This window comes from Dawidia soli, from assembly GCF_018598185.1.
GTDB classification, from domain to species: Bacteria; Bacteroidota; Bacteroidia; order Cytophagales; family Cyclobacteriaceae; genus Ohtaekwangia; species Ohtaekwangia soli.
Window position 1 is genome coordinate 1 of sequence record NZ_JAHESC010000047.1, and the last position, 57,671, is coordinate 57,671.

Annotated in this window: 32 protein-coding genes (1 of these 32 running past the window's edge); 12 read left to right on the forward strand and 20 right to left on the reverse strand. The window is 56.3% G+C overall.

From position 1 onward, the window contains the following. The first annotated feature begins 234 nt into the window (after positions 1 to 234). The 4 genes from rhaT to KK078_RS24550 all read left to right on the forward strand — a co-directional run bounded on the left by rhaT (position 235) and on the right by KK078_RS24550 (position 6,181). The gene (rhaT, locus tag KK078_RS24535; RefSeq protein WP_254092975.1) at positions 235 to 1,290 is read left to right on the forward strand and encodes an L-rhamnose/proton symporter RhaT; all 1,056 of its coding nucleotides are present in this window, start codon (positions 235 to 237) and stop codon (positions 1,288 to 1,290) included. Between the two features lie 72 nt (positions 1,291 to 1,362). Further along, positions 1,363 to 3,471 (forward strand): bifunctional aldolase/short-chain dehydrogenase, encoded by a 2,109-nt coding sequence (locus tag KK078_RS24540; RefSeq protein ID WP_254092976.1) that lies wholly within the window; start codon positions 1,363 to 1,365, stop codon positions 3,469 to 3,471. Between the two features lie 3 nt (positions 3,472 to 3,474). Next, positions 3,475 to 4,758, forward strand: a complete 1,284-nt coding sequence (locus KK078_RS24545) for a sugar isomerase (protein ID WP_254092977.1) — start codon at positions 3,475 to 3,477, stop codon at positions 4,756 to 4,758. A gap of 10 nt (positions 4,759 to 4,768) precedes the next feature. After that, the gene (locus KK078_RS24550; protein ID WP_254092978.1) at positions 4,769 to 6,181 is read left to right on the forward strand and encodes an FGGY-family carbohydrate kinase; all 1,413 of its coding nucleotides are present in this window, start codon (positions 4,769 to 4,771) and stop codon (positions 6,179 to 6,181) included. Here the strand turns inward: KK078_RS24550 and KK078_RS24555 are convergent. Further along, positions 6,120 to 10,145 (reverse strand): hybrid sensor histidine kinase/response regulator, encoded by a 4,026-nt coding sequence (locus tag KK078_RS24555; RefSeq protein WP_254092979.1) that lies wholly within the window; start codon positions 10,143 to 10,145, stop codon positions 6,120 to 6,122. The two genes, KK078_RS24550 and KK078_RS24555, sit on opposite strands and share 62 nt — an antisense overlap. A 510-nt stretch (positions 10,146 to 10,655) precedes the next feature. Then, entirely contained in the window at positions 10,656 to 12,773 is a 2,118-nt protein-coding gene (locus KK078_RS24560; protein WP_254092980.1) for a hypothetical protein, read from the reverse strand. Positions 12,774 to 12,918: 145 nt separating this feature from the next. Between KK078_RS24560 and KK078_RS24565 the strand changes: the two genes are divergently transcribed. The 3 genes from KK078_RS24565 to KK078_RS24575 all read left to right on the forward strand — a co-directional run bounded on the left by KK078_RS24565 (position 12,919) and on the right by KK078_RS24575 (position 19,500). Next, complete coding sequence (locus KK078_RS24565) at positions 12,919 to 14,058, forward strand: glycoside hydrolase family 88/105 protein (protein ID WP_254092981.1); 1,140 nt, start codon at positions 12,919 to 12,921, stop codon at positions 14,056 to 14,058. 317 nt (positions 14,059 to 14,375) lie between these two features. Then, entirely contained in the window at positions 14,376 to 17,603 is a 3,228-nt protein-coding gene (locus KK078_RS24570; protein ID WP_254092982.1) for a SusC/RagA family TonB-linked outer membrane protein, read from the forward strand. Between the two features lie 22 nt (positions 17,604 to 17,625). Further along, positions 17,626 to 19,500: a RagB/SusD family nutrient uptake outer membrane protein gene (locus KK078_RS24575; RefSeq protein ID WP_254092983.1), complete on the forward strand. Its 1,875-nt coding sequence runs from the start codon at positions 17,626 to 17,628 to the stop codon at positions 19,498 to 19,500. 54 nt (positions 19,501 to 19,554) lie between these two features. Here KK078_RS24575 and KK078_RS24580 read toward each other — a convergent pair whose 3' ends face one another. From KK078_RS24580 to KK078_RS24635, 12 genes are all read right to left on the reverse strand, one after another. Next, entirely contained in the window at positions 19,555 to 20,175 is a 621-nt protein-coding gene (locus KK078_RS24580) for a hypothetical protein (RefSeq protein ID WP_254092984.1), read from the reverse strand. A 5-nt stretch (positions 20,176 to 20,180) separates the two neighbouring features. Then, positions 20,181 to 20,654 (reverse strand): hypothetical protein, encoded by a 474-nt coding sequence (locus tag KK078_RS24585; RefSeq protein ID WP_254092985.1) that lies wholly within the window; start codon positions 20,652 to 20,654, stop codon positions 20,181 to 20,183. Between the two features lie 341 nt (positions 20,655 to 20,995). Next, the gene (locus tag KK078_RS24590; protein ID WP_254092986.1) at positions 20,996 to 21,910 is read right to left on the reverse strand and encodes a leucine-rich repeat domain-containing protein; all 915 of its coding nucleotides are present in this window, start codon (positions 21,908 to 21,910) and stop codon (positions 20,996 to 20,998) included. 67 nt (positions 21,911 to 21,977) lie between these two features. Then, positions 21,978 to 30,722, reverse strand: coding sequence for a LamG-like jellyroll fold domain-containing protein (locus KK078_RS24595; protein ID WP_254092987.1), 8,745 nt, complete (start codon positions 30,720 to 30,722; stop codon positions 21,978 to 21,980). A 353-nt stretch (positions 30,723 to 31,075) separates the two neighbouring features. Further along, positions 31,076 to 32,959, reverse strand: a complete 1,884-nt coding sequence (locus tag KK078_RS24600) for a cytochrome-c peroxidase (RefSeq protein ID WP_254092988.1) — start codon at positions 32,957 to 32,959, stop codon at positions 31,076 to 31,078. Continuing rightward, positions 32,946 to 34,790, reverse strand: coding sequence for a cytochrome-c peroxidase (locus KK078_RS30700; RefSeq protein ID WP_254092989.1), 1,845 nt, complete (start codon positions 34,788 to 34,790; stop codon positions 32,946 to 32,948). The genes KK078_RS24600 and KK078_RS30700 overlap by 14 nt, the downstream gene beginning before the upstream one ends. Positions 34,791 to 34,890: 100 nt before the next feature. Then, complete coding sequence (locus KK078_RS24610) at positions 34,891 to 35,289, reverse strand: response regulator (RefSeq protein WP_254092990.1); 399 nt, start codon at positions 35,287 to 35,289, stop codon at positions 34,891 to 34,893. A gap of 776 nt (positions 35,290 to 36,065) precedes the next feature. Next, a complete protein-coding gene (locus tag KK078_RS24615; protein ID WP_254092991.1) occupies positions 36,066 to 36,851 on the reverse strand; it encodes a queuosine precursor transporter in 786 nt (261 codons plus the stop codon). Positions 36,852 to 36,855: 4 nt separating this feature from the next. Beyond that, a complete protein-coding gene (locus KK078_RS24620) occupies positions 36,856 to 37,773 on the reverse strand; it encodes a ribonuclease Z (RefSeq protein ID WP_254092992.1) in 918 nt (305 codons plus the stop codon). 86 nt (positions 37,774 to 37,859) lie between these two features. Continuing rightward, complete coding sequence (locus tag KK078_RS24625) at positions 37,860 to 38,240, reverse strand: STAS domain-containing protein (protein ID WP_254092993.1); 381 nt, start codon at positions 38,238 to 38,240, stop codon at positions 37,860 to 37,862. 49 nt (positions 38,241 to 38,289) lie between these two features. Beyond that, positions 38,290 to 39,252 (reverse strand): phosphoribosylaminoimidazolesuccinocarboxamide synthase, encoded by a 963-nt coding sequence (locus KK078_RS24630; protein ID WP_254092994.1) that lies wholly within the window; start codon positions 39,250 to 39,252, stop codon positions 38,290 to 38,292. A gap of 67 nt (positions 39,253 to 39,319) precedes the next feature. Further along, positions 39,320 to 40,666: a toxin-antitoxin system YwqK family antitoxin gene (locus KK078_RS24635; RefSeq protein ID WP_254092995.1), complete on the reverse strand. Its 1,347-nt coding sequence runs from the start codon at positions 40,664 to 40,666 to the stop codon at positions 39,320 to 39,322. A 79-nt stretch (positions 40,667 to 40,745) separates the two neighbouring features. On the opposite strand from KK078_RS24635, the gene mtgA reads away from it, so the two are divergent. After that, the gene (mtgA, locus tag KK078_RS24640) at positions 40,746 to 41,471 is read left to right on the forward strand and encodes a monofunctional biosynthetic peptidoglycan transglycosylase (protein WP_254092996.1); all 726 of its coding nucleotides are present in this window, start codon (positions 40,746 to 40,748) and stop codon (positions 41,469 to 41,471) included. Positions 41,472 to 41,504: 33 nt separating this feature from the next. Here mtgA and KK078_RS24645 read toward each other — a convergent pair whose 3' ends face one another. From KK078_RS24645 to KK078_RS24660, 4 genes are all read right to left on the reverse strand, one after another. Continuing rightward, entirely contained in the window at positions 41,505 to 42,896 is a 1,392-nt protein-coding gene (locus tag KK078_RS24645; RefSeq protein WP_254092997.1) for a hypothetical protein, read from the reverse strand. Positions 42,897 to 43,048: 152 nt separating this feature from the next. Continuing rightward, on the reverse strand, positions 43,049 to 44,470 hold the full coding sequence (locus KK078_RS24650) for a T9SS type A sorting domain-containing protein (protein ID WP_254092998.1): 1,422 nt from the start codon (positions 44,468 to 44,470) through the stop codon (positions 43,049 to 43,051). Positions 44,471 to 44,622: 152 nt separating this feature from the next. Continuing rightward, positions 44,623 to 46,026, reverse strand: a complete 1,404-nt coding sequence (locus KK078_RS24655; protein WP_254092999.1) for a hypothetical protein — start codon at positions 46,024 to 46,026, stop codon at positions 44,623 to 44,625. A gap of 230 nt (positions 46,027 to 46,256) precedes the next feature. After that, entirely contained in the window at positions 46,257 to 47,636 is a 1,380-nt protein-coding gene (locus tag KK078_RS24660) for a hypothetical protein (protein ID WP_254093000.1), read from the reverse strand. Positions 47,637 to 48,604: 968 nt separating this feature from the next. Between KK078_RS24660 and KK078_RS24665 the strand changes: the two genes are divergently transcribed. Further along, complete coding sequence (locus KK078_RS24665) at positions 48,605 to 50,224, forward strand: ABC-F family ATP-binding cassette domain-containing protein (protein ID WP_254093001.1); 1,620 nt, start codon at positions 48,605 to 48,607, stop codon at positions 50,222 to 50,224. Positions 50,225 to 50,383: 159 nt separating this feature from the next. Here the strand turns inward: KK078_RS24665 and KK078_RS24670 are convergent, their stop codons facing one another. Next, complete coding sequence (locus tag KK078_RS24670) at positions 50,384 to 50,821, reverse strand: DoxX family protein (RefSeq protein ID WP_254093002.1); 438 nt, start codon at positions 50,819 to 50,821, stop codon at positions 50,384 to 50,386. A 163-nt stretch (positions 50,822 to 50,984) separates the two neighbouring features. Between KK078_RS24670 and mgrA the strand changes: the two genes are divergently transcribed. Both mgrA and KK078_RS24680 read left to right on the forward strand, forming a co-directional pair. Beyond that, positions 50,985 to 51,974 (forward strand): L-glyceraldehyde 3-phosphate reductase, encoded by a 990-nt coding sequence (gene mgrA / locus KK078_RS24675; RefSeq protein ID WP_254093003.1) that lies wholly within the window; start codon positions 50,985 to 50,987, stop codon positions 51,972 to 51,974. 529 nt (positions 51,975 to 52,503) lie between these two features. Next, positions 52,504 to 54,303 (forward strand): L,D-transpeptidase family protein, encoded by a 1,800-nt coding sequence (locus KK078_RS24680; RefSeq protein ID WP_254093004.1) that lies wholly within the window; start codon positions 52,504 to 52,506, stop codon positions 54,301 to 54,303. Here KK078_RS24680 and KK078_RS24685 read toward each other — a convergent pair. Continuing rightward, positions 54,215 to 55,108 carry a murein L,D-transpeptidase catalytic domain family protein gene (locus KK078_RS24685; protein ID WP_254093005.1) on the reverse strand — a complete coding sequence of 298 codons (894 nt, stop codon included), beginning with the start codon at positions 55,106 to 55,108 and terminating at the stop codon, positions 54,215 to 54,217. The genes KK078_RS24680 and KK078_RS24685 overlap by 89 nt on opposite strands. A gap of 310 nt (positions 55,109 to 55,418) precedes the next feature. Here KK078_RS24685 and KK078_RS24690 point away from each other — a divergent pair. Further along, positions 55,419 to 57,671, forward strand: part of the annotated coding region (locus tag KK078_RS24690; RefSeq protein WP_254093006.1) for an ABC transporter permease (this coding region is incomplete at its 3' end). 119 nt of the annotated region lie beyond the right edge of the window; 2,253 of its 2,372 annotated nt are in view.

Sequence of the window (57,671 nt, forward strand, 5' to 3'; positions counted from 1 at the left end):
CTTGTCTACCCCCGCCCGGACCTAACAACCCCGGGGGGGGGGGCCCCCCCCCCAACAGAGCCGCGGCGGCGGCCGCTCGTTTTGGGGTGCGCCGGGGCCTGCCCCATCCCCCCCCCGGGGGGGCGCCCCCCCCACCGCCTTTCGCACACACACTTACGCCACCATGATGGTACATGACGGTACATGACGGTTATGCCTCCCTTCAAACATACCTTCGTCGAATAACCTTACGTTATGCAAGCAGTACTCGGCATCATCTTTCACTTCATCGGCGGCTTTGCCTCCGGCAGTTTTTACATCCCCTATAAAAAAGTACAACGCTGGTCCTGGGAAAGTTACTGGATCGTCGGCGGGTTCTTTTCCTGGCTGATCATCCCGCCCATCGCCGCCTGGCTGACGTTGCCCGGCTTCGCGGAGATCATCGGCCACACCTCCGCCACTACGCTGCGCTATACCATACTGTTCGGCGTCCTTTGGGGCATCGGCGGCCTCACCTATGGGCTAGGCGTACGCTACCTCGGCATGTCCCTGGGCAACTCCGTCGTCCTGGGCTTCTGCTCGGCCTTCGGTGCCCTGCTGCCGTCCATATACTATACCTTCGTGCCCACCGCCGGCAAAACCAGCTTCACCGAGATGCTGACCACGCCGTGGGGCCGCGTCGTCCTGGCCGGCGTCGCCCTCTGCCTGCTGGGCATCTATCTCTGCGGACGCGCCGGCATGTTGAAAGAACGCGAGATGCCCGCCGAAGCCAAACAACAAAGCGTCTCCGAGTTCAACCTCACGCGCGGCCTGCTGGTCGCCATCACCTCGGGCATCCTCAGCTCCTGTTTCAACTTCGGCATCGAAGCCGGCAAGCCCATGGCCGAAGAGGCCGTCGCCCTCGGCTACAACCCGCTTTACCAGAACAACGTGACCTATGTCGTCCTGCTCTGGGGCGGCCTGGCCACGAACCTCTTCTGGTGTATGATCCTGAACTTCCGCAACCGCTCCTTCGGCGACTATACCGACGGCGACACCCCCCTGCTGCGCAACTACTTCTTTTCGGCGCTCGCCGGAACGACCTGGTTCCTCCAGTTCTTCTTTTACGGCATGGGCGAAAGCAAGCTGGGCAACGGCGCCAGCTCGTGGATCCTGCACATGGCGTTTATTATACTGATCGCCAACCTGTGGGGCATCTGGCTGCGCGAGTGGCACGGCGTCAGCAAACGCACGAAGACGACCATCGTCGCCGGCATACTCGCCATCGTCCTGTCGGTGGTGGTGGTAGGCTTGGGCAATGCTATAAAATAACCACCCGGGTAAGCACAGGATGCCGCCTGCTCCGGCGGTCGGTAGCTTTACCCTACAAAGACTTGATGTACTATGGAAATTCTTGAAAAACCATTTCAATACGTTACCTACTCCTGGAACAAGGAAAAGGCCGCCGCCTGGCAGGGCGACGAAGTAGCGCTATTGATATACCGCTCCAACCTGTTGGGCGCCGACCTGCGCATCACCAACTACGGCGGCGGTAACACCAGCTGCAAGACCCTCGAAAAAGATCCGCTCACGCGCCGCGAAACTCCCGTCATGTGGGTGAAAGGATCCGGCGGCGACATCGGCACGCTGACCAAAAGCGGTCTGGCCGCCCTGTACCTCGACCGGCTGCACGCCCTGAAAGATATATACCGCGGCATCCAGCACGAAGACGAGATGGTAGAGCTCTTCAACCACTGCATCTACGACCTCAACTCCAAAGCGCCGTCCATCGACACGCCGCTGCATGCCTTCCTGCCGTTCAACCACATCGATCACTTACACCCCGACGCCGCCTTCGCCATCGCCGCGTCGAAAGACGGTAAGGAAATAACGCGGGCCCTATTCGACGGACAGATCGCCTGGGTACCCTGGCAACGCCCCGGCTTCGACCTCGGCCTGCAGCTGGCAAAAGCCCTCGCGGAAAACCCCGGCATCCGCGGCATCATGCTCGGCGGCCACGGCCTCTTTACGTGGGGCGATACCTCGTATGCCTGCTACCGCAACAGCCTGGAAGTAATTGAAAAGGCCTCCGACTACCTGCACGATAACTATGGTAAGAAGCGCGCCATCTTCGGCGGCGCCAAACTTACGGCGTTACCCGCGGAACAACGCCGGCAGCAAGCCGCCACGCTGGCCCCGATCCTCCGCGGCCTCGCCTCCAGTCACGCCCGCATGGTCGGCCACTTTACCGACGACGACAAAGTCCTCGAGTTCATCAACAGCCATGACCTGGGCACGCTGGCCCCGCTGGGCACCAGCTGCCCCGACCATTTCCTGCGCACCAAGATCCGTCCCCTGGTACTCGACCTGCCCCCGCACGCCGACCTCACCGACACGCCCGCGCTGCGCGAGACACTCACCAAAGGCTTTGAAGAATACCGGCAGTACTATACGCAGTACTACGAAAAACACAAACACCCCAACAGCCCCGCTATGCGCGACCCCAACCCGGTCATCATCCTGTGGCCCGGCGTGGGCATGTTCTCGTTCTCCAAAGACAAACAGACGGCGCGCGTCGCCAGCGAGTTCTACATCAACGCCATCAACGTCATGAAAGGCGCCGAGGCGATCTCGGAATATGTATCCCTCCCGTTGCAAGAGGCCTTCGACATCGAGTACTGGCTGCTCGAAGAAGCCAAGCTGCAGCGCATGCCCAAGGAGAAACCGCTGTCGCGGAAGATCGCGCTGGTCACCGGCGGCGCCGGCGGTATCGGACTGGCCATCGCGCGCAAACTCGCCGCCGAAGGTGCCTGTGTATTCCTGACCGATATACACGAAGGCAACCTCGCCCGCGCCGTGAACGATTTCTCCAAAGACGTCGCCGCCGGCGCGACGGCCGACGTCACCCAGGCAGGTTCGATCGCCCGGGCCCTGCGCCAGGCATGCCTGGCCTTCGGAGGGATCGATATACTGGTGAACTGTGCCGGACTGGCCATCTCCAAACCGCTGGAGCAAACCACCGAAAAAGACTGGGACCTCCTGCAGGATGTCATCGTCAAAGGGCAGTTCACGGTATCACAGCAAGGCGTGGAAATTCTGCGCGCCCAGGCACTGGGTGGCGACATCGTCAACATCGCCAGCAAGAACGCCCTGGTGTCGGGCCCCAACAACGTAGGCTACGGCACGGCCAAAGCCGCCCAGGTACACATGAGCCGCCTGCTGGCCGCCGAGCTGGGCAAGGACAAGATCCGCGTCAACATCGTTAATCCCGATGCCGTGATCGAAGGCAGCAAGATCTGGGAAGGCGAATGGGCCGCGGGCCGCGCCAAAGCGTATGGCATTACCGTGGACGAGCTGCCCGCCTACTACGCCAAACGCACCATCCTCAACGAGATCATCACCGTCAACGACATCGCCAACGGCGTGTTTGTCCTCGTCGGCGGACACCTCGGCAAAAGCACCGGAAACATCATCAACGTAGACGGCGGCGTAGCCCCCGCCTTTGTACGATAGCCTATGAAACTGGACGCACAACACCTCCAAGCGCATAATCAGCAGGCCGCGGCCGACCACCGCGCCGCCTTCGACTATACCGCCGCCCGCCTCACGCGGCACGGCCACGACGTACCCCGGCTCCTCGACAAGATCGCCGCGTTGCAGATCGCCATCCCCTCGTGGGCGCTGGGCACCGGCGGCACACGCTTCGGCCGCTTCTCCGGCGGCGGCGAGCCGCGCACCCTCGAAGAGAAGATCGCCGACGTCGGCCTGCTCCACGCCATCAACCGCGGCAGCGGCGCCATCTCCCTGCACATCCCCTGGGATATCCCCCAGGATGCCGCCGCCATCCGCGCCCTCGCACAGTCGTACGACCTCGTGTTCGACGCCGTCAACTCCAATACCTTTCAGGACCAGCCCGACCAGGCGCTGTCCTATAAGTTCGGATCGCTCTCGCACAGCGACAAAGCCTATCGCCGGCTGGCCGTCCAGCACAACATCGACGTGATCCGCCACGGCGAAGGCCTCGGCTCCAGGGCCCTCACGGTATGGCTGTCCGACGGCTCGTGCTTTCCCGGCCAGCAGAACTTCCGCAAGGCCTTCCAGCGCACGCTGGAATCCTTACAGGAGATCTATACCGCCCTGCCCGCCGACTGGAAGGTGCTGATCGAATACAAACCCTACGAGCCCAACTTCTACTCCACGGTCATACAAGACTGGGGCACCTCGCACCTGCTGGCGGCCAAGCTGGGCAAGAAGGCGTATAGCCTCGTCGATCTGGGCCACCACCTGCCCAACACCAACATCGAGCAGATCGTCGCCACGCTCATGATGGAAGGCAAGCTCGGCGGCTTTCACTTCAACGACTCCAAGTACGGCGACGACGACCTGACGGTGGGCAGCATCCGTCCGTACCAGCTCTTCCTCATCTTCAACGAGCTGGTCTACGGCATGGAAGATCCCGCCACGATCAACCCCACGCCCGCGTGGATGATCGACGCCAGCCACAATGTCAAAGACCCGTTGGAAGACCTGCTCCAATCGGTAGAAGCCATCCGCATCGCGTATACCCAGGCCCTCCTGGTGAACCGCGAAGAGCTCGAAGCCGCGCGCGAGAACAACGACGCCGCCCGTGCCCAGGAAATACTCCAGGACGCCTTCCGCACCGACGTACGATCCCTGGTGGCCGAAGCCCGGCAACGCCAGGGCGGCGCGCTGAATCCCATCGGCCTCTTCCGCCACCTCAACGTCCGCCGCCAGCTGGTACAGGAACGCGGCCTCAAAACCATTTCCACCGGACTCTAACCGTACCGTTATGCCCACACCCGTTACCGCCATCTTCGACATCGGGAAGACCAACAAAAAGTTCTTCCTCTTCGACGATAGCCTGCGCCAGCAGCACCGCGAATACCACAAGCTGCCTGCCGTCACCGACGACGACGGCTTCCCTTGTGACGACCTGCCCGGCCTCACCCGCTGGATCCGCGACACCGTCGCCCGCACCCTGGCCGACGACCGCTATACGGTAAAATACCTGAACTTCTCCACCTACGGCGCCACCCTCGTGCACCTCGACGCCGACGGCCACCCCGTCACGCCGCTATATAATTACCTCAAGCCCATCCCCGACGACGTCGTCCGCGAATTCTTCCGCCGCTACCCCGAAGCCGACAACAACACCGAAACAGCATCGCCCGCGTTAGGCATGCTCAACGCCGGCCTGCAGCTCTACTGGCTCAAGACATGCAAGCCCGCCGTCTTCGCCCGCATCCGCCATACCTTGCACTTCCCGCAGTATTTGTCTTACCTCTTCACCGGCATGCTGGCCAGCGAGCCGACCTCCATCGGTTGCCATACACGCCTGTGGGACTACCACCACCGCCGCTACCACCGCTGGCTCTACGAAGAACAGCTCGACCACCTGTTCCCCGCCGTCGTCCCCACAACGCACACCTTCCCGGCAACCCTGCACGGCCACGCCGTCACGGTCGGCATCGGCATCCACGACAGCTCCTCTGCACTGGCCGCCTACATGCTGCGCACGCAAGACCCCTTTGCTCTGATCTCCACCGGCACCTGGAGCATCACCCTCAACCCCTTTACCCGCGAGCCCCTCACCGCCCATGAGCTCAGCCGCGACTGTCTCCACTACATGACCATCCACGGTGCCCCCGTCAAAGCCTCGCGCCTCTTCCTCGGCCACGAGCTCGACCACCAGCTCAAACGCCTGAATACCGTATTCGGCAAAGCGCCCCAGTACTACAAACAAATACCCTTTATCCCCGCGTTGATCAATCCCGACGCCCCCGACACCAACACCTTCTACCCCGAAACCCTCAACAACCCCGCGCTCGTCGGCGACGTCTTCAAACAAGACCAGTGGTCACCCGCGCGCTACAGCACCTTCGAGGAAGCCTACCACCAGGTCATCTGGGGCTTAGCCCGCCTCCAGGTCGCCTCGCTCCGCCTGGCCCTCGGCAACAGCCCCGTCCGTAAACTCTACCTCGACGGCGGCTTCGTCAGCAACACCGCTTTCCTGGACCTGCTACGATCACTCCTCCCGGAATACACCCTCGAAGTTTCCCAACGCCCCCTCGGCTCCGCCCAGGGCGCCGCCCTCATCGTCCGCAACCAGGACCACGCCCGCCTAACCGGTATGGCCGCTGCTACTTCCGACGCGTCTGCGCCCATCGCTCGAGAGTCCCTACAAGCTGATCCAGGTTTATAGGCTTGCTCACATAATCATCCATCCCCGCCTGCAAACACATTTCACGGTCACCCTGCATGGCATTGGCGGTCATAGCAATGATCAACGGTTGTATTCCCGAAAGTGCACGGATCCTTTGCGTCGCCTCCAGGCCGTCCATTTCCGGCATTTGGATATCCATGAAAATCAAATCGTACTCCGCTTTACCAAACGCCTCGATCACCTCTTTTCCGTTTGACACAACATCTGCCTGATAACCCAGTTTAGACAATACCCGCGTGGTAAGCTTCTGATTGATCGGATTATCGTCCGCGACAAGGATCTGCAACGGGTGTTGTCTGGCAAAATCGCCATCGAGCTTCTGGCTTGTCCTTTTGCCGGATATAGATGTATCGTATTTATGCAAACCGATAAGGATGCTCTTGGAAAGCACGCTCTGCTTCACAGGCTTACTTAATACAACAGAGAAAATGCCATGGTATTTTTCATTTCGCTCATCGCCCATGGAAGTCATCAGAATGACAGGGAGGTCGGGATATAGCGCGTGGATGGACCTGCCAAGCCCGAGACCATCCGTTTCATGCATCTGCATATCGGTCAGCACCAGGTCGAAACCCGGGCTTTGCGATAAGATCTCCAATGCATCCTTCGCAGAAGACGCTAACGTGGGTGTAAGCTTCCAGTGTTCCAGCTGGTTCTTCAGTATAAAACGATTGGTCCGATTGTCATCGACAACCAGGACTTTTTTCCCTTCGACACTTTCCATATCCAAGGGAACATGGGTTTGTGACGGCCGTCCACTGAGCTTTGTCGACAAGGTAAAAAAGAATGTAGTGCCTTGCCCCACCGTGCTTTCTATCCATATTTTGCCACCCATCAATTCGACGAGCTTCTCGGTAATGGCCAGTCCCAACCCGGTGCCGCCGTATTTACGGGTGGTGGAAGCGTCAACTTGCGAAAAGGCTTTAAACAGGCGGTTTAATTTATCCTCCGGTATTCCTATTCCGGTATCGCGTACTTCGAATCGCAGCGTTAGCAGCGCGTCCTCTCTTTTGTGCAGATGAACACCTAAAAAGATCTCCCCCTCGTGTGTAAATTTGATAGCATTGCCCACGAGGTTCAGCAGCACCTGGCGGAGCCGCAGGCTGTCGCCGATGATCTGGTCGGGCACATCGGTATCCATCTGGTAGATCAGATCTAATCCTATTGCAGACGCTTTTCCGGCGAACATATCCAGCACCTCTTCGATACACGTGTGCAGATCGAAATCCTTTTCTTCCAGCTCCATGTTGCCGGATTCTATCTTCGAAAAGTCGAGGATATCGTTGATCACGCCGAGCAGATTTTCACCCGAGCTTTGAATGATCGAAGTATATTCCCGTTGCTCGAGTGTAAGGGAGGTTTCTGCCATCAATGAAGCCATCCCGATGACACCGTTCATGGGGGTGCGGATCTCATGGCTCATGGTGGCAAGAAAGATACTTTTGGCATGATTGGCTTTTTCGGCTTCCTGGCGCGCGGCTTCTGCCTCCTCATGTTTATCGATGATCTCCTTCTTCTGCAGCTGAAGTACTTCATTCATGCTTTTAAGAGACTCCGTTTGCGCCTGAAGCTTGCTATTGAGCGTCTGCATATTCCGGGCTTGCTCCACCAGCGCCTCTTTTTGTTCCATGACCTCCGCCGTCCGTTGTTTTACCTGCGTGTCAAGCGCTGCCTTTTGCGTCGTGATCACCTTCAGCCGTATCCGGAAGAACAGGAGAACAGCGCCCGTGATCGCAAGCCCCACCAGCGTTCTAAACCACCATGTAAGCCAAAATGGCGGCGGAATAAGGATGCGGACCGAGGTACCCTGCTCATTCCAGAAGCCATCGTTGTTGGATGCCTTTACCTTGAATACATATTCGCCGGGATTGAGGTTGGTATAGGTGGCCGAATTTTGCGTGCCGGCATAGATCCACTCTTTATCAAAGCCTTCCATCTTATAGGCGTATTGATTCTTCTCCGGACTTATATAGCTCAGGGCCGCAAACTCAAAAGAAAACACCGAGTGTTCATACGAAAGCGTGATCTCCTTCACCACACAGATATGCTTTTTTAAAGGGGAATCCTCACCGATCTCTACCGGCTTATTGAATAGCTGAAACCCGGTAACATAGACCGGGGGAATGTCACGATTGTCTTTAACGCTATCCGGATGAAAAAAATTGAATCCATTGTTTCCGCCGAATATCATTTTACCGTCTCTGGTTTTAAGCGCTGCATTGGGAATGAACTCATTTCCTTGCAAGCCATCGTTGGCCTGGTAGTTCCTTACCTTATTCGATCTGTAATTGAATTTGAATATTCCTTCCAAGGTGCCTATCCAAAGGTTGGCATGGTCGTCTTCGATAATGGATTGGATGGCGTTGTTGGGAAATCCGTTCCGGGTAGTGAACACCCGGGCGGTAGCCGTTTTGGGGTCGAACAGGTTCAGACCGTTCAGCGTGCCGACCCAAAGGTTACCGGCGCGATCTTCAAAGATGGAGAGGATGTTGTTATTGCTCAGACTTCCCGGTTTATCCGTACTGTAAAACCGGGTAAAGCTATTGCTGGCGGGGTCATATAAATTCAGACCATTGTCCGTTCCGATCCATAGGTTTTTCTTTTTATCCTCGTAGATGGCGGTGACCACATTGCTGCTTAAGCTTTTGTCATTGCCTGCGTCAAATTTATATTGCGTAAACAGGCCGCTCGCTCTGTCCATCAGGTTAAGACCGCCAACATGGGTACCGATCCATAGATTCCCCTTACTATCTTCAAAAATATCCCAGGCGTTGTCATGACTCAAACTGCTGTTATCGTTGGGATTATGTTTATAGTGGGTGAATTTATTATTCTTCCTGTCATACCTACTGACGCCCTGGAGGTACGTGCTGATCCAGATATTTTCCTGACGATCTTCATACACGCAGATGATCACGTCGCTGCTGAGGGAATTCGGATCTTTCGGATCATGTCTCAGGTACGTAAATGTATTCTTTGCGGGGTCGAACAGGTTCAAGCCGCCACCGTCTGTGGCTATCCATATTTTCCCATCCTTGTCTTCACAAAAACCTTTAATGTTATTATGGCTCAGACCGGCAGCACAAGGTTCCTGCTGGTAGTGCTCGAATTTTTCCAACCGTGGATTACAATAATTGATCCCCCCCCGGTGCACGCCGAACCACAATGTGCCCGTACGGTCTTCGTAGATCGCCGAAACCGTATTGTTGCTGAGACTGTTCCTGTTTGCAACGTCGTGCGCATAGGTTACAAAAGTCCGCGTGCGCGGGTCAAAAAGATTCAGCCCCCTGTTTTCCGTTCCGATCCATATATGGCCTTTACGATCCCGGTACATGGAATATACCATATCGGCACTGATACTTTCCGGGCGACGAAAATCGTGTGTGTAGGCCGCGGTAAAAGCTTCCTTGTCCCGGTCAAACAGGAGCAGTCCATTACCCCACGTGGCGATCCACAAATTCCCGTAATGGTCTTCCACGATGGAAGAGATCCGGACTTGCTCGTAGTGCTTGGACTTCTTTTCCCGCCGGTCAAAACGATACAGACCCTGCGCGCGTGTTCCTATCCAGAGGTTACCCTGGGTGTCTTCGTACAGGCACGTCGTCGGAATGTCGGTGAGATGTTCGATCTTGCGCTCCTTGTTCAAAACGTAGAGCCCTTCTGCGGTACCGATCCAAAGGTCGTTATGGCTGTCTTCCAGAAAGGTATAGACCAGGCTTTCCGGGTGGTCGGGGTCCAGGCGAAACCTCGTGAAGGTGTCCATCTCCCGGTTATATAGATTAAGCCCCCCGCGCGTTCCGATCCACAGATTTTTATCTTTGTCTTCAAAGATCGCCGTGACCATGTTATGACTCAGGCTGCTGGAGTCCCCGGCGTCATTTTTATAAACGGTTATTTTTTCACCATCGTATTTATTGAGACCATTGTTCGTCCCAAACCACATAAACCCCTTGTGGTCCTGACCAATACATATACCGTGATTTTGTGATAGCCCCTGTTCGCTGGTAATGTGATGAAAAACCAGTCGCTGATTTTGTCCACAGACATCAAAAAAGAGAAATGCACTTAAGACTACAAGAAGGGTCTTTCTTTTCATCCAATACACCGTTAAAAAAATACGCTGTCTATAAAAGATAACCTAACGAAGCCAAAGTTGCGCGTCGATCTCCGTCGTGTGGATCCGTCTCGGTACAGTCGTTTAAACGCCTTGCCTCAACCAAAAAAGCGCTGCCCACCTCGTCTGTCGCTACATAAGAAAGATAAGACCTCCTGTTCAAAATAAGAATAGCCGACACCATTTTTTACGCTTAAAAAACGTCACTCCCGATGACAGCCATGCCGTTGAAACCGCATACGTCGTATCCAAGCACGATGATAACACGAGCATTTTAGAATAGTACATCCAACACTATTAAGGCAATCCGTCCACGGACTGTTTCGCACACACACTGTTTTATGGCATGCGTCGTAGCCCCTCCCACCGCACATTCCATTTCCCATCCTGGGGAAATCCCGGTGCGTCGCCTGGCTCCCCATCCCACCCGGCGGCCATCATCGCGACGGCAGCCAGCAAGCCACCGTTGCCGGGCAGGTACAGACGCAGGCGTTTGTCCTGGTAGTTGTGGCCGTTTGCCAGGTACGTATTCTTGGGTACATCCATGAGCAGTGCCCGAAGCGCATCGTCCGGGCGATGCAGGCGCGCGGCGGTCATCGCCATCATAGGGTAATCCCAGCCCCAGGTCGTGTCCCACTGCCACCGCCGGAGTATATTTTCAAACGTACGGCCCATCACCGCGGTATCCATGCGCGCGTTGCCGGGTAACATCCCGAATGCGCCCAGTACAGCCGGGTGATCGCGCCGGTATTGATCGTCGGTATACGCAGTCGGCGTCGTGGCGTTCGGCAGGTAGAGCCCATCGCGGATGGTCAGCGGCGCGAGGTCTTTCAACACGGCTGCCCACAACATATCGGGTGGCAGCCCAAGCCGTTCACGCCACGCCTGCGCTACTGTCAGGCCATAGTGCCAGTACTGCAGCTCATAAGCAGGATCGTCGGTCTCCGCTGCTGGAAAGATCTCCTGCGCGGGGATCAACGGGTGGCATAGATGATAGGCCCCGTCACGGCGCCGGGCAAACGACGCCATGAAATCGGCTGTCTGGAAAACGATGTCCCGGTACCGCAGCAGCGTAGTGTCATCCGGCCGCAGGCGATACGCCAGCTCCGCCAGGTAAAGGGGGTGCGGCTGTTGCCAGAGTATAAAGGCGCCCACGCCCGAGGGGCTTTCGCGGCCCGCGGGGTCGGTCATCTTTTGCCAGCGTGCGCCGCGGTATCCCTGCCAGCGGGCCGTGGTCTGTGCAGCGGGCATCGCGACATTATACCACGCCAGGCTCTTCTCCATCAACGCAGGCCGCCCCCACAGCGCAAAGTGCGTGGCGTGCCACCAATGCATCTCCAAATGGAACTTGCCATACCAGCTGTTCATGGTCAGCCCCGTCTCCTGCGGCGGCAGCGAGCCGGCGCATTGTATACGTGTGAGGTATTGCGAGAGCACCACGCGTCGTTCCAGTTCCCGGGCACGCGGATCGGTGCAGGCGGAAAAGTCTACTGCGGCGCCCTGTGTCCAAAAATCCCTCCAGCCTTGCACGCTGCGTTGCTGCGTGTCGGTAAACCGAAGGCCCCGTGTGGGTTTCTCCTTCGTAAAGGCTACGGCAAAGTCGAGCATCCGTCCCTGTGAAGGGATCAGTTCAACGTGATGCGGGGCGCCGGATGTTATTCGCGCGGGAGTCGTCCAGTCGACGCGCGTATAGTACACCGTGGTGTCGAGCGTGCGACGGATCAGCGCATGGCGGTCGCTGTGCTCCTGCAGGTCGGAACGGTGTTTGCCCGGTTCGTCCCAATTGTCGCCGGAGCAAACGTGGCATGTTTGCCCATACGGAAAGTCGAGCGTTACCCGGAGCCGCTGCTGTTCGACCAGGGACGACTCGATGCGCACCGCGATGCCGTCGGTCTCCGGGTCGCCGTAGAGCAACACCCGCACGGGAACATCGTCCAGGGTATAAATACTTTCAATCTCGCCGGTCCAGAGGTCCAGCTCCTGGTGAACGTCCTTCAGCGCCGTCAGCGGCGCGGGAGTACCGTCTGCCTGCAACAGCACCAGTCCGACGCGCCCCAGGTGCAGGCGGTGTGGATTTGCGCGCAGGGATTCCGTTGCTTCCCCGGCGCGCCCGTCCCGTTGTTGGACGGCATACGGTGCTTCCGTTCCATCGCACGATGAATAGACGCGCGCTACATCCTGCAAGCTATAGCGGCCGGAGCCGGGCATGCTGTGCCAGCCCCACTGCGCTTGCGTGCCCAGCGGAATTCCCAGCGCATATGCTTCCGGAAAGCTCTGCAGTCCGCTGACGTCGACGGTAAACGCAAACTCGCCGTTACCGACAGACAACGCGCCCAATGTATCAGGCGCTGTCAACACTACATTGTGTCGTGTAACGAGCGCGAACCGGTCGATGGCGGCAGGCGATTGAACAGAACAGGCCGTGCTCCACAAAAGCACCACAACAAAACAGGGCATACACCGCAAAAGGGATAACAGCATGGTAAAAAAGTATTAGTCTCTGAAAATCCGGAAAGGGGAATATAAAAATAAAATCGGTAAATAGTACCGAACAGGATACTACGTGAAAGTTGCCGCAGGTGCAACCGCTACTTTAAACGACATGAAACGTTTATATATCCTCTTGCTCGTGACCGGCCTGGGCTGGATCACCGCGTTGCCGGCACAGGCCCAACAAAAGCTTCCCGCACCGCAGAAGACGCTCGACGCGCTGCGCAGTACCAACCGTTACTTCATGGACAAGTGGCCCGACGTCGGACTGCGCATCGTGCACGAAAAGTCGCGCGCCAGCAACATCTGGACGCGCGGCGTATACTACGAAGGTCTCATGGCCCTGTACAAGATCGACCCGCAACCCGCATACCTCGACTATGCCACGCGCTGGGCCGACTTCCACCAATGGGACCTGCGCGACGGCGAGACCTATACCCGCAACGCCGACAATCAATGCGCCGGGCAGACCTACATCGATCTGTACCTGCTCGACCGGAAGCCCGCGCGCATCGAAAAGATCAAAGCGTCCATCGACAGCATGCTGCGCACGGACAAGATCGACGATTGGAATTGGATCGACGCCGTCCAGATGGCCATGCCCGTGTTCGCACAGCTCGGCGTGCTCTACCAGGATCCAGCCTACTGGGAACGCGCCCACACCATGTATATGTATACCCGCAACCGTCACGGCGATCACGGACTTTTCAATCCGCAGGACAACCTGTGGTGGCGCGACAAGGATTTCGACCCGCCCTACCAGGAACCAAACGGACAGGACTGTTATTGGGCGCGCGGCAACGGCTGGGTCGTGGCGGCACTGGTGCGCGTACTGAGCATACTACCGGCGGATGCACCGCATCGCGGGCAATATGAAGATGATCTCAGGGCGATGCTGGCAGCCCTGGTTCCGCTGCAACGCACGGACGGCTTCTGGAATGTGAGCTTGCACGATCCTGCGCACTTTGGCGGGAAGGAAACGACGGGCACGTCGCTGTTTGTCTACGGTATGGCGTGGGCGATGAATCATAAACTGGTGAATGAAAAGAAGTATCGGCCGGTGGTTACGCGTGCGTGGAATGCATTATTACAAGACGCCGTGAGACCCAACGGTTTTTTGGGATATGTGCAGGGAACGGGGAAGGAGCCAAAAGATAGTCAGCCGGTGACGCAGGACTCGGTACCGAATTTTGAGGACTTTGGATTGGGATGTTTTTTGCTGGCGGGGAGCGAGGTGTATAGCATGAAGTGATCGAACAGATCGTTGTATGTGCAAGACCCGAAACCGTTCGGGTCTTTTTTTATTCTCACCCGTCTGTGCACATACTGTGCAACATTCTGCGCAATTTCTGCGCAACAAGTTTACAGGATATACACATCGTATTTTTAAAAATCATCCGGATGTATCCGGTCTGTACGGGCACTGGTACCGACATGCGGCGCGGCTTCGCAAACGGTATGGTGCAGGACAGTTACTATTACTTGTACGAAGTACCTTTAATATACACGGATGCTTAACCCCGTTCGTGCGCAGGAACTTTATACCAACAGTAACCTAAACTTTGCCGTATGTATCAATCTTTTTACCCCAGGCGACAGCGGAACATCACGCCGCTGTTCGCGCTATTGACACTGTTTATTATAGCCATTCCCTATACCAATGCTGCTGCGCAACAACGCATTATTACCGGACGCGTTACCTCGCAGGATGACAACCAACCCTTTCCCGGCGCGAGTGTCGTCGTCAAAGGCACGACGCTCGGCACGGTGACCGACACCGACGGTAACTACTCTCTTGAAGTCCCGTCGGCAGAATCGGTACTCGTCGTCAGTGCCATCGGTTATGCCACACAGGAAGTGATCGCAGGCAAACATACCACGCTCGACATCGCGCTTGCCACAGACCTTACCTCTCTTTCGGAAGTGATCGTCGTGGGATATGGTACCGTCAGGAAGAGCGATATTACCGGGTCGCTGGCGCGCGTGACCTCCGACCAGGTCATGGCCATGCCGGTACAAAATACGTTGCAGGCGCTGCAAGGCCGCGCCGCGGGTATCGACGTGACGTCTGCCGGCCGGCCGGGTGAGTTCGGGGTGATCCGCATCCGTGGCAACCGCTCGCTGCTGGCGACCAACGCACCGCTCTACGTCGTAGACGGCATCCCGATCCAGAACGGCAACGATCCGATCAAGACGGGCGGCAGCATCGATATGATCAACCCCAACGACATCGAATCTGTCGAAGTATTGAAAGATGCTTCGGCGTCCGCCATCTATGGGTCGCGCGCCGCCAACGGCGTGGTGCTCATTACCACGAAGAAAGGCAAGCCTGGTAAAACACAGATCAGCTATGCGGGCTCGGTATATGTGGAAAAGATCGACAACCGGCAGGACATGTTCAGCGCATCGGAGTATGCCGACTACCGCCGCAACGCCTACCGCGCGGCGACCGGCGCCAATCATTATACCACCCCCTACCCTAATCCGAAAGATGATAAACGCATCCTGGGCCAGGACCCCTTCGCCTGGGGAACCATCGCCGCCGGCTATACATGGGAAGATAAAGATGCGCTCCTGCCCGTCATGCGGCCCGCGACCGCCGAAGAGCAGGCCCGGTGGGGCGTGGACGAAGTACCGGTATACGATCCCAACAAGGTAAAGACAACCCCCTGGACAGACTACGTCGAACAAACGGGTGTCACGCAAGACCACAACGTGAGCGTGAGCATGGCGACCGATAAGATCAGAACATACTTTTCGGCCGGACTGCTGGATCAAAAAGGCACGAATGTGGGCCAGGACTATAAACGGTATTCCGCACGCCTCAACCTTGAGCTGAATGCCACACCGTGGCTGACGCTGGGCGCCAACCTCGCGGCCACCTACGGTCTTCAGAACTACGGGGTGTCTACCGGCGGATCGCGCGGTGCCAAAACGATCTATGCCTCGGCGCAAGGCATGCTGCCGTTTGCCGTGCCGTATGACACGGCCGGAAACTATATCTTCAACCCCGGCGCCAACCCCAACATCGTCAATCCCATCCGCGACGGCGAGCTGGTCATCAACGAACGGACGAGCCTGCGTCTGCTGGGCAGCCTCTTTGCCGAAGCCAAGCTTCTGGAAGGGTTGCGCTTTCGTGTGAACTTCGGCCCGGAATTCCGCAACTACCGCAACGGCGAATTCCAGGACAAGCTTTCGTCCATCCGTGGCGGCGGCTCTTCCTCATCTTCGCACTATGCCCGCTACCAACAGGACCAACAGATCTCCTGGACGCTGGAGAACCTGCTCTATTACGACAAGACCGTGGGCGACCACCGCCTCGGCGTGACGCTGCTGCAAAGCTCGTCGCTGTGGCGCCAGGAAAATTCAGACGTGGCAGCCAACAACATTCCCTATGGCAGCCAGCTGTGGTATAATATCGGCTCGACGGTTACGGCCGCCCCCTCGGGCTTTGGCTCCGGCTTTATGAAACGCACCATGATGTCGTATATGGCGCGCGTCAACTATACCTTGAAAGACAAATACCTGCTGACGGCTTCCGGACGGTGGGACGGCGCGTCGGCGCTGATGAATGGCGCCAGCCAGTGGGACTTTTTCCCGTCCGTGGCGCTGGCCTGGAAAATGACGGAAGAGCCCTTTCTGCAAGGTGCCCCGTGGATCACCGAGCTAAAGCCCCGTATCGGCTACGGCGCCACCGGCACGGCGTCGGTCGAGCCCTATACCACGGCGGGCGCGCTCCTGCGGCTACCCTATGTGTTCGGCGCGACGCCGGTAAACGCGTATGTGCCTTCCAACCCCAAGGGTGCCGCGGATGAGCAAGGCGCCATGCCGCCCGAAGACCTCCAATGGGAACGATCCACCACGGTGAACGTCGCCATTGACTTCGGTCTCTTCAACGACCGCGTGACCGGTTCCGTCGATGCCTACGTCACCCGCACCACCGACATCCTTATGCCGCAGACGCTCAACGCCGTGTCAGGGTATAAAAGCATCACGACCAACGTCGGCGAGACCGAGAACCGCGGCATCGAGCTGCTGATCAATACCGTCAATATAGACCTGCCGGGCTTTAAGTGGATCACCAATCTCACCTTCGGCCGCAACCGCGGCAAGATCGTCGAGTCGTACAACGGCAGGAACGACGACATCTCCAAGCTGTGGTTTATCGGCAAGCCGCTCCAGGTGTTCTACGATTACAGGAAGATCGGCATCTGGCAGGAAGCCGACGCAGAAGAAATGGCGAAGTTCAACGAGAAGGGAGCCTCGTATAAAGCGGGCGACATCCGCGTGGAAGACGTGAACAACGACTATCGGATCGACCCGAACTACGATCGCCAGATCGTCGGTACGACCACGCCGTTGTGGACGGGGGGTATCACCAACACGTTCACCTACAAACAGTGGGAACTGTCGGCATTCCTCTACGCCCGCTGGGGCACGACGTTTGAAGGCGGCGCCGTAGACATGCAGGGGTTGTATGCTTCGCGCCGGGTGGACTACTGGCGCCCCGACAACCCCACCAACGCATACCCGCGTGCAGACTTCAGCAACGGCGGTCAACCCATTCACTACAGTGCGATGAACTACCAGGACGGCTCGTTTGTCAAGCTGCGGTATGTATCGCTGGCGTATGTCGTTCCGCCGGCGGCCCTGCAGCGGCTGCGCCTCAGCAACGTACGTTTCTATGCGCAGATGCTGAATCCGTACCTGTACGCGCGCACGTCGTTCTATGACCCGGACGTCAGCTCGTCCATCTCTTCCCGCAGCTATGTCCTGGGGGTTAATCTGTCACTGTAACACCTGTTTAACGAAGATTATCATGAAACCTATAATATTTTATACCACGCTGGCGATCGGATTGTTCCTGGCATCCTGTTCCAACTTCCTGGAGGAAGAAATGGTGGCCACAGTCACCCAACAGCGGTACGATACACCCGAGGGCATCGACGAGCTTGTCAACGGCGGCTACGAGGCCCTGCGCTACAACTTCAACGACGAATGGTCGTACGTGCTGACCAACTACGGCACCGACGAGTTCACACACGGCCTCTCCTATGCCAGCGGCGCGTTCACCACGCAGGCCTATAACACCTACATCGCCACGCTCGCCCCGGCAGAGGGCTATATCGGGTCGTTCTTCGACAACATGTATGCGCAGATCAACATCTGCAACATCGGCATCAAAAAGATCCCGCAGGTACTGCCCCCGGGCGACCTGCAAAACACCCGCCTCGGCGAAGTATACTTTCTGCGGGGCTTTGCGTATTATAAATTGGTGACACAGTTCGGCGGTGTGCCGCGCAAGCTCACGCCTTCTGAAAAGCTAACGCTGGAATATACCCGCGCCACCGACGAAGAGATCTTTGCCGTCGTGATCGGCGACCTGCGCAAAAGTGTCGAACTGCTGCCGGCCGCCGTCACTCAAAACGGCCGCATAGCCCGATATGCCGCGCAACACTTCCTGGCCAAAGCCTACCTGACGCGCGCCAGCGAGCTCTACGCCGGCTTCTCGAAAGAGTCCGACCTCGACAGCGCGATCTACTATGCCGAAGAAGTGATCAACAACTCGTCGCGCAAGCTGGCCGCGGACTACAACGACATTTTTAAGTACACGGCTGTCAACGGTCCGAACGAGTCCAATGCAGAGATCATCCTGGCGGCGCAATTTGAAAATACGCAGACGGTGCTGGGCCGCTTCGGCAACCGTACGCACATGTACTTCCTGTCCGACTACCGCACCTACCCGGGCATGACCCGCGACCTGGTCAACGGCCGCGAGTTCAACCGCTTGCGACCAACCGACTACACGCTCGACATCTTCGACCGCCGGAACGACTCGCGTTTCTACAAAAGCTTCAAGACCGCCTACCTGGCCGGCTACGAACCGACGCTCCCCAAATGGACGACCACCGACGCACCCGATCCGTCGCTTGTCGGCAAGCTGAAGTTCAACCTGGGCGATACGTCGATCATCTATATTGCCAACAAACCCGGCGACACACGTTTCACGCCCGAGTACAAGCTCCACTCCCCGGCCCGGCTGCTGGTACGCTATAACAGCGACGGCACGACCGACTTCGGCAACCAGGTATTCCTGGCCCTGTCCAAATACCTGGACCCGTTCCGCGTCAGCTTCGGCGACGACAAGGGCACCCGCGACGGGATTCTGGCGCGCCTCTCCGAAACATACCTCATCGCCGCCGAAGCCTACGGCCGCCAGGGCGACTATACCACGGCCCTGCGATACGTCAACGACCTGCGTACCCGCGCCGCCTACAAAGCCGGCGAAACGCGCAGCCGCATATACTACCTGGCAGAACAAGTGCCGGCAGACGAAACGACCGGCACCGCAGCCGACCTGCAGGTAACGGAAGCTTCGTTCACCCCCGGCACGCCCGAAGCCACACGGGAACTTTACCCCACCGGCGTAGCGTCGAAGGAAGTTATGTTCGTGCACTTTATCCTGAATGAACGCGCACGCGAGCTGCTGGGCGAATTCCATCGTTGGGTAGACCTGGCCCGCACGAACACACTCGTTCTCCGCGCACGGGCGTTTAATGCGGACGCGAAAGACAATATAAAAGATTACCACATCCGACGCCCCATACCACAGTCATACCTGGATACGAACCAGAAGGGTGGCCGCCCGCTGACAGCGGAGGAAAAGGCTTTGGAGCAGAATGAAGGATACTAGCGAGGCAAAGGAGGCGGGGATCGTTGAGTTTTGTGGATGTTACACTTGCGTTAGCTAAACGTTGGGCGAGAGACGTTTTTTGCCTTGGAAACCCAAACGTTTTATGCTGGTTCGGTTGGAAAGATCTTTCCTGGTCAGTTGCAGCCCCAGATGCCTTGCCATGTCCGTATAGGCTTGTCGTAACGCAACGGCTGTAAAGCGGTGTTTGAAGTAAAGCCGCTTCAGTGCTTCGTTTCGGTCTGTCAGCAGCTGGTTCAGGTCAAGTAGTGCAACAACATGCAATGTTCCAATGATAGTCGAATGCGGGAAGATGGGAGCGAGTGCCTTTCGAAAGGCCCGATCGTCGGAGAGAATATACCGGGCACCGATCCGATGCTGTTGTGCAACCGCCTCGGCCTCGCCGGCGTCGATGCCGGATATCGTTTGTAGAATGGTTAATACAATGGCATCGTATTGTGTACACAGTGAATAGAAACCGGATCCGGGCTGCAGGCGATCTAAGATCCACAACCGATCGGGTTCTACGATACTCATTTTTTCATACTCAAGTCGCACCTCCATGGGCACATAAATGCCGTGGAACAGGGCTTTAAGATGACGAAAAACCTGAAAGTCCTTCAGGTAGGTCAAGTTCACTAGCACCGTGTTGTCAATAACTGCGGTATATTTTGGCATACGCGCTATTTCCGGTTGCTGCGTTTCTTGACTACTTTGACAGCCCTGGATTTTTTGGACGATGTGGTTGATTGAGGAGTACTGCGCTTCTCTGGTCTTTTCACAACGTATTGGACGTACTGAGGGCTGTCTTCGTGCACCATGGACAGCTGCTCTTCGGCAAAGCCTGGATAGTATGACAGCCGGGCTAATTTAAAAAGCCCCAACCCCGCCAGCAAAATGCCACCCAACTCCGTAAAGAGGTTCTTGCCCTTTTTTTGTGCAGGCATTGTTAAACTACTGGCGATTTTTTCAATGATTACACGGGGATCTGCCGTAAGATCTATGTAAACCTCGGTGCATAAGGCCGGCGGCAAGCTATCTTTGCCGACCTTCCGGTCGTAAATGACAACCACCCTGGAAGGATCTTTAAATTTTTGGGAAGCAATGAGAATCTCCTGCCGAACTACCGGGCTTACCGCCGACGTAGCGAACAGCATAAAATAGTCTGACATCCGGATTCTATAGGCTGTCTCTTCTCCAACACCTTTACCGGAAGCGCCCCGATCGGGCAATTACATCGTAAAGCCACTTACACCTCCAATCGTAAAAAGCCGTACCGCGAGGGTTTGTTCTATTTCTGATTGAGGATTATACGAAAGAAAAACTGTAGGTAACGCCATTTCTGATTCTAATTTTACACAACTCCCAAAAGTAAACGTTATTTCACTCGTTATCAAGCCTCCTTCCTACCCCAATCAGAATGTTTTATTCCCCTGAATAGAATATTTTATATCCTTACCATATTGCCCGTACCCCCCTCGACCCTGCCCCATCTGGCTTAAAAATATACTTCGCAGCCCGGCAATGCCTTCCGGATGCGCTCCTGTTCGGAGGGTCCAAACCTGTTATTTACAGCGATCAATGTCTTAAGGCTCTTCAGCTTTCCAATTTCCTTTGGTAAATATTCCAGTTTATTATCCGACAATACCAGCAGCTCCAGCGAGGCCAGCCCCGTAATTTCATCCGGGAGGCGGGTGAGTTTGTTGTGCGTGATGATCAGGGTCCTGAGCCGTCGCAAGCCTTTCAGGTCAGGGGGCAGCCGTTGCAGGTAGTTGTACTCGAGGTTGAGATGCTCCAGGCTTTTGCAGCGAGCCCAGGCGGGGTCGAATTCATTCAGCTGGTTGTAGCCCAGGTGGAGCTGTTGCAGGTGCTTGAGGTCGCGAAGCGTAGCGGGTACATGGCTCAGCTGATTGTGGGCTAATTCCAATACTTCCAATTGCCGGCACGAACCGATCGAGGGGGGAATTGAGGTCAGCGCGTTTAACGACAGGTGCAGAAAACGCAGCGCCTGCAGGCGACCGATCTCGTCGGGCACAACGGCGATGCTGTTGGCGGAGGCGTCGAGGCGTACCAGGTGGGGCAACGAGGCGATGCCCACCGGGATGGCTTTGATCTTGTTGTTGCGGATGTTTAATACCTCCAGACGCGTGAGCGCGAGGATATCTTCGTCCCAGATCTCGAAGTGATTGCGCATGACGTTGAGGAAACGCAGGTTGGAAAGGCGTGTAATATCGGCCGGCACAGAGAAGAGCGACTGGTCGCGCAGGTTCAGCTGCGTGGCGGCAGGATCCTGCGTCAGGGCATCGTGTACAGCATAATATACCGGCGCTTCCAGCGGGTTGGCATGCTGCGCCTGCGCGGTATGGGTATAGGCCGCGACGATCAGGAGGACGAGGAACAAGGACGTTTTCATGATACTTCGTTACAACGCAAAAGCGCCCGGGGTCTCCCCCGGACGCTCTGCCATTGCGTTACACAAACTATTTTAACACTTGAATTTTATACTGGCCTTCGCCCTCGTCGATCTTTACTTTGAGGATCACCAGCTGGCTGGCGGGGACCCAGTCGTGCAGATCGTAGGTCAGCGTCTGCTCGCCACGCTTGCCCTTGCCGGTGCCCAGCGTGGCCAGCTTGCGGCCCATGAGGTCGAACAGCTCCAGCGCGAGGTCTTCGCCGCCGGCCAGGTTCAACCGCACCGTGATCAGGCCTGCCGATGGATTGGGATATACCGCCACGTGACTGTTACCCGGTCCCTCTGGCAAACCCGTTACAGGATCTTCTTTTTTCTCGACCACGATGTAGTCTACCTTTGTTACCGGTGCGCCAGCACCCAGGCCGTTGGTGGCCACGAGCGTGACATCATATACTCCCGGTGTTGCATAGGTCACCACCGGTGAGGCTTCGGCAGATGTGGCGGGTGTACCACCCTCGAAGGTCCAGGCCCATGCGTCAGCCCCGTGCGTGCTCAGATCGGTGAAGGTTACGCTTTCGCCCGTCTTGATCTTTACGCGATCGGCGATGAAGTCCGCAGCCGGCGCTTGCGGACCGAGATCCGCGTTCAACGCAAACACCACGGTGGCCGAGGCATCGAACTTCACGTCGCTGCCGGTGGCGTCGGGTTGTGCGGCGTTGTTGCCGTTGGGGTGTTGTACCGAGAAGAAGCCGTACTTGAAGTCGGGCGAGAAGGTCAGGCCGGTAGGTTCTGATCCGGCCGGCATCGACGCAAACAGCGCTACTTTCGGATCGGCTTGCGTGTGGTCGGGCCGTACTACCCAAATATAGTAGTTGTCGCCATCTTGTAACACCCACAGGTTGCCTTTGTCGTCGAAGGTCAGGTTGTCGTTGCCGCCACCCCATGCTTCGGTTACGACACCTTCCTGCGTGTTGATGCTATAGGACGTACCCCCGACAAACGTTTCGAACTCGGATACGTTCGCACCGTCACGGAAACGGTATACGCGGCCTTTGCCTTTGGAGGTAAAGTAGATCCTGCCGTCGATCGGGCTGATCTCCACATCCTCTACCCCATCGAAGTTCGTCCCTCCCAGCGATGCCGCCAGGCTGATGGTGTTATTGCGATCATCTTTGGTAGCGTTTGGCACTTTCACCCAGGTCGCCGTGCTTCCCGTCGGGTCGTTGTTCGACAATGGCTGGTCGAGCTTCAGCACATACAGCGTACCGGTGGTCAGGTTGCCGGCTACATCCGCTACGAACTTATATACGCAATGTGTACCTCCGTCTTCGCCGTAGTATACTGTTTTGCGGTCCGCGTGCACGACCACGTTCTCGTGATTCATGCGGCCCAGGGCCCACAGTTTGTCTTGCTTGCCGTCGCCGTCATAGTCTTTCACTTTCGAGGTGACCGGGTCGATCTCTACGGCCCAGCCCACATCCTGGTAGCCATCGCCGTTCACATCGCCGCCGTCGAGACTTTCCTCGCAGGTGATCACCGTGCCCCACGGCGTAATGCCGCCCGAGCAGTTGCGGGTCGTCGTGACCAGGGCGTTGTTATACAGGTCCACGGCTTGCGTCGTATCTACCACCCACAGGCTATTGACCGGGTCGAGGTGCAGGTCGAGGATCGACACACCACCGGGAGTATTCTCGTGGTTCACGGACAGATGCCCGCGTGACGAGCTCCCGTCGATCGGTATATAGGCTGTAAAGTCGTGATTACCGGGCACGCTGCCGTTGCCTTTCGTATACGCCTCACCTTGCTTGAAGATCACCTGGAAGCGGTGTTGCTCCGGAATGATCATCCTGGTCGTCTGCCCGGTCGGGTGGATCGACGTGAAGCAGGCGATGTGGTTGTCGGTGCATGGTACCGGCGGGTTCACCGACGGCGCGTCTTTGATGTACAGGTCGAAGCCCAGGTCGGAGCTGCTGCCATCGCGGTTGTGGATCTCCACCGCCAGCTGGTTGCGGCCGTTGCGGAAGACGGTCTTCGGCAAGCGAAAGGTATAGTACGTCAGCTCGGCGGCACCGTCCACGATCGTAGACGAAAACGTCTTATAATCGATGGCGCCGGCCGGCATGTTGTCGCGGATCACTTCCACACCGTTGATGTAGAGCAGCGCTCCGTCGTCGCGGCGCAGGCCGATCTCGATCTCGTCGGCGACGGCGGACGTGTCTACCAGGATATCGCGGCGGAAATACGTGGTGATATACTTGTTACCACCGTCAGGGCCATACGATACCGTCGTCTTCACGCCGTCGTTATAGCCCAGCGGTCCCTGGCCGATCGCCCAGGCACGATCTTCGGTATACGTCGTGTCCTTCCAGGCTACGGCGTCGAGGCTGGTACCCTTGTCAAGGTAACGCCACAGCGACTCTTTCACCAGCGGATAAGTTGCGGCAGGCAGCGGAGGCTCGGTAAAGCCTACGGCCAGGTCAAAGCTCAGGTCTGCACTGTTGGCCGACGCCTGGTGCAGCTCGACCGCGATCACGTTCCGGCCGTTGCGCAGCAGGTTTCTGGTCTTATAGCGGTGATACGCACGCTCGTCGGTATCGGCCACCTCCGTCGTGGCAAATGTGTTGTAGGCGATGGGACCTTCGGGCATGTTGGTGCGGAATGCCTCGGTGCCGTTTACGTATACGATCGCACCGTCGTCGCGCTGCACATCAAAGAGCAGGGAGTCGTATGCGGTGCGGTCCGTTACGTCGAAGATGTGGCGCAGGTAATAGGTCGTGCGTTTCTTGTCGGCGTCGCCGCCAAAGTTCAGCGTCGTGCTTTCATTGCCGTCGCCATAGCCAAGGATGGCGTTACCGTATTTCCACGCAGCGTCGTTATAGTCGGGTGATTTCCAGTCGGCGCTGGTCAGGTCCGCGCCGGTGTCGTCGTACTTCCACGAAGCGCTTTTGGCCACGGGAAAAGTACCGTTGTAATAGCGGTCGGGAATGATGTACGATACGATCAGGCGCGGCGCATTGACCGGGTTGTTCTCATACGCCTGCGCTACGCGCTTGTCGGTGTTGGCAGTATAGCCTGCGATGCCACGGGCAGCCGGGTCGATCAGCGTGAAGAGTACCGAGTTGCCTTCTTTCCAGTTCGGGCGGTTGACGATCTCGTGGAGAAGCTCCGCCAGGTCGGGAGTGCGTTGATCCGCTCCCGCATCACCCACCCTGGTAAACGGACCGGGTTGCCAGACGATGGTATCGCCCAGGTATTGAATGCGATGGTAGATGTCGAAGTCGAAGCTGCTCATCTCGTTCGGGCTGTCGGTGTCCTCGATGCCGATCAGGATGTTGGGCTGACCACTGGTATTCACCTCGTCCACCGCAAACTGCAGGTAGGCATGCTCGATCACAGACCCTTGCGGGATGTTGATCCGGTTGAAACGGATCCCGACGAGTTGGTCGCTGGTACCGTCTTTTGTGAGCTCGATGTCGCTGCTATCAAGGTACATTTTACCGGAAGCATTGTCTTGTTCGGCATCGTCCTTACCGGCATTCACCTGGTACTGCGCCGACACAGGGGCCGCCGTTCCTACTTTCCACGCGAGGTAATAGACATCTTCCTGCAAGGCAATCGAGGCGAACTCCACTTCTTTACCGTTGAAGGTACCTTCCGCTACGATCGTCGCGGTCGCGATGTCGCCTTGCAGAAGGAAAAACTTCGTGGCCCTGGCGGCGATCGTGTTGGGGTTGGCGACCAGTTTGCTGAGGTCGATCTTTACGGTAGCGCGGGTCAGGTTCAGCGGCTTCAGCTGCCAGCCGCCCTTCATGTAGACCGTGTCGGTCTTGCCGGGTATGGCAACGATCTGGTTGTTGGCTTCACGGCCGGCCACCAGGTTGCTATAATAATCGGTCACGCGGTCCTTCAGCAACAGGCCGTTCGTGCCGGCGTTCTTCAGGCTCCAGCTGGCAGACACTGCTTCGTTGTACGGCGCGGTGAACGTGGCGACCGGCGTGGTGGCAGGAACGATGGATGCTTGGGTATAGGGGATCGTGCCGCCCTGCGAACCGGTGTTGACAATGTTCTGGCCGGTTGCCTGGTCGAAGCTGAAGTGATACACCAGGTGCTGCACGTCTTTCGGTAAGGTCTGGTGCATTTGCTGCCGGATTTCTTCCTGTGTCTTCGCCTTATTCCAGATACGGAACTCGTCGATGGTCACCAGGCTCTCGTTGTTGTTGAACAGGTTCGTACCGAATGCCATGTTGTAGGCATTGGGTTGGAAAGTGCCGGTGGCGACGCTGTCGATCAGCTCGCCGTTGATATAGAAACGGAAGTACTTGTTCGGCGTTACCGTGACGGCGGCATGGTTCCACTCGCCGACGTTCCAGGGTGTGGTCGAGCTGATGGTATTCCAGCCGCCGCGCTGGCCTTTGCCGAGAATGGTCTGCAGTGTATTGTTGCCGCGGAACTCGAACTCAAAACCGGAGAAGAGCCCGTCGCGGCTGCTGCTGAAGCCGATGAGCTTGCCGTATTCGGCAGGATCGGCATTGAGCTTCGCCCATACCTCCATGGTAAACTCTCCCGAAAGGGCGTTGTTGACATCCGCATACGGAATCGTCACATTATGGCCGGCGGCCAGGTCGAGTGCACCGCCCTGCTTGCCGATGATGCCGTCGAGGTCGGTTTCATACCCCAGGTAATACACGCCGAAGTCCAGGGCCAGGTCGGTGAACTCGACGAGGTTGCCCGTACGTGTGCCGGCAGCGACGATCTCGTGCTTGCCTTCCGGATCGCCTTGCAACAGGTAGAACGACTTGGCAAACGCAGTGACCGAGTCCGGGCGGTTAAATACCGCGCCCAGGTCGACGATCGCCGTGGCGCGTTCCAGGTTCTGCGCATTGAGCAGCCAGCCGCCTTTTACATAGTAGTTGTTGGCGTCGCTGCCAACTGTGGCCAGGCCGTTGTTCCGGTGTCTGCCTACGATCAGGTTGTCAGCCGGGGCCTTGATGGCATCTTTCAGGTACAGACCGTTGGCGGTGGTGTTCTGACGGCTCCAGTTGCCGGTGACGTTTTTACTATACAGCGGCGCTATGTCGTTCACCACCGGGCTGGTGGCATCGACAATGCTGGCTTTGGTATAGGCTATGCTGTCTTTTTTTACACCGCTGTTGATCAGGTAGCCTTTGTCGGCCTGATCAAAGGTATAGTTATAGACCAGGGACGGGTCTTCATCGGTCACGCTTAGGTGCATCTGCGCGCGGATCTCGGCATCCGTCTTCACGCGGTTCCACACACGCACCTCGTCCATCATCGACACCGCTTCGCTCTTGTAGTTGACGCTGTGCGAAAGACCGAAGTTCCACTGGGTGTTGGTAGCGAAGGTGTTGAAGGCCTTCGTTCCCACCAGCGTGCCGTTGACGTACATCTTCGCGGTCTTGCCCGCCGGTGATACCGTTACGGCAATGTGGTTCCACTCGTCCAGGTTCAACGGGGTGCCGGTATCGATCTTGTTCCAGTCGGCCGTGTTGGTGCCGAAAGATGCCGTGATGATCTTGTTGCTGTTATACTCGATCACCATGCCGGAAGTGTTGTTGCTGATCCGCCCGTGATTCGATACCAGCGGTACATTACCACCCGCTGACGGTGCTTTTTGAACACGCGCCCACAGCTCGAGGGTAAATTCGCCGGCAAACACGGGGTTGATCTCCGCGAACGGGATCTGGGCCGAATGGCCGCCGGGGAACGACACGTTGCCGCCGCGGTCGAACAGCGCCGTGGTGTCTGCTTTCCAACCCAGGTAATACACGCCCCCTTCCAGCACGGTGTTACGGAAGGTAACGGTGCGGCCGTCGAAGCTGCCTTCGTTTACCACCGCGAACATACCGTCTTCATCCTGCTGCATCCAGAAGTATTCTCGGGCAATGCGGCGGATCGAGTCGGCCTGGGGCAGGCTCTCGTCGAGATCGATACTGAAATTGCCAAACGGATAGTTCTGCGGCTCGAGCTGCCAGCCTCCCGCCAGGTAATAGGTCTGGCTTTCCGGCGCGATCGGCAGCATGCCGGTGTTCTGTTGTTTCCCGACGACCAGGTTGCTGGTATACGCCGTGATCGGCTCGCTCAGGGTGAAACCAGCGTTTGGCTTCAGCGCACCTTTGCTCCAGTAGCCTGTAACAGACTGCACATAGGCCGGCGCCAGTTCGGCAACGGGCGACGTACCCGCCGTTAAACCGGAGCCTATCAGCGGCAGTGTATAGGCGATCTTCCCTTTGCTGGAGACCGTTGTGCCCGTAGCCTCCGAGAAGTCGTAGTAAATTTCAAGTCCATCTTCCTTTCCGCTCAGGGTGTGGAACATGTATTTCCGAATGCTGTCCTGCGGCAGGGCACGGCTCCAGATGCGGAACTCGTCCAGCTCGGACTGTGTGCCGCCGCCGGTATATGACGGGCTGTGGCCGATGCCCATACCCTTGGGGTTGGGAACGTAAGGCGACGTTACTTCACCAGCCTTCTCGCCGTTGATATAGTACGTCCATTTGCCGCCGGCGTATGACAGCGCAATGTGGTTCCACTCGCCAATGTTCCAGGCAGCGCCTTTGTCTTGCAAGCCGGTTTGCCAGCTGCCGGTGTTGTTACCCAGGGTGATGTTGAGCTTGTTCGAGCTGGGGTACTCAAAGCCGATGCCGGTCGTGTTGTTGTTCGACAGGCGGCCGTTGCTGGCGACGATCTTGGTGTTGTCGCCGGGGTCGGCGTTCAGCTTGCCCCAGAACTCCAGCGTGAAGTCGCCTTTCATGGCGACGCCGATCACCTCTTCGGGCAGTGTAGTGGTGGATGCACCGCCCAGCTTTAATACATTGCCGCGTGTGCTCACGAAGTCCGCCAGGTCTTTGATGGTGTTGTCGGCCACCAGTTTGCCGTACACGCTCACCTCGTCCAGCGAACCGGTAAAGTGACGGTTGCCGGCATCGTTGCCCAACATCCAGGCGTCCGCGGATGCCACCGAAGGATCTACGTTAGCCCATTGTTGCACGAGCTGACCGTTATAATAAAGCGACAACTGATGCCGTACGTTGTCGTATTGCCACAGCATATGTGCCCAGCGGTTGATCAGCAGCTTTTGTGTGCCCGTATATTGCTTCTTCGACACCAGGTCGGTATACTGTGGGTAGCCGTCTTTGTCAAAACCGAATGTGACGCCGGTGTTGCCGCCGGTCGAGATTACAGCGGAACCGTTCGCACCGAACTGCGTGGGGTCCACCCAATAGCCGATCGTAAAGGGACGATCGTGCAGGTCCAGCGCGTCGGTGTGCGTCAGCTGCACGGACGAGCCACTGCTGAATTGCAGGGCGCGGTTTGCCACACCGTTCTTGTCGACGCCGTACACCGTGCCGGTGCCCTGCACGTTGTGATCGTAGGCAGAGGAATCTTTCAGTGCGCCGGCAAAGCTCAGGAACAGCTTGCGGGTGTCGGCGTCCACGCTCTTCAACATGTCGGCGTGGATGATGCTGGTGAAATACGGCTGGCCTTGCGCATTGACGTATTCGATCTTCATACGGCGATCGTTCGCGACGCCGTATACGTTCACGCGCAGGTACGTTTGTTTTACGCCACGCAGGATGCGGTCGCTGGTGTAGTCGACTGTGTGCTGGCCGTTGCCGATGTCGGAGTTCAGGTTGCCCGAGATCATGTCGAACAGCGGGTATTTTACGTCGCCGTAGCGGCCGTAGAATTCCTGCTCGTGGATGTCGGCGCTAAAACACAATACGCCGTCGATGTTCTTCTCTTGTATATATGCGATGAGCTCGGTGGCCTGTTGGGTGATGGAAAAGTTACGTCCGCCCCAGTGCCTGGCGAACGACGGCGTGCCGTTGATCAGCACCTTAAAGGTGGCTTTCGAGTCCAGCAGCGCTTGCTTCAGCCACGCCAGCTGTTCAGGACCAAGATGCTGCTGCGTGCCGTCGCGGTAGCTGCGGTTGTCGAGCAGGAAGTACTCGACATCTTTATATACATACGACGAGAACAGCCCCTGCCCTTCTTTGGTGCGTCCATAATGCGGGTTGGGCCACCAGTCCATAAAGATCTCTTTCATCTCGCCCAGCGTCGGCAGGGTTTTGTTGAATTCGTTCGGGCCGGTGTCATGGTTGTCGGTAATGGCCAGCTGCGGCATGGAGCGCGTGAGTGAATCGTGAAACGATCGGTAGAATGCGTACCGGGCAAAGGCCATATCCTTGTTGGCCCAGTCGTCGACACCGTCGGGACATTGGCCCATGGCGTGTTGCAAGCCCAGCAGGTAGGTTGCGTCACCCGCCCAGATCATGAGGTCGCTGCCTTCGGCGGCCATGCGGTCGAACATCTTCGGGTCGCCGTTGACGTGTGTCTGCGCCTCGGGCCGGTCGATGCAACGGCGCAGGTCGTAGATACGACCACAGCCACCGGTGAGGAACTCGAAATCGGAGAGCTGCGCCGCAGTGTTGCGGATGACTGCGGTGCGACCCTGGGCACGCTGCCCGTTGCGCTTCAGCACCGCTGTATAGGTGGCGCCCTTCGCCAGGTCGGGATATACAAACGACCGCAGGTTATACCCCAGGCGGTCGTCACTGTTATATACTTTTCCCGCTAACGGGGCCCCCGGGGCCGTGCCGGTAACTTCCAGCGTGATCGCGTCGCCCGCGCCCGTGTTCGACTTGGTCACCACCCAAACCCGCACGGAGTCGTGGTAGACCGGACTGAACATCGGGCCGAAGACGATCGAGTCGCCTGGCAGCACCTGACCCATCGCCGCCATAGGGCTCATCCATGCAAACAGCAACAGGGTCCGGATCGTAATTCTTTTCATACTTGGGGAGATGTGAGATGTGCGTAATTTTGATGCGCAAAAATGAGATTCTCCGCGCGTCGCAGTATATAGATCGCATTAACATATTTTTAACTTTTACCCGCACGAGAGAAACAAAACTTCATGCTTTGTTCACGTATAGGGGCAACAGACGGGTATATTTACCGCAACCCTGTTTATTAACAGGAAACAAACGTTGAAACTCCTATATAGCCCCACGATACTTCAACGTTTGCAGTAGCAGTGAGTGGCAAAGATCGGATATAGACGGATTAGGGCAGGCGCACCAGGTAATATTATGAGTCTGTGACGGGCCGTATCGCTTTAGCCCCGCGACACGCTATAGCAACAAGCTATTGATCATGAAGACTCTCATCCGAAAGTGATTGCAGGAAAGCGATAATATCGTTGACCTCGCCACGCGATAAATTCAACTGCGTGGCGGGTAAAGTTTGGTGAGGCACTTCGTCGGCGAGGCCTGCTCCCTGGGCGCCACCCTGGTTATAGAACTCCAGTACTTCTTCGAGGGTTTGGTAGCCCCCGTGATGAAAGTACGGGGCCGTGAGGGCGGAATTTCGGACAGACACGGTTTTAAAGGAACGCTGATATATATCAGCGTCCTCGCTCATGACGCCATTGCCGGCGCGGCCCGGATCGCCATCGGGGATCTTCAGACGCGGCTTTTCGAACACGCCCAGCACTTCACTTTCGTTCTCGTGGTATAACGGAGGCACCAGCCCACCGAATGTAGGGGCAAAGTGACAGGTGCCGCAGGCCGCTTTGCCCATGAATAAATTAAAGCCCGCGCGCACCCGGCGTGGTAACGCTGTCGTCTCTCCGCGCACGAAGCGATCAAAGGGACTTTTGAAGGAACGCAGCGATGCGACATAGGATGCTAACGCGGCCGAGAATTGGTACCGCGTGATAGCGGCACCGGCGGCCCGGGGAAACGCTGCGCGAAAGGCGTCGCGGTATTCGGGAGTGGCCTGCAAGCGGGCAAGCATCTCGGGAAATGTGGTGTTGAATTCCAGGTGGTCTTCGATTACATGGGCGGCCTGATCTTCCAGGTCGAACGCACGCAGGTCGTAAAAAAAGCGATCGGAGAAAACGGCGTTGATCAGGGACGGTGCGTTGCGTCGTACGAGGCGACCTTCGGCGTTGGCATGCGAGCGTACCTGGCCGTCGGCAAACGCGCGCCGGGGTTGATGGCAGCTGCCACAGCTCATCGTGCCGTTGTTGCTCAGGCGCGGGTCATAGAATAATTTCCTGCCGAGCGCGCGCAGGGCTTCATGATCCTGTTCCGCTTTCAATAAGGTATAATAGTACGGGTTGAGAAAGTCGGCGGAAAAGATGTTGTCGCTATAAAAATTCCACGCGGGCACTTCTTTTGTCACTTCGGCGGATGTACGGGCACCGAGCTGACGGTGCAGCACCAGCAGCTTTTTATAGAGAGGGTTGACATAGTCGGTGAGGAACGTCAGGCGGTCGAAGGTGTCGAAGTTGTCGTGCGCATCGAGGTAGGCGGCAGCGCGGCCGAAGTGTTCGGCGATATCGGCGGCGTTGCCCGGTACACCGACGGCGTAATAGCGGGTCGCCTGCTGCAGCGTGCGACAGGTGACGGCCGCTTCGGGAAGCGCCTGCAACGAGCCCGGGGTATCAAAACCGGTAACCCCCAGGGCAAACATGCGGATCAGCTCCAGGCGCATCGCTTCAAATGCCTCGAAGCGCTGAATATACCGGCGCTTCTCAAATTGCAATAACAATATCTGATAGCGGGTCTTCAGCTCGCTGACCAGGTTGGCGATCTCCTCGCGGTGCTCTCCGGCATCGTTGGCGTATACTTGCTCGTCGAGCACCTGCAGGCCACGGGGCGCAACCACCGCGGGCAGGTCGCGGTGTGGATATGGATCGAGATGGTCCAACGGAGGACCGTTGATGTGCTCCTTGACGTAAGTGGGATGATAATATTCGAGGATGTACTCGATCGCCTTGTAGGCTTTTCGTGTAGCCGAGACTTGGGCCTGCAGCGAGGTCAACGTCCCCCTCCCCGCCCGGTACTCCTGCGCGGCCTGGTATAACCGCTGGATCCCGGTGTCGAGTTGTTTGACGCCGGCCTGTGCCTGTTTCAGCATGCGCTCTTCGGGTGTTTCGGGATGCAGGGAAAACCGCAGGGACAGGAACAGCATGGCCATGCCCACGGTGGCCAGGAGGACGACGCGGCGGTTATTGCGGATCATATCCTCCCGGGTCTGTGAGCGAATGAAGAAAAGCGATCAGCGCCGCTTTTTCGGATACGGACAAATGCAGCGAGTCCGCCGCCAGGGTTTGATTCTTTACTTCCAGGCCGTGCCCGGTGCCGCCGCCGTTGTTATAGAAGTCAATGACCTCTTCCAGGGTTTTATAGGCGCCGTTGTGAAAATACGGCGCGGTGAGGGCTACGTTGCGCACGGTGGTGGTCTTAAAGGATCTTTCGAAGATCCATGACGCTTCGCTGAACACCTGGTTGTCGAGACGGCCGTTGTCGGGATCGAGTGTCTTGCGGCGTGCGGCGGGGTCTTGCAGCACGCCCAGGATCTCGCTTTCGTTCTTGCGGTATTCAGGCGGCGATAATCCGGAGAACACGGGTGCAAAGTGACAGGTGCCGCAGTTGGCCTTACCCATGAACAGATTAAAGCCGCTGCGTATAGCGGTATCGGCAAGAGCCGCTTCGCCGCGCACGTAGCGATCGAACGGGCTGTTAAAGGATCGTAGCGATAAGACGTAAGACGACAGGGCTTTGGCAAACCGTTCGCGCGTTATGCCCGGAGAGGAGAACGTCTTTTGGAATTGAGCGCGATAAGCCTTGTCTTGTTCCAGTTTGCGCAGGATCTCTTCGTGAGCGGTGTTGAACTCGCGCGGATTGAAGATCACGTGCTCGGCTTGCTGCTCAAGGGTGAAGGCACGCAGGTCGTAAAAATAGCGGTCGGCATAGACGGCGTTGAGCAGCGTCGGGGCATTGCGTTGCACGGTCACGCCCTGGATATTGCTTTGCGCGCGCGGCCGGGCGTCGGCAAAGCCCTGGGCAGGATCGTGGCAGGAAGCGCAGCTCATCGTGCCGGTATGACTCAGGCGTACGTCGTAGAATAACGTCTGGCCCAGGGTACGCAAGGCGTCGCTGTCTTCGGCGCGTGTTAGCCCGGTATAGAAATAGGGATCCAGAAAATCGGCGGCGAAGAGGTCGGCGCTCATCGGATTCCAGGGCTGGGGGTATTGGCCGATGTACGCGGCCTGGGCAGCTTCCGGATAAAATAACTGCTGCAACCGCAGCGATTCTTTATAGAGCGGATTGATGTGATCTTTCAGGAACGTCAGGCGGTCGAAGTCCGCAAAAGCGACCGGTTGCCGGATGTAGTGAAGGGTCCGGGTGAAGGACTGTTGCAATATCGTGCCCGGCTCGCCCGGGAAGATCGCGGCGGCTATTTGTTGCAGGGACGCCAGGGATGCCGCGGCTTCGGGAAGGGCGTGTACAGAGCCCGGGGTGTCGAAGCCTGTTACGCCGAGGGTAAAGATGCGGACGAGCTGTAACCGTAGCGCCAGCGCGGCGTCTGCGGCCGTTACGGGCTGATCGCTGAAGCCCGCTACCAGGTTTTTATAGCGTGTATAGAAGCGCTGGGCGAGTGTGGTGATTTGGAGTGCCACTGCGCGGCCGTCCGACGTGTATGCCAGCTCGTCGAGGGTCTGCAGCCCTTCGGGGTTGCGTACTACCGGGCGGGTGTCGTAGCGCTCGAGGTGGAGCAACGGCGCGCCGTTGATGTATTCCTCGACGTATTCGGGATAATAGTAGGCTAAGAGGAACTCAACCTTTTTATATTGCCGGCGCGTGCGGGCTACGATTGCCCGGAGTGAATCGATCCCGACCTTGCCTGTTTGAAAGGCTTGTGCGGTTTGCTCTAATGCAGCTGCAGTCGTTTGCAGGGCCGCGATGTCTTTGCGTACGCCGGTGTCGATCGGGGCCGGGGTTTGTTTAAAGGCAAACAAGGTTACTGCTGCGATGGCGATCAGGAGTAGTATTTTATCGGCAGCGTTCACGGGCGCCAAAAGTAGGGCACCCGGGCGTGTGATCCTTTATTTGGAGATTAAGTTATTGTTACGTGTGCGATTTGCAACGGCGGCTGATCCTCATACAGTTTCAACTCCAGCGGGTGGAGTTCATGATCTCCAGGAGATCTTTTTCGTGAATGGGTTTTACGAGGTAATGCGTGATGCCGAGGCTACGGGCGCGTTCCACGTCTTTTTCATCGCGGGAGGAGCTTACGATGACGATCTTTACACGGTCTTTGTTAGGCATGCGGATGCGATGGAATGCTTCGATGAACTCGAAGCCGTCCATGACGGGCATGTTGAGATCGAGCAGGATTACATCGGGCAGGCTTTGGGTGCCGGAATAATAGTCGTTGATGAGCTTCAGGGCTTCGGCGCCATTCATGGCCACGTGAATGCCTTCGTTGAACCCGAGCTTTTCGAATAGCCGGCTGCTGAGAAAATTAAACACGTGGTCGTCGTCGACCAGCAATACATTTTTATTCATCGGCCTTCTCGTTTAGTATCATGCTTTTGAAAAAAAGGGAGCCGTCCCCACCTGTCGGGACGACTCCACTTACCGAACATCCCTCACCGTATCGTTGGAAGCATTACCATTGGAGAGCATGCGTATAAAACCATCCTGCACGGATCGTACTCCGGAAGGAAGGAGCCGTCCCCGTCGTTTCGGGAACGACTCCTATACCGAACACCGATTACCGTTCAGTTTATTCTTGTAGGCGCTGTGCTACAGCCTGCCGTTGTACGATTTACTTAATTACACACAATCGATTCATTATACCGACATCGTTGTTGTGTTTAGTGAATATACTATGCAACGCCGGATTTCGAAAAAGTTTACGATTTAATTTTTATCACATCACACCGTCGTCCCTGAGACCATTTCCCACAGACCATACGTAACAATACGTACGACAATTTTCAATCAATCATAAAAATATATACTTGTCCGGAATACATTATACATATCTTTCCCTCTCCCCACATCCTATGTATCGGACACAACGATACGCAACAACGTTATTTTGTTCAGCCTATTTTCCCGGGCCATATTCAAACAAAGCAGATTCAAATCCCCTCGAAGATCCCCCTGAACAAACCGGTGTTATTAAAACACTTGCCCTTGCACACGCCGCACGAACATTTTCCTGTTCCACGATGCGCCCCGTGTACGACAAACACTTTCATGCCCGTACATATACGTAGACAATGCCGCGCGACGGCACGGCAAAAAATAACCTGCTGCGAAAGATCCTGGTGTGATTAAAAGAACCCTTTGCTTTCGCCGGCGGCATTTTCAGACATGCGCGCTGCATGTTCTTTGCCCAGATAACGATCGATGAGGGTGTGACCAATATATATCAGTGGTGTGAGCAGCACGGCCACGCAGGCTTTATAGAGGTAGTTCGTGATGCCGATAGCCAGGATCTGTTTATTGGAAAATATGCCTGCAAAGGCGATGTATAACACCACGAAGCTATCCACGAACTGCGACACCAGGGTTGACCCGGTGGCCCGCAGCCATAACATGCGGCTGCCCGTTACCCGGCGCAAGCGTTGGAAGGCGAAGACGTCCACCAGCTGGCCCAGGATAAAGGCCACGAGAGAGGCAAAGATGATCCGCTGCCCCTGGCCGAAGATCTTACCGAACGCAAAGTCCATATTAAAAGCATTTCCCTGATCGTCTTTGCTGTTGGCATCCATCCACCAATCCGCCGGCGGCAAATGAATGGAGAGGAGCAGCATGACAAAGGCATAAGCGATGAGGATGGCCGTGAGGTAGCTGATGCGCTTTACACCGGGCTTGCCAAAGTACTCATTGATGAGGTCCGTTGTGATAAAGACGACGGGCCAGATCACTACCCCGGCCGTAAGGTTGAAATCCATGGTAAAGCCGAGGATGTTGAGGTGCGCAGGCTGCAGGCCGACGGTTGCCTCGGCGGAGAAGATCTTGACGCCGATCATTTCGGCCAGCAGGGCGTTGGTAATAACGATTCCCGCCAGGGTCATGAAGAGGCGATTATGTTTTTGTTCGACGGTAGGTTCCATGTGTTTATTCGGGAATAATAAATTCGACGCCTTCGAGTGCCAGGTGTGCTTCGGGAAAAATGCTGCGCGCTTCCTCCAGGATCGGCTCCAGCTCTTTGTACCGTGCGGAGAAGTGGCCCAACACAAGCTTGCCGGCGTGTGCCAGCCGGGCGATGGTGGCCGCCTGTGCGGCGGTGCTGTGCAGCGTCTCGCGCGCACGGGCTTCGTCGTCGAGGGTAAAGGTCGCTTCGTGGTAAAGTATATCGACGCCTTTCACCTGGTCGGCGATGCGCTCGACGTAGGCCGTGTCTGAACAGTAGGCATAGCTGCGCGAGCGCCGGGGCGGCAAGGTCAGGTCGGCATTGCGATAGAGGATCGCGCCGGCATCGTCTACGACGTCTTCGCCGCGTTTCAGACCGGCCAGCTGACGAATGAGCAACCCCTCGGGCAGACGCGTTTTGTCGACACGCCGCGGCTTGGGTTTCTCCTTGAACAAAAAGCCCGAGCTGCGGATCTTGTGTACGAGCGGGATCGTCTCTACCGTGACGGCGTCGTCTTCATAGATCACACCTTGCGCATCTTTCTCCAGGCGGTGGAATACGATCCGGAAGGATGGCGCCGAGCGCGAGTAGCGCAGCTGCGTGGTGATGATCTCGTCGAGGCCGCGGTGGCTATAGAGGTGCAGGTCGGCCGCGCGGCGTTGCAGGTGCATGGTAAAGATGAGGCCCATCAGGCCCAGGTAATGATCGCCGTGCAGGTGACTGATGAAGATATGGTTGATGCGGTGGTAGGACGCGCCGAAACGCATCAGCTGCATCTGGGCCGCTTCGCCACAGTCGACCAGGAAGAACCGGCTTTGGATCTCCACCAGCTGGGCACTGGGATGTCGTCCGTATACGGGCAGGGCACCGCTGGATCCAAGAATGGTGATTTTAAAGCTCATAGTGCCGCTGTGCGCCAACAGGTAAAATAAAAAGACCAAAACTCCGGAGAGCTTTGGTCAGTATATCGGGTGACCGGCATCCTCCGTTAGTGGGTGTCGCCGGCTTTGAGGTCTTTTTCGATCTCGTGCATATAGACCGTGTCGATGGCCTCCTCTACCGTGGGCAGAATGTTGAGGACGCTGTCCAGCTGGGAGATCTTGATGAGCTTCATCGAGTGGTCGGACAGGCTGGCCAGCACGAAGATGCCGCCATCCTCTTGAACAATGCGGTTTCCCACCAACAGGGCGCTGAGGCCGGAGGAGTCGGTATACTTTACATCGGAGAGGTCGAGGATGATGTTGCGCACGCCTTCGGCGTGTAGCGTGATCAACTCTGACTTCAGCCCCGGCGCCACGCTGCTGTCCAGCTTTTCTTCGTGCAGCTTGAGCATGCAGTACTTCTCCTGCTTATCGATCGTATATTTCATCGGTTCGTATTTACTAAATGGTCTCTCTCTTGTCGGACCGGTCTGCCGGTTAGTGTTTCTGACCTTCTAAGGTAACGGATTTTATTGAATTGAGAATGCTTTGCTCGATTCTTTCCAGCATCTGCGTATACTGCACGGGTGCGAGGGCTTCGCCGCGCACGACCTGGTACAACTCTTTGTAACGCGTTGAAATAGACTCGACGACGGCGTCTGTCATTTCAGGAACCTGCTGGCCGTCCTTGCCCTGGAAGCCGTTCTCGATCAGCCATTGCCGCACAAACTCTTTCGAGAGCTGCTTCTGCGGCTCACCGGACTGCTGGCGGGCGGCGTATCCCTCCTGATAAAAATACCGCGACGAATCGGGCGTGTGCACTTCGTCGATGAGGTAGATGGTGCCGTTGTGTTTACCAAACTCATATTTGGTGTCGACCAGGATCAAGCCGCGGTCGGCCGCCAGCGCGGTTCCTTTCTCGAACAACCGCAGGGTATAATTCTCCAGCACGGCGTAGTCTTCGGGACTTACAATGCCGCGGGCCAGGATCTCCTCGCGGGAAATATCTTCGTCATGGCCGACGGCGGCTTTGGTCGTGGGGGTGATGATGGGGTGCGGAAGTTTGTCGTTTTCGCGCAGACCTTCAGGCAGGGGCACGCCGCAAAGCATGCGTTTACCGGCGCGGTATTCGCGCCAGGCGTGGCCGGCCAGGTAGCCGCGTACCACCATTTCCACCGCAAACGGCTGGCAGCGGAAGCCCACGGTTACGTTGGGATCGGGCGTGGCAATGACCCAGTTCGGCACCAGGTGTTTGGTGGCCTCCAGGTTAAAGGCGGCGATCTGGTTCAGCACCCGGCCCTTATCGGGAATGGCGCGCGGCAAAATGACATCGAACGCCGAGATCCGGTCGGTGGCCACCATGGCCATATAGTCGCCGAAATAATAGACGTCGCGGACCTTGCCGCTGTAAAAACCGGTTTGGTTGGGGAATTTGAACTTGGTTTCGCTGATTGCCTGCATGAAAATGGTATTCCAGACGGCAAGTTAATGCATTGGCGAATGACTCTGAAATCCTTTTTTTGAACTTCTACGGCTTGGGGGCCGTCGGCGTGGCCACGACGGCGCCTGCTTTGTAGGTGGTCACGCGTGTCAGCTTGCCGTTTTCGTCGTACTCGCGCCACTCGCGGTTCTTTTTGTCGGCCACGTATTCGCCTTGCTCGCGCACTTTTCCGGAAGGATAATAGGCTGTGAACATGCCGTGGCGGCGGTTGGAGCGGTAATCACCCTGGGTGGCCAGGGTACCGGTCTCATAATACGTACGCACGGGGCCTGCCAGCAGATCGAACTTGAACGTTTCCTCCTGCTGCACCTTGCCCGACGGATAATATGTGTACCGCACGCCCATGCGTTTGCCGGCAACGTAGGTCTCTTTGACGTGAGGAATGCGGCCGCCGGGGTGGTAATACACCCACAGGCCGTGCGGCTTCTCATTCCGGAACCGTTTCTCGTTTTGCAGGGCGCCATGCTCGTCAAAGGTCTCCTGCGTCATGTCAATGCCGTTAACGGCCACCTGCTCTTTGACGTGCACGTTGCCGGATGGATAGTACTCCACGTTGTGGCCGGTCTTCTTGCCTTCCTTATAATTGAACCGATGCTGCACCGAGCCGTCTGGAAAATAGGCGGTGTTGGGGCCGTGCAATTTTCCGCTTACAAAACTGCCTTCCAACAGCAGGTGTCCGGCGCTGTCATAGCGTTTAAAGTCGCCGTTACGCGATCCTTCCTTCATGGTGGAGACCGTCTCCAACTGGCCGTTGGGATAGTAGTTTTTGAAGTAGCCCGTCAGGATGCCCTCTTTGTAGTTCGCTTCCGTCTCTACTTTGCCGTTTTCGAAGAATGTGCGCGTGATGCCGTTGGGCTTGCCGCGGTGATAGGCGATCTCTTTGCGCACGGATCCGCCCGGATAAAACTCTTTGACGAGTCCCTCGGGTTTGCCTTTAGCAAAGTATGTTTCGCTTTTTACGGCGCCGTTCTCATAATACAGCTGGATGCTGTCGGCCAGTTTATCGTTCTGGTAGTAGGCGCGTTGCACGGGTTTTCCGTCTTCATTGTAGACCACGACCGGGCCGTGGCGCAGGCCGTTGACAAACCCCAGCGTGCGTGCGGGCCGGCCGTTCGAATGGAACTCGCGAAACTCACCCGATTTCACGCCGTCATCGAAGTTGCCTTCCAGCATGACCTGGCCGTTTTCGTAGTACCGGCGGTACAGGCCTTCCATGCGGCTCTCGTCGCCGGGCGACACGGTGTACACTTCCTGGAGGTGTTTTTTGGCGGAGTCGTAGTACGTGCGCACTTCCCGTTGCCCCCAGGCTGTGCCGGGAAGTATGCCCATGAGTATTGCGGAGACCTGAAGCCAGTACCGGACCTGTTGTTTCATGCGGATCTGAAATACCCAAAGGTAACGAAGAACCGGTAATGGTTATTATGCTACTTTTGCTGCCTGAAAAAACCGAGCCATGAGTTTTACCGACACGGCAAAAACAGCCGGGAGCTGGCTGAAGAAGGTCGTTATTGTACTGTTTGTAGCCCAGCTATTCTATATTTTTATTCTCAAGTGGGTGGATCCCCCCATTACGGTCACGCAATTGATGAGCTGGGTTACCGGCTATGGCCTGAAACGCGACTATATATCCTTTCAGGAGATGGGTACGAACGCGCCGTTCGCGGTGCTCTGCTCGGAAGACCAGCTTTTTCCCGACCATAACGGCTTCGACATCAAAAGTATTCAGAAAGCCCTGGAGCACAATAGCAAGGCCAAGACCTTGCGCGGGGGGTCTACGCTCAGCCAGCAGGTGGCCAAGAATGTTTTTTTGTGGCAGGACCGCACCTGGGTCCGCAAGGGACTGGAGGCGTACTTCACGTTTATGATCGAGCACGTGTGGGGTAAGCAGCGCATTTTGGAAGTATATATGAACGTGGCGGAAATGGGGCGCGGCGTGTTCGGAATCCAAGCAGCGGCGCAATACTATTTCAAAAAGCCTGCGAAGAAGCTGCTGCCCATGGAAGCGGCGCGCATCGCGGCGAACCTGCCGAATCCGAAAAAGTATATGGTCAACCCCGCGTCCGCTCATATCAACCGGCGCGCGAACTGGATCTTGCAGCAGATGGCGAACCTGCGGAACGATGCAGATATACAGACGGTGCTAAGTCCGGAGAAGAAGAAGCAGAAGTACGATCAGTAAACTTCAGCTAAAACTGGCGCCGGCAAAGGGCGGTTAGTAGCGTATGAACCGTTGCTGCAGGACTAATACCCCGCCTTTCAACAAGCGTAAGATATAGGTACCGGCGGGAATGTTGTCCAGCGCGAGCGTTACTTCGTTTTTTGCCGTGGCGGATGTTACGGGCACCGTGCGGCGAGCACCGGTTGTGCTGACGACTTCGGCGGCGTCGAAGCGCAGGGGTTCCCGGTTGAACGAGATGTATAGCGTGCTGCCTTGCACGGGGTTGGGATGCACGATCATGCCCTGGCGCTCCGCGCCTTCTATGCCTACTACCCCACCCTCGGCTAAGATGATGGAAAATTCCTGACGGAAAGAGCCAGCGCTGTTCTTCGCTTCGATCGTAACGGTATAGGTACCGGCGGTCAACGTCTCGGCTATAATCAGCTGGTCGCCCGCTATCTTAAATTTCGCATTGTCAGTTATGCCCGCGGGCAGGCTGAACGTCGTGGGGCGCGCGCCGTTGCTGACGATGCGACCGACAGACGTGTTTACAATTGCCTTGCTCACATCCGGCATGGCGCTTAGTCGCAATACATTGGGGGCCGTGGCATTCATCGGTGTCTTGCCGCAGGCTTTCATCCACTCGAACCAGTCGCCATCGGGGTCGTTTTTATTCCATTGATAACACGGCGTGCCATTGATGGCGTCGGTTACCTGCGCGGTGTTCATGCCCTGCGCGTTGTATACACATTCCCACGCTTCGTGGCCCAGGTTTTTATAGACTGTCATTCTCGCGCGCGTGGCATCCAGCTTATACAACGCGCTGTGAAAGCCGGCTACGTCCGATACGAGGTTGGGCACTACGTCGTCTTCACCCTGGTGGATCCAGACGTATTGTTTGTTGTCTACGATCTGCTGCACCTTGGGCACGGCAGCCGCCAGGTTGGTGGACATGAGCGTAAGCGTAGAGAAGGACTTATATACATCGGAGTTGGCCACGATCATATCCCGGATGGCATAACCGCCCGCAGAGAGCCCAGCCAGGTGTTGTTGGCCCGGCTCGATCACGGCTTTGTAGTGATCTGTCGCCCAGGTAATGAAATTGGTGATGCTGGCATTGCCGTTCCAATAGCCGCTGGGATCTTGCGGCGCAAGTACGATAAAATCAGCACTGTGGGTCTTCAGCCACTGACAGATTTGCACGTTCAGAATCTTATCCAATGAGCTGGCGGTACCCATACCGGCATCGTTGAGGCCGTGCAGCCAATAAAGCACAGGGTATTTTTTAGCGCCGCTGTCGTCAAAGCCAGGCGGCAGGTATTCAACATAGCCCTTTGGATTTGCTGCACGGGTTTTTTCGGGGACTTTGGTAAGGGTGCCTTTCTGTGCAAATCCCGCCGTTGCGAGCCAAAGCAGGCCGGCGGCAAGCATCATAGTACGTAACATCGCGCTCGTTGATCTTTTAGTTTACTCGTAACTGTTTATGAGAAGAGCTATTTTACTGGAAAAATATAAAAAGCGTGGAGATTTCTCCCCACGCATACCTATATTTAATTTTTCACCCGTTTGCAACAGGCCCCGTGACGATCGACAATGTTTTAATCGGCCTTCACCAGTCTGCTTTGTCCCACCGCATTCTGCCGGTGGAGCAGGCGCACGACGTAAATGCCGGCCGGCAGATCACCCACGTCGACGTTCGCGGTACCGTCTGCCGACGATAACCCGAGCGTGCGATGGAGGGTAACGCCTTGCGCCCCGACCAGCTCGATGGCATCGATCGCTTTCTGCCCGCTGCCGGTCTTAACCGACAGCATACGTCCTTGCAGCGGGTTGGGATATACGGCTATTGTCCACGCGTCGGGGTCTTTTTCGTTGCCGACAATGACTTCGTCTTCTTTATTCACCGTGATCGAGAACGTTTCTTCGGTGATGCCGATGACGTTGGCGGCCTTCACTACCACGGTATAGTTACCCGGTGGCAACGACTCTTTCGCGGTAAGCGAATGGCCGTCTAATGCAAATGCATTGTTGTCGGCGGTGCTGCCCGGCAGCGAAAAGATCATGGGCTCGAGACCATCGGCAGTAAGATCGCCCACCGGAATCTGCGGATCGAATCCCTCTTCCAATTCATTGTTGCTAAGCGCCAGGGCAAAGGGTGCCTTGGCATTTACCGGAGCCTTGCCGTGGCGGATCATCCAGGTAAACCAGTCGGGATCCGGATCGGCTTCCGTCCAATGATAGAATGTCGTACCATCGATGGTGCCGGTGAGCTGCTCTTTCGTTTTTCCCAGGTTGTTATAGACGTAGATCCACGATGCGTGGGCAACATCGACAAAGGCGGTAAAGCGGGTGCGCGTCGAATCGAGCGCGTAGAGTTTGTTGTGAAAACCTTCGGCTTCGCTCATCCGGTTGGGGTTGATGTCGGCGTCGCCGTGAAAGATCCATACATATTGATCGTTTTCTACAATGCGCTTCGCATCGTTTACGGCCGTGGCCAGGTTGGTGGACATGAGTGAAAACGTGGAAAAGGCCCGGCAGGCCGGTGTATTGGCAATGATATAGTCGCGAATGCCGTAGCCGCCGGAAGAGAAGCCGGCCAGGTGTTGCTGCGTGGGCTGGATGATGCCCTTATACTCCTGGGTGGCCCAGGCTACGAAGGCCTGGAGGTCGTTGGTGCCGTCGCCCGTCCAATACCCGCTGTGATCTTGCGGCGCCAGCACCACCATGGGCACGTCGTGGGTCTTGAGCCACTGGCAGAGATAAGTATTAAGCACTTTGTCTATCTCTTCATAGGCCCCCCACCCCTTCTCGCCCAGGCCGTGCAGCCAGTATAACACGGGGTATTGCGTCTTACCACTCCCGTCGAAGCCAGGCGGCAGGTATTCCACATAGCCTTTGACATTGCCGTTACGCGTGCGAATGGCATATTTGGTGAGCGTACCGTTTTGGGCAACGACGGTCTGCACCGCCGTACAACAGAACACGGCGGCCCAAATCAGGAAAAGTAAAGGTCTTGACATGTATATATGAGCGGTTTGAAGTCGGCGAAAAAGAGAACCGTGGGGGAACAGCGATTCTCTTCCTGGCGTCACTAAAAGATTGTGCCAGGGCGATGTGGGGCGAAAACCGTGGCCACCCCGCGGGACTTGCGGGGTGGTTGAGGCTCGTATCGTTATTGCTTGACGACGCGCATGGTCTCCATCGAGGCATAGCGGCGCCAAATCTGCAGGGTATACATACCCGGTGTCATGTCAAAGGGAAACGTGAGGGGTACGCCTTTCTGGCCGGGTACATTGATGTATCGCGCGCGGACAACGCCGGCGGGGTCGAGTACCAGGATGGCGTTGAAGAATACATCGTCTGCCTGCGGCGTGATGTTGAGGTTGTTGCCGGCGACGGGATTAGGCGATATGGTATACGTTGTGCCGTTACTGCTCTGCCCCACGGAGATCGTAAAGGCCTGGCGGACACTGCCCGTACCGTTGGCGGCTTGCAGCTGAATGGTATATGTGCTGCGACCCGCAAGCGAGCTCGCTACCGTAAGCTGGTTGTTTGCCACGCGGAATTTAGCGTTGTCATACGCTCCCGACACCAACGTGGTGGTTACCGGCGCCGTGCCGTTGGCGGAGATGCTGCCGACCACTGTGCCCGCTCCTGCCCCGCTGCCGACACTGGTGTTGCTGAGTGCAATGCCGGTGGGCGCCGTCCCGCTTGCCGGCGGCGGAGCGGCGCCGGTTTTCGGGTGCGACAAAAGCCAACCAAACCAGTCGCGGTTCGGATCGCTCATCGTCCAGTTGTAGTAGGTTGTCCCCGATTGTGTACCCGTTACCTGCGCGGACGTCCGGCCGGTGCCGTTGTATACTTTGTCCCAGGCACCGTGGCCGAGGTTGAGGTATGCCGTCAGGCGCGAACGACGCGAATCGAGTCTATATACCGCATTGTGAAAGCTGGCCACCGAGGCCAACTGATTGGGTGTAACGTCGTTCTTACCCTGGTGAATCCATACATATTGATTGTTGGAAACGATCTGCGAGGCCCGTCCCACGGCACCATCGAGGTTGGTGGACATCGGCGTAAAGGTCGAGAAGGCTTTGTATGTGGCCGAGTTGCCTACGATAAAATCACGAATGCCGTAGCCGCCCGACGAAAGGCCCGCCATGTGCTGCTGATTCAGGTCGATGGAGCTCCTGTAATAGACTTTAGCCCACTCGACAAACCTGGCAATGCTGTTGGAGCCGTTCCAATACCCACTGGCGTCCTGCGGTACGAGAATAATAAGATCTACATCGTTTGATTTGAGCCAGTTCGAGATCTGTTGGCTCATCAGCTTGTCGAGTGAAGACGAGGTACCGCTGCCCACGCCTTCAAGTCCGTGCATCCAGTAGAGCACCGGGTATTTTTTTGTGCTGACATAGTTTGGCGGCAGGTACTCAATGTATCCTTTGGGGTTGGCGCTCCGGGTGTTAACAGGAACTTTGGTGAGCTTGCCCCGCTGTGCGTGGGCCTCGGTGCAAATGCCGGCGCTGATGGCGGCGATCCACAGGAAGAGTAATAAAGGTCGTACCAATCGTTGCATATCTAATATAGAGTATAGTTCCAGCCATGTCGCCACCCGTAGATGACATCTTCTAAACTGAGGTAAAAAGATATGCCCGCCTGCCGACGGGGCGCCGCGGCGACCAACGGCTTGTCGGCGCGACGAGCGACCCCGTAAAACACAAAAGCCGGCCTGTTGGGGCCGGCTTTTGTAGAAACCGTGGTCGGCGTGGGACATTTGTCCATCAGCCGTGGTTTAGAATGTTCAGGTTAATTCTTTACGAGGCGTACTGTTTCCATCGACGCGTAACGGCGCCAGATCTGCAGGGTATAGATGCCGGTGGGCAGATCGAACGGGAACGTAAGCGGTTGGCCTTTCACACCTTGTACGTTGATGAAGCGTGTCCTCACGACGCCGTTGGCATCGACCACCAGGATGGCGTTGAAGAACACGTTGTCTTGGTTGGGTGTAATCGTCAGGACGTTTCCGGTGATCGGGTTCGGATATACCGAGTAGATGCCGCCCGCGGACGGTGCCACCGTGACGGTGAACGACTGCTTATACGTGCCCTGGCCGTTTGCCGCTTGCAACTGTACGGTGTACGAGCTCTTTTCTGTCAGCGTACTGGCGAGTACCAGCTGGTTGTTGCTGACGCGGAACTTCGCGTTGTCATAAACACCCGATACCAGCGTGATCGTCACCGGAGCCGTACCGTTGGCAGAAAGGTTGCCCACGATCGTGCCGGCAGGAGCGCCCGAGGCTACGCCGGTTGCGCTAAGCGTGATCGATGTCGGTGCCACACTGGTCGGAGGAGGCGTGGTGGTGCCGTTCTTCGGGTGCGACTTCATCCAGCCGAACCAGTCTACGTTCACATCGCTCATCGTCCAGTTATAATACGTCGTACCCGACTGTGTACCGGTCCACTGCGCGTAGGTTCTGCCGGTGCCGTTGTACACTTTGTCCCATGCCGAGTGACCCAGGTTTACGTAGGCCGTGAGGCGCGCACGTTTCGAATCCAATTTGTACAAGGCATTGTGGAAATTTTGCACCGCGGCAATTTGGTTGGGCGTGACATCGGCCGTGCCCTGGTGGATCCACACATATTGATTGTTGGCCACAATCTGCGATGCCTTGCTGATCGCGCCGTCGAGGTTGGTCGACATCGGCGTGAACGTCGAGAATCCCTGGTAGGTGCTGGTGTTGCCTACGATGAAATCGCGGATGCCGTAGCCGCCGGAAGACAGGCCGGCCATGTGTTGCTGGTTCAGGTCCATGCTTGACTTATAGTAGGTCTTCGCCCACTCGATGAACCTGGCAATGCCGTTGGTGCCGTTCCAGTAACCGCTGGCGTCTTGTGGAACCAATACGATGAAATCCACAGTGTGTGTCTTCAGCCAGTTTGCAATCTGACGATTCATCAGAATGTCCAGTGAGCTGCTGGTACCCGGTCCAACTTCGCCCAGACCCGGCAGCCAGTACAGCACGGGATACTTTTGATTGGCAGAATAATTGGGGGGCAGATACTCGATGTAACCTTTGGGGTTAGCACTGCGAGTGTTGATGGGTACTTTGGTGAGCTTACCTTGCGCGAAAACTACAACTGCTGAGCAAAACAGCCAACAGATCAAAAACAAAGATCTGAGTTTCATTTTTTACCTTCTCCTCTTTTAGCTTATGAGGGGGCCAGTTGCACGGTGCCACAGAACGTTGACCGTCAAACTGTTCATAATGGTTGATATTTTTTTTGCGAGCGAAAGCAACCCATCGGACATCAAAACTGTTATCCCTCTTCACACTTTTGATCTCTGACGAAAGGCTCTATTGCTTTCGTGGTGCAAACATACTACAAGGAAGTGCGTCGCTCCATCCGTTTATCGATGAGCTGAATTATTAGGCATGATACTATCATAATAGGACGATGAATAACATCGAGCCCCACAACACCAACGCCCACTGTGTAAATATCTTTGTCGCTCACAACGCCGTCACAATACGGCGAACATCAACACTTAACAATTGCTTCACATCGTCTCGTATTCCGTCGCTAAACCACTGATAGTATAGCGCTTACGAACACGAACTTAAAGTCTTCCACGACGGAGTCATTACATACTATAAAGTATACCTTGTGACGAGCGAGGGAAGCCAGACACAAGGTATAGATGTAAGTTCAAGCGTACTCCGTCGAGTATTTGATGAACATGTATACACCTGGTCTAAAATTTCCGTGCCAACCGGTGTTATTTGCACAGCAGCCGTCCCGTTTGAATGAGCAGGTGGTAAAGCGGGGGAATGTTGTAGAATTTTTCCACATGTATGGTGGAAAACAAGAATCAGAAAGATAAAAAATGACGCTTAAAAAATCAGGCCGCTGCGCGCGCGTCCGGAAATTTGCAAGCACCGGCTATCGCAGGGCCTGCACGGTATGAAAACGTATGCGACGTTTTTTGCGGCAGCTGTTGCACGGTCACGGACATAGAAAACCCGGCCATTTATTCATTCAACAAAATTTATAACGGCAATTGTCTCTCTTCGCAGAATTAATAAACACTCGGTGCGCCGTCCCGTCCGGTTGGCTACTTTTCTCTATCTTTGCCCTTTGATCTTCCCATAATACATGATCGCAGCAAACAACCTATCGCTCCAATTCGGAAAGCGTGTGCTTTTCGACGAAGTCAACATAAAATTTACGGCCGGCAACTGTTACGGCGTGATCGGCGCCAATGGTGCCGGTAAATCGACCTTTCTGAAGATCCTGGCTGGCGACATCGACCCGACGCGGGGCAAGGTGTCGATCGATCCGGGCAAGCGCATGACGGTGCTCCGCCAGGATCATCACGCTTATGACGAAGTGCCGGTGCTGGATGCCGTGATGATGGGCCACAGTCGTTTGTGGGCTATCATGCAGGAGAAAGACGCCATCTATGCCAAGACTGATTTTTCGGAAGAAGACGGCGTACGCGCATCGGAGCTGGAAGCTGAGTTTGCGGAAATGGATGGATGGAACGCGCAATCGGATGCGGCGGCGCTGCTGAGTGGCCTGGGCATTACCGAAGAAGATCATTACAAGCTGCTGCAAGAGCTCAGCGGTAACCAGAAAGTTCGGATCCTGCTGGCGCAGGCACTGTTTGGCAACCCCGACATCCTGATCCTCGACGAACCCACCAACGACCTGGATATCAACACCATTACATGGCTGGAGGACTTCCTGCTGGAGTTTAAAAACACCGTGATCGTCGTGTCGCACGACCGTCACTTCCTGGATACGGTCTGTACGCATATTGTGGACATCGACTTCAGCGCCATCAAGCTTTACACCGGTAACTACACCTTCTGGTACCAGTCCAGCCAGCTCGCCCTGCAACAACGTTCATCCGCCAACAAGAAGGCGGAGGAAAAGAAGAAGGAATTGCAGGAGTTCATTGCACGTTTTAGCGCCAACGCCTCGAAATCGCGCCAGGCGACCAGCCGCCGCAAGCTGCTGGAGAAGATCAACGTAGACGACATCCAGCCGTCTACGCGCCGTTACCCGGCCATTATCTTCCAACAGAAACGTACAGCCGGCGACCAGATCTTGCAGATCGAAAATCTGAGCTACTCGCTGAACGGCGCCACGCTCTTTAAGAACCTCGATATCTACGTTAACAAGGGCGACAAGATCGCTTTCCTCAGCAAAGAGGGCCTGGCGATCACATCGCTGTTCCGCGTCCTGGCAGGTGAGCTCAAGCCCGACACAGGCGAGTTTAAATTCGGCCAGACCATTACCCCGGCGTACCTGCCGGCGAACAACGAAGAGTACTTTCAATCGAACGACAACCTGGTAGACTGGTTGCGCCAGTTTGCCGAAGAAGAGAACAAAGACGAAGTATACATCCGCGGCTTCCTGGGCAAGATGTTGTTCTCGGGCGAAGAGGTGTTTAAAAAATCCAACGTATTGTCGGGGGGTGAGAAGGTACGCTGCATGGTATCGCGCATGATGCTGGCCGGTGGCAACCTGCTGATCCTTGACGAGCCGACCAACCACCTGGACCTCGAATCTATCACGGCGTTCAACAACGCGCTGAAAGATTTCCCGGGCACGGTACTCTTTACGTCGCATGACCACGAGTTTACCAACACGGTAGCGAACCGCATTATCGAGATCTCGCCCAACGGCTTTATCGACAAGCTGATGTCATACGACGAGTATATCGAGAACGACAAGGTAGCCGCGCAGAAACTGGCGCTGTACGCATAGGACACTGGCGGCACTTCTTTCATTCGTTTCACGTCAAAATTTCCCCAAAACTCTCGGCTGATAGCCTTGGTATAGGGGTGGTATGGCCGTGGTATAGGGGTAAGATACGGGTGGCATACGGGTATGACGCCAGCACGATGCCGGTCGGTCCATTTAGCGTTAACGAGACTTCGAGATAACGAGACGCTTTACGGCCGGCCATGCGCCGGTCGACCATAGTGCCCAGACGACGAGGACGGGCTGGAAAAAGAGGCGGGCGAAACGTTTTTCCTCGGTGTCCAGGCCAAAGGCGTCGATGTTGTTGACGTATTGGGCGATGTTGCCGGGGAAGACCAGTATATAAAATATGGCAAGCGTAATGCCGACCTCCACGCGCCGGCTGCGCCAAAAGACCATGGCCAGACCAAGCATGATCTCTACTATCCCTGAAAGGACCACTACCAGGTCTTTGCTCATCGGCACCCAGTCGGGGACCTGGGCCTGAAATTCCTGGCGTTGAAAGGTGCAATGGCCGATGCCGGCCAGGAGCATGAAGATGCCCAGGAGGATGCGGGCGATGTTTTGGGCGACGGTGGTGTTGGGGGACGGCGTTTGCATGGCGCTGAGTTTTGAGAAAGGGTCAAAAACTGTACCGGGGCGGTTGTTCGGCGGCGGAAGTTGGATAGAACGACCGCTGTTACGGATCTTGTGTGGGAATTGTAAAAAGGAATTCTACCTTCGGCCCAACAATTCCAAAACAACCGATAACACTCACTTTACTATGGCTACTTCCTTTCATGCCGCCCGCTACAGCCAGATGGAATATCGGCGCTGTGGCAAGAGCGGAATCAAACTGCCGGCGGTATCGCTGGGCCTTTGGCACAACTTCGGCTACGTCGACACGCTGGAAAACGGCCGCGACATTCTGCGCCTGGCCTTTGATGCGGGCATTACTCATTTCGACCTGGCCAACAACTATGGCCCGCCGCCGGGCGCGGCAGAAGAGAACTTTGGCCGCATTTTGCAACGTGATTTTACCAACCATCGCGATGAGCTGATCATTTCCACGAAGGCCGGTTATACCATGTGGGAAGGCCCTTATGGCGACTGGGGCTCGAAGAAATATCTGGTGTCCAGCCTGGACCAAAGCCTGCGGCGCATGAAGCTTGACTACGTGGACATCTTTTATCACCACCGTCCCGACCCGGAAACGCCGCTGGAAGAAACCATGCGTGCACTTGACCTGATCGTACGACAGGGCAAGGCGTTATACGCCGGCATTTCCAACTATCCGGCAACCGAGGCGGCGCGCGCCATCCGCATCCTGCGTGAGCTGGGTACGCCCTGCCTGATCCACCAGCCTAAATACTCCATGTTCGAGCGTTGGGTGGAAGACGGACTGCTCAGCTTGCTGGACGCCGAGGGGGTCGGCTGTATACCGTTCTCGCCGCTGGCACAGGGCATGCTTACCGATAAATACCTGCACGGCATTCCGGCCGACTCGCGGGCTGCCAAGGCCCACGGGTTCTTAAAAGAGAGCCAGATCACAGACGCGCGCCTGCAGCAGATCCGCCAGTTGAACGACCTCGCCACCCAACGGGGTCAGAAACTGGCACACATGGCGCTGGCCTGGATCCTGAAAGACAAGCGTGTTACCTCGGTGCTGGTAGGCGCCAGCCGTCCTGAGCAGCTTGCCGATTCGCTGCGTTGCCTGGAGAACACCCGCTTTAGCACCGACGAGCTTGCCGCGATCGAGCGCATCCTGGGATAAACCTTCGCCAATCTGGGAGAAAATATTCACCGGCGATAAACGTTATAAGCATCGGGTACAGGCAGAAGAAGATTTTTCGCCTGTACCCGCCCGCCGGGCATATTATTTTTATAAGAAAACAGGGGCATTTTCGGTCAAAAGAAATACTGATCCTACGTGGCCTGACCGGTCCCGCGCAACGTTGGGGCAGGCCGTTTTCTGACGCTTTGGCACATGCTGTCAAAAAAGCTATGTCCGTGCCTTAACTCCTGTTCAGGGTTTAGCCTGATTTTACGTGCTTTCCACGTTAACCCTACATGCAATTTTTACTGCCGTTTTTACCGGCATTACGAATTGGCGCAAAGGTTGTATACATTGTGGTGTCAGCAATGTTGGTAAAGCCTGACATCCTTTGAAGACCTATCTGAAATGTGCTGGTAAATCCACAAATGTCGTGGCAGCACACTCGTTATTCCTCACTTCGGTAGTACAGATCGTACGCTTTCTACGGGAATTCTTTTTTTCATCTGGCTGGAAAGATTCATGGAAAATGAAACAGCCTTCTTTACTACCCGTGTACAGGTATACCTCGTGGGTGCTTTTGGTGCTCGTGATGGCCTCCTGTCATAAAGACCTGACCCAGGTCGCGCAGACCCCCAAGACCACCTTGCCGGTGGTGACCGACACAACCGCCCTACCGACGCCCGTGCTGATGGCCGGGAAAAGCGTGCTGATCGACTCGATCAAGCACCCGCTTGACAAACGTAAGCTATTACTTCCGGTAAAAGACGCTTACCAGAACCGGAAGGTACAACAAAAGATCCACGGCTTTTATACCGCTAACGGCTACAAGACCAAATGGCTGGACGACATCGGTCCAAATTCGCTGTATACGGCGCTGGCCGAAGAGTTGAGCCATGCCGACCGCTACGGCCTGGCGCCCGAAGAGTACGACATCCGCGAACTGGACCACCTGCTGCAGTCGGTTTACCAGGTGCAGCCGCCGGCTTCCGACCTGATCGTGGAGCTGGACATGCAGATCACCGAAGCTTTCTTCCTGTTTACGACGCACCTGACAGAAGGCAAACTTACACGCGCGGCGGGCAATAACATCTGGATCCGCAACAGCAACAATGCTATTGCGTCTAAAAAGTCCGAGCTCGACGTTCAAATGCTGGCGGGTATCGAAACTCCCGGTCAGCTGGCCGAAATGATCCGCCGCGTACAACCGGCCAGCGAACAGTACGGCCGTCTGCAACGCGCCCTGGAAGAGTATCGCACCTTGGAAAAGACCAACACGACGGCTTTTCCGGTGATTCCGGTAACGGAAAAGATCAAACCTGACGAACGTCATGCGTCGGTGCCGGTGATCCGCCGCAAGCTGTCGCTGACAGACCTGAAAGTATATACCATGCCTGTGGATACCACTACGGGCATGGCTGACTCTCTATTATATGATGCGGAGCTGGTGTCGGCGGTGAAGTGGTTTCAGCTGCGCCACGGCCTGACGCCCGACGGTATTGTCGGCGAGCGTACCCTGCGGTTCCTCAACCAGCCGCTGAAAGAAAAGGCAGACATCCTGGCCCTGAACCTGGAGCGGATGCGCTGGGTTCCCGAACGCAATGAAGACAGCTATATCCGCGTGAACGTGCCGGAGTACATGCTGCGCATTTATGAAAACAAAAAGCCGGAGTTTGAAATGAAGGTGATCGTGGGCGCACCGAACAAAGCCACTCCGATCTTTGACGATGTGCTGAAGAACATCGTTTTCAGCCCGACCTGGACGGTGCCGACCAGCATTATCAAAGAAGAGATCATTCCGCACCTGCAAAAAGACCCGCAGTATTATGCCGAGAAGAACTATGCGTTCTACCGCGGCGATGTAGCGATCGATCCTTCTACCGAAGTATGGGAAGGAGAGAATGCCAATCCTTACCGGGTGCGTGTCGTGCAACAACCCGGCCCGGACAACTCGCTGGGACGCGTGAAGTTCATGCTGACAAACGATATGAGCATCTACCTGCACGACACCCCCAACCACCGGTTGTTCAACAAAGACTATCGCGCCTTGAGCCACGGCTGCGTGCGGCTGGACGAGCCGGCCCGCTTTGCGGCATATCTGTTAAAGGATCAAAAGGGCTGGAGCATGGCCTCCGTGCAGAAGGCCATGGACGGAAACGCTCCAGCCGGTATACCATTGAAAAAACATTACCCCGTTCACCTGGAATATTTCACAGCGTGGGTAGATGACAATGGTTTGATTAATTTTCGCGAAGATATCTACGGTTTCGATAAGCAACAGCTTCGGGAGCTGTATACGGTAGGAGGTTCTTCTGTAGCTGGCCTGTAAACTTCTCCGCCAGCGGTTCTTGCTGACGGGCCATCATTTCCTCCGGTTGTATGAGAGCATCATACGTTCTGAGATAACGCGATGAGGTCAGGTAGTTGATATCGTCGTAGTAAGCAAAAATGGCGGTATGTCCTTTGATCGCATCGATCACTTCCCTTGAAATTTCCTTCGGTAGTGCCGGGCAACCCTGGCTGCGCCCCAGGCGACCGTAACGGCGAATCCACGACTCGCTTACGTACTCTGCATCGTGCATGACCACGGCGCGCTCGCGCATGTTGTCGTTATAGCCCTGGTCCATGCCGTCCAGTTTCAGGCTATAGCCTTTGCTGCCGATATAGGTTTCGGCGGTTACATAAAAACCCAGGCTGCTTTGGTTTGAATGTACGGTGTTGGAAAACGCCTTGGCGAGGTTATCACCGGTGTTGCGGCCGTGTGCAACGTAGGTATGAAACTTCACAGTGAGTGTACTCATGTCGAGCGTATAAAAACGCTTTTGCGTGCTGGGCTTTGTAAAGTCGATAATGGTAAACAGGTTCTTATCGTTGAGCTTGCCTTCGCGCCGCAGCGTAGCATAGCCGATCATGCCGTAACGGAAGGCTTCGTAAGAAAGATCATATTTGGCGAGCCCGATGGTGCTGTACAGGCTATGCAGAGAATCTTCCAGGTTAAACCGTTTGGTCGCGGGGATTTCTATTTCAAGCGCCGGGACCGAGTCGGGAGCCGCTGTAAACGGTGCGGCGTGGGTGTGGAAAAGATTCCCTAAACAGAGGAAGCCGAGGATAAGGTACAGCACGGTATGTTTCATTCAGAGAGGGGGTTATGTGGTCAAAAAATCGATAGTGCGAAGAAAGGCTCCGAATCCGCTAAAAAAAAGCTAATGAACGACGAAACAGTACATCCGAAGAAAATGAGCTGATTTTGTATGCCCATTGATATCTACACTTTCATAAAAGTAGCACAAAATTCTACATATCAATTAGTTATGAAGAGTAAAATACCCATTCCTGGTCCCTGCCCCACCCGTGAGGCACAGAAACCCCAGGCATAAAAAATTACAAAGACTGCGGCTTTTACGCAAGGATTTAATTACTTTTACTTTTGTTAAGTATATAGTTATGAAGCACCATCCTCCTCAAAAGCCGCTAAAATTCCTGCGATGGTTTTGCCGGGAGGATTACCTGGAAGAGATCGAGGGCGACCTGGTCGAGCTCTTTGAACAGGAATCTGAACAGTCGCCACACCGGGCACGACGCGCATTCGTCTGGCGCGTGCTGAAGTATTTGCGCCCCGGTTTTATCCGTTCGTTCTACACTCGTCCCCTCGCCCCTACCGCCATGCTAAAACACAATCTCCTGGTTACATTGCGAAGCTTTCAACGGTATAAAGCTTCCTTCCTCATCAACCTCGTCGGCTTAACGGCCGGCCTGGCGTGCGCCCTGGTCCTATACTTATGGATACAGAACGAGCTGCTGGTGGATCGCTACCACACCAACGATACGCGCCTGTATCAGGTGTTGCAACACACCGACGAGCAGGGAAATATTACCACCGGCACGGGCACAACGGGCGTGCTGGCGCGTACGGTCATGGCCGAGATTCCCGAGGTCGAGCAAGCCACGACGGTGGTGCCGGCGCAATGGTTTACCGATAAGGGTATTCTGACCCTGGGCGACACGCGCATGCGCCTCGGCGGGCAATATGCCGAGCCTAACTACTTCCAGGTCTTTACCTGCCCGTTGGTCGCAGGTGATCCCGCGAAGGCGCTGACGGACAAGTATAGTATACTCCTTTCCCGGACAACCGCGCTGCGGCTTTTCGGCACCACGGAAGATCTGCTGGGCAAAGTGGTGGAATGGAAGATCGGCTTTAGCCAGGGTCTGTTTCATATTACCGGCATCTTTGAGGATATTCCTACCGCCGCCACCAACCCGTTTGATGTAATGCTGAACTTCGAAGTATTCCTGGATGACCGTCCGTGGTTGCGCGAGTGGGGTAATAGTGACCCCAATACGTTTCTCGTCATGCGGCCGGGCGCCGATATCGGAGCGGTGAACCTCAAACTTTCGAAACTGCTGCAAAGTCATTTAAAGGAGACACGACACTCGCTCTCCGTTCAGCGCTTTTCAGATCGGTATCTGCACGGCCGGTATGAGAACGGCCGGCCGGCCGGTGGTCGCATTTTATATGTGCAGCTCTTTTCGGTCATTGCCGTATTCCTGGTCGGCATCGCCTGTATCAATTTTATGAACCTTTCTACCGCGCGGGCTTCGCGGCGGATGAAAGAGGTCGGTATCAAGAAGGCCGTTGGCGCCGCCCGTAGTGCTCTGGTCGTGCAATACCTGCTGGAGTCGCTTCTTATGGCGTTCTTGTCATTGGCCCTTGCCGTCGTCGCTGTATGGATGCTCCTGCCCACGATCAACAGCCTGACAGGCAAAACGCTGATGCTGACATGGGACATGCACCTGGTGCTGCCGGCGCTTGGCATTACGTTCCTTACAGGCATGTTAGCGGGCAGTTACCCGGCGTTGTACCTCTCGGGTTTCCGGCCGGCATTGGTGCTGAAGGGCAAGCCTGTCACGCCCACCGGCGGGCTGCTGGCGCGACGCGGACTGGTCGTGTTTCAATTTGTGGTGTCGGTCGTCCTGATCGTGACGGTGCTGGTGGTATACCGGCAGATGGATTACGTCCAGTCACGCAACCTGGGCTACGACCGCGATCATGTCGTCACATTCGAGCTCGAGATCATACCGCAGCCGACCGAAGAGTTCCTGGCCGAAGGCGGTACGTTCGAGCGCAGTGTCGAGTCGTTCCTGCAGGAGATCCGGCAAGTGCCCGGCGTGGTACAGGTAGCGAACTCCGCGCACACCATCACGGGCTACCACGGCCGCCTGGGCGGCATCGACTGGCGTGCGGGCGAGGACGACAACGAAATGATGTTCTCGAACCTGGAGGTGGGCTATGACTTTATCCAGGCGCTGGGTATCCGCGTACTGGACGGCAAACCCTTTTTACGCGACGCGGGCCCGGGGCGGCGCGGGGTGATCTTTAACCAGGCGGCCATCGACCACATGGGCCTCGCCGACCCAGTAGGCAAAACGTTGCGGCTGTGGGGTCAGGAGAAGGTGATCGTCGGCGTGGTCGAGAACTTTCACTTTACGTCGCTCTTCGAGAAGGTAGAACCGCTTGTCATGCAATTGGAGCCGCGTGGCACCACGATGATGGTGCGCCTGCGCGCCGGCGAGGAACGCGAAACGCTCGCCCGCCTGGAAACACTCTACCACCGCCACATGGCCGGGCTGACCTTCGACTACCGCTTCCTGGACGACACCTACCAGGCGCTCTATGCCTCCGAGCAACGCATTTCAACG

Bases quoted from the DNA above. Each gene is read 5' to 3' on its own strand.
- KK078_RS24680 (WP_254093004.1), top strand. From the start codon at position 52,504: ATGAAACAGCCTTCTTTACTACCCGTGTACAGGTATACCTCGTGGGTG.
- rhaT (WP_254092975.1), top strand. From the start codon at position 235: ATGCAAGCAGTACTCGGCATCATCTTTCACTTCATCGGCGGCTTTGCC.
- KK078_RS24555 (WP_254092979.1), bottom strand. From the start codon at position 10,145: ATGTGGTTTGGGACGAACAATGGTCTCAATAAATACGATGGTGAAAAA.
- KK078_RS24635 (WP_254092995.1), bottom strand. From the start codon at position 40,666: ATGAAACAACAGGTCCGGTACTGGCTTCAGGTCTCCGCAATACTCATG.
- KK078_RS24615 (WP_254092991.1), bottom strand. From the start codon at position 36,851: ATGGAACCTACCGTCGAACAAAAACATAATCGCCTCTTCATGACCCTG.
- KK078_RS24625 (WP_254092993.1), bottom strand. From the start codon at position 38,240: ATGAAATATACGATCGATAAGCAGGAGAAGTACTGCATGCTCAAGCTG.
- KK078_RS24550 (WP_254092978.1), top strand. From the start codon at position 4,769: ATGCCCACACCCGTTACCGCCATCTTCGACATCGGGAAGACCAACAAA.
- KK078_RS24620 (WP_254092992.1), bottom strand. From the start codon at position 37,773: ATGAGCTTTAAAATCACCATTCTTGGATCCAGCGGTGCCCTGCCCGTA.
- KK078_RS24565 (WP_254092981.1), top strand. From the start codon at position 12,919: ATGAAACGTTTATATATCCTCTTGCTCGTGACCGGCCTGGGCTGGATC.
- KK078_RS24590 (WP_254092986.1), bottom strand. From the start codon at position 21,910: ATGAAAACGTCCTTGTTCCTCGTCCTCCTGATCGTCGCGGCCTATACC.
- KK078_RS24630 (WP_254092994.1), bottom strand. From the start codon at position 39,252: ATGCAGGCAATCAGCGAAACCAAGTTCAAATTCCCCAACCAAACCGGT.
- KK078_RS24600 (WP_254092988.1), bottom strand. From the start codon at position 32,959: ATGATCCGCAATAACCGCCGCGTCGTCCTCCTGGCCACCGTGGGCATG.
- mgrA (WP_254093003.1), top strand. From the start codon at position 50,985: ATGGCTACTTCCTTTCATGCCGCCCGCTACAGCCAGATGGAATATCGG.
- KK078_RS24560 (WP_254092980.1), bottom strand. From the start codon at position 12,773: ATGCCCTGTTTTGTTGTGGTGCTTTTGTGGAGCACGGCCTGTTCTGTT.
- KK078_RS24575 (WP_254092983.1), top strand. From the start codon at position 17,626: ATGAAACCTATAATATTTTATACCACGCTGGCGATCGGATTGTTCCTG.
- KK078_RS24595 (WP_254092987.1), bottom strand. From the start codon at position 30,722: ATGAAAAGAATTACGATCCGGACCCTGTTGCTGTTTGCATGGATGAGC.
- KK078_RS24645 (WP_254092997.1), bottom strand. From the start codon at position 42,896: ATGTTACGTACTATGATGCTTGCCGCCGGCCTGCTTTGGCTCGCAACG.
- mtgA (WP_254092996.1), top strand. From the start codon at position 40,746: ATGAGTTTTACCGACACGGCAAAAACAGCCGGGAGCTGGCTGAAGAAG.
- KK078_RS24570 (WP_254092982.1), top strand. From the start codon at position 14,376: ATGTATCAATCTTTTTACCCCAGGCGACAGCGGAACATCACGCCGCTG.
- KK078_RS24610 (WP_254092990.1), bottom strand. From the start codon at position 35,289: ATGAATAAAAATGTATTGCTGGTCGACGACGACCACGTGTTTAATTTT.
- KK078_RS24685 (WP_254093005.1), bottom strand. From the start codon at position 55,108: ATGAAACATACCGTGCTGTACCTTATCCTCGGCTTCCTCTGTTTAGGG.
- KK078_RS24670 (WP_254093002.1), bottom strand. From the start codon at position 50,821: ATGCAAACGCCGTCCCCCAACACCACCGTCGCCCAAAACATCGCCCGC.
- KK078_RS24545 (WP_254092977.1), top strand. From the start codon at position 3,475: ATGAAACTGGACGCACAACACCTCCAAGCGCATAATCAGCAGGCCGCG.
- KK078_RS24585 (WP_254092985.1), bottom strand. From the start codon at position 20,654: ATGCTGTTCGCTACGTCGGCGGTAAGCCCGGTAGTTCGGCAGGAGATT.
- KK078_RS24580 (WP_254092984.1), bottom strand. From the start codon at position 20,175: ATGCCAAAATATACCGCAGTTATTGACAACACGGTGCTAGTGAACTTG.
- KK078_RS24660 (WP_254093000.1), bottom strand. From the start codon at position 47,636: ATGAAACTCAGATCTTTGTTTTTGATCTGTTGGCTGTTTTGCTCAGCA.
- KK078_RS24665 (WP_254093001.1), top strand. From the start codon at position 48,605: ATGATCGCAGCAAACAACCTATCGCTCCAATTCGGAAAGCGTGTGCTT.
- KK078_RS24650 (WP_254092998.1), bottom strand. From the start codon at position 44,470: ATGTCAAGACCTTTACTTTTCCTGATTTGGGCCGCCGTGTTCTGTTGT.
- KK078_RS24655 (WP_254092999.1), bottom strand. From the start codon at position 46,026: ATGCAACGATTGGTACGACCTTTATTACTCTTCCTGTGGATCGCCGCC.
- KK078_RS24540 (WP_254092976.1), top strand. From the start codon at position 1,363: ATGGAAATTCTTGAAAAACCATTTCAATACGTTACCTACTCCTGGAAC.